At 60.0% G+C, this 56,401-nt stretch carries 53 protein-coding genes, 7 pseudogenes and 1 riboswitch (1 of these 61 running past the window's edge); of the genes and pseudogenes, 24 read left to right on the top strand and 36 right to left on the bottom strand.

The features are described from left to right. A pseudogene (gene uvrB / locus LRS56_05125) lies at positions 1-1,581 on the bottom strand (excinuclease ABC subunit UvrB) (it extends 434 nt beyond the left edge of the window). 343 nt (positions 1,582-1,924) lie between these two features. Here uvrB and LRS56_05120 point away from each other — a divergent pair. Then, on the top strand, positions 1,925-3,121 hold the full coding sequence (locus LRS56_05120; protein WDU63913.1) for an aspartate/tyrosine/aromatic aminotransferase: 1,197 nt from the start codon (positions 1,925-1,927) through the stop codon (positions 3,119-3,121). Between the two features lie 112 nt (positions 3,122-3,233). Then, positions 3,234-3,443: a hypothetical protein gene (locus LRS56_05115; GenBank protein ID WDU63912.1), complete on the top strand. Its 210-nt coding sequence runs from the start codon at positions 3,234-3,236 to the stop codon at positions 3,441-3,443. A 101-nt stretch (positions 3,444-3,544) separates the two neighbouring features. On the opposite strand, the gene LRS56_05110 is transcribed toward LRS56_05115, so the two are convergent. Next, positions 3,545-4,423: a LysR family transcriptional regulator gene (locus LRS56_05110; protein ID WDU63911.1), complete on the bottom strand. Its 879-nt coding sequence runs from the start codon at positions 4,421-4,423 to the stop codon at positions 3,545-3,547. 103 nt (positions 4,424-4,526) lie between these two features. Here LRS56_05110 and LRS56_05105 point away from each other — a divergent pair, with 103 nt between their 5' ends. After that, entirely contained in the window at positions 4,527-5,918 is a 1,392-nt protein-coding gene (locus LRS56_05105; GenBank protein WDU63910.1) for an aldehyde dehydrogenase family protein, read from the top strand. A gap of 56 nt (positions 5,919-5,974) precedes the next feature. Here LRS56_05105 and LRS56_05100 read toward each other — a convergent pair whose 3' ends face one another. Further along, positions 5,975-7,015: a hypothetical protein gene (locus LRS56_05100; GenBank protein ID WDU63909.1), complete on the bottom strand. Its 1,041-nt coding sequence runs from the start codon at positions 7,013-7,015 to the stop codon at positions 5,975-5,977. An 87-nt stretch (positions 7,016-7,102) separates the two neighbouring features. Between LRS56_05100 and LRS56_05095 the strand changes: the two genes are divergently transcribed. Next, positions 7,103-7,663: a hypothetical protein gene (locus LRS56_05095; GenBank protein WDU63908.1), complete on the top strand. Its 561-nt coding sequence runs from the start codon at positions 7,103-7,105 to the stop codon at positions 7,661-7,663. A gap of 9 nt (positions 7,664-7,672) precedes the next feature. Here the strand turns inward: LRS56_05095 and LRS56_05090 are convergent, their stop codons facing one another. Continuing rightward, entirely contained in the window at positions 7,673-8,119 is a 447-nt protein-coding gene (locus LRS56_05090) for a hypothetical protein (protein WDU63907.1), read from the bottom strand. A gap of 110 nt (positions 8,120-8,229) precedes the next feature. Continuing rightward, positions 8,230-8,424: riboswitch (cobalamin riboswitch) on the top strand. A gap of 114 nt (positions 8,425-8,538) precedes the next feature. Between LRS56_05090 and LRS56_05085 the strand changes: the two genes are divergently transcribed. The 3 genes and pseudogenes from LRS56_05085 (at position 8,539) to LRS56_05075 (ending at position 11,310) form a co-directional block, all read left to right on the top strand. Further along, the gene (locus LRS56_05085) at positions 8,539-9,549 is read left to right on the top strand and encodes an ABC transporter substrate-binding protein (protein ID WDU63906.1); all 1,011 of its coding nucleotides are present in this window, start codon (positions 8,539-8,541) and stop codon (positions 9,547-9,549) included. Next, positions 9,546-10,549: pseudogene (locus LRS56_05080) on the top strand (iron ABC transporter permease). The gene LRS56_05085 and the pseudogene LRS56_05080 overlap by 4 nt, the downstream one beginning before the upstream one ends. Then, the gene (locus LRS56_05075) at positions 10,546-11,310 is read left to right on the top strand and encodes an ABC transporter ATP-binding protein (GenBank protein ID WDU63905.1); all 765 of its coding nucleotides are present in this window, start codon (positions 10,546-10,548) and stop codon (positions 11,308-11,310) included. Before LRS56_05080 ends, LRS56_05075 begins: the two are co-directional and overlap by 4 nt. Before the next feature lie 73 nt (positions 11,311-11,383). Here LRS56_05075 and LRS56_05070 read toward each other — a convergent pair whose 3' ends face one another. From LRS56_05070 to LRS56_05050, 5 genes are all read right to left on the bottom strand, one after another. After that, entirely contained in the window at positions 11,384-11,872 is a 489-nt protein-coding gene (locus LRS56_05070) for a GNAT family N-acetyltransferase (GenBank protein WDU63904.1), read from the bottom strand. Beyond that, positions 11,869-12,408 (bottom strand): hypothetical protein, encoded by a 540-nt coding sequence (locus LRS56_05065; GenBank protein WDU63903.1) that lies wholly within the window; start codon positions 12,406-12,408, stop codon positions 11,869-11,871. Before LRS56_05065 ends, LRS56_05070 begins: the two co-directional genes overlap by 4 nt. A gap of 9 nt (positions 12,409-12,417) precedes the next feature. Next, complete coding sequence (locus LRS56_05060; GenBank protein WDU63902.1) at positions 12,418-13,389, bottom strand: alpha/beta hydrolase fold domain-containing protein; 972 nt, start codon at positions 13,387-13,389, stop codon at positions 12,418-12,420. Then, on the bottom strand, positions 13,389-13,829 hold the full coding sequence (locus LRS56_05055; protein WDU63901.1) for a tryptophan-rich sensory protein: 441 nt from the start codon (positions 13,827-13,829) through the stop codon (positions 13,389-13,391). Before LRS56_05055 ends, LRS56_05060 begins: the two co-directional genes overlap by 1 nt. A gap of 67 nt (positions 13,830-13,896) precedes the next feature. Continuing rightward, entirely contained in the window at positions 13,897-14,460 is a 564-nt protein-coding gene (locus tag LRS56_05050) for a nucleotidyltransferase family protein (protein WDU63900.1), read from the bottom strand. 451 nt (positions 14,461-14,911) lie between these two features. On the opposite strand from LRS56_05050, the gene LRS56_05045 reads away from it, so the two are divergent. Then, positions 14,912-15,139, top strand: coding sequence for a DUF6124 family protein (locus LRS56_05045; protein WDU63899.1), 228 nt, complete (start codon positions 14,912-14,914; stop codon positions 15,137-15,139). Between the two features lie 3 nt (positions 15,140-15,142). Here LRS56_05045 and LRS56_05040 read toward each other — a convergent pair whose 3' ends face one another. After that, the gene (locus LRS56_05040; GenBank protein WDU63898.1) at positions 15,143-15,376 is read right to left on the bottom strand and encodes a hypothetical protein; all 234 of its coding nucleotides are present in this window, start codon (positions 15,374-15,376) and stop codon (positions 15,143-15,145) included. 230 nt (positions 15,377-15,606) lie between these two features. On the opposite strand from LRS56_05040, the gene LRS56_05035 reads away from it, so the two are divergent. Further along, on the top strand, positions 15,607-15,873 hold the full coding sequence (locus LRS56_05035; GenBank protein ID WDU63897.1) for a hypothetical protein: 267 nt from the start codon (positions 15,607-15,609) through the stop codon (positions 15,871-15,873). 126 nt (positions 15,874-15,999) lie between these two features. Continuing rightward, positions 16,000-16,926: a hypothetical protein gene (locus LRS56_05030; GenBank protein ID WDU63896.1), complete on the top strand. Its 927-nt coding sequence runs from the start codon at positions 16,000-16,002 to the stop codon at positions 16,924-16,926. 649 nt (positions 16,927-17,575) lie between these two features. Here LRS56_05030 and LRS56_05025 read toward each other — a convergent pair. Then, positions 17,576-18,136, bottom strand: a complete 561-nt coding sequence (locus tag LRS56_05025; protein WDU63895.1) for a hypothetical protein — start codon at positions 18,134-18,136, stop codon at positions 17,576-17,578. Between the two features lie 194 nt (positions 18,137-18,330). After that, entirely contained in the window at positions 18,331-18,939 is a 609-nt protein-coding gene (locus LRS56_05020; GenBank protein ID WDU63894.1) for a LysE family translocator, read from the bottom strand. 111 nt (positions 18,940-19,050) lie between these two features. Between LRS56_05020 and LRS56_05015 the strand changes: the two genes are divergently transcribed. From LRS56_05015 to LRS56_05000, 4 genes are all read left to right on the top strand, one after another. Then, positions 19,051-19,914, top strand: a complete 864-nt coding sequence (locus tag LRS56_05015; protein ID WDU63893.1) for a LysR family transcriptional regulator — start codon at positions 19,051-19,053, stop codon at positions 19,912-19,914. Between the two features lie 160 nt (positions 19,915-20,074). Next, positions 20,075-21,301, top strand: a complete 1,227-nt coding sequence (locus LRS56_05010; GenBank protein WDU63892.1) for an MFS transporter — start codon at positions 20,075-20,077, stop codon at positions 21,299-21,301. Between the two features lie 89 nt (positions 21,302-21,390). Continuing rightward, positions 21,391-21,741 (top strand): hypothetical protein, encoded by a 351-nt coding sequence (locus tag LRS56_05005; protein ID WDU63891.1) that lies wholly within the window; start codon positions 21,391-21,393, stop codon positions 21,739-21,741. 105 nt (positions 21,742-21,846) lie between these two features. Next, the gene (locus LRS56_05000; GenBank protein ID WDU63890.1) at positions 21,847-23,106 is read left to right on the top strand and encodes a hypothetical protein; all 1,260 of its coding nucleotides are present in this window, start codon (positions 21,847-21,849) and stop codon (positions 23,104-23,106) included. Between the two features lie 52 nt (positions 23,107-23,158). On the opposite strand, the gene LRS56_04995 is transcribed toward LRS56_05000, so the two are convergent. Beyond that, positions 23,159-23,785, bottom strand: a complete 627-nt coding sequence (locus tag LRS56_04995; protein WDU63889.1) for a glutathione S-transferase — start codon at positions 23,783-23,785, stop codon at positions 23,159-23,161. A 118-nt stretch (positions 23,786-23,903) separates the two neighbouring features. Next, the gene (locus tag LRS56_04990; GenBank protein ID WDU63888.1) at positions 23,904-25,643 is read right to left on the bottom strand and encodes an OPT/YSL family transporter; all 1,740 of its coding nucleotides are present in this window, start codon (positions 25,641-25,643) and stop codon (positions 23,904-23,906) included. Between the two features lie 156 nt (positions 25,644-25,799). Here LRS56_04990 and LRS56_04985 point away from each other — a divergent pair. After that, positions 25,800-26,925 (top strand): annotated as a pseudogene (locus LRS56_04985) (lactonase family protein). A 176-nt stretch (positions 26,926-27,101) separates the two neighbouring features. On the opposite strand, the gene LRS56_04980 reads toward LRS56_04985, so the two are convergent. From LRS56_04980 to LRS56_04965, 4 genes and pseudogenes are all read right to left on the bottom strand, one after another. Further along, positions 27,102-29,159: a methyl-accepting chemotaxis protein gene (locus LRS56_04980; GenBank protein WDU63887.1), complete on the bottom strand. Its 2,058-nt coding sequence runs from the start codon at positions 29,157-29,159 to the stop codon at positions 27,102-27,104. Positions 29,160-29,423: 264 nt separating this feature from the next. After that, a complete protein-coding gene (locus tag LRS56_04975) occupies positions 29,424-29,714 on the bottom strand; it encodes a DUF3144 domain-containing protein (protein WDU63886.1) in 291 nt (96 codons plus the stop codon). Between the two features lie 38 nt (positions 29,715-29,752). Next, positions 29,753-30,448 (bottom strand): tRNA (adenine(22)-N(1))-methyltransferase TrmK, encoded by a 696-nt coding sequence (locus LRS56_04970; protein WDU63885.1) that lies wholly within the window; start codon positions 30,446-30,448, stop codon positions 29,753-29,755. Between the two features lie 24 nt (positions 30,449-30,472). Next, positions 30,473-31,182: pseudogene (locus LRS56_04965) on the bottom strand (FadR/GntR family transcriptional regulator). 349 nt (positions 31,183-31,531) lie between these two features. Here LRS56_04965 and LRS56_04960 point away from each other — a divergent pair. Then, positions 31,532-32,893, top strand: a complete 1,362-nt coding sequence (locus LRS56_04960) for an MFS transporter (protein ID WDU63884.1) — start codon at positions 31,532-31,534, stop codon at positions 32,891-32,893. 19 nt (positions 32,894-32,912) lie between these two features. After that, entirely contained in the window at positions 32,913-34,238 is a 1,326-nt protein-coding gene (gene gudD / locus LRS56_04955) for a glucarate dehydratase (protein WDU63883.1), read from the top strand. Between the two features lie 62 nt (positions 34,239-34,300). Here the strand turns inward: gudD and LRS56_04950 are convergent, their stop codons facing one another. The 3 genes from LRS56_04950 to LRS56_04940 form a co-directional block, all read right to left on the bottom strand. Then, positions 34,301-34,654: a putative addiction module antidote protein gene (locus LRS56_04950; GenBank protein ID WDU63882.1), complete on the bottom strand. Its 354-nt coding sequence runs from the start codon at positions 34,652-34,654 to the stop codon at positions 34,301-34,303. A 1-nt stretch (position 34,655) separates the two neighbouring features. After that, positions 34,656-34,958 carry a type II toxin-antitoxin system RelE/ParE family toxin gene (locus tag LRS56_04945; GenBank protein ID WDU63881.1) on the bottom strand — a complete coding sequence of 101 codons (303 nt, stop codon included), beginning with the start codon at positions 34,956-34,958 and terminating at the stop codon, positions 34,656-34,658. A 139-nt stretch (positions 34,959-35,097) separates the two neighbouring features. After that, a complete protein-coding gene (locus LRS56_04940; GenBank protein WDU63880.1) occupies positions 35,098-36,021 on the bottom strand; it encodes an ABC transporter substrate-binding protein in 924 nt (307 codons plus the stop codon). Positions 36,022-36,281: 260 nt separating this feature from the next. On the opposite strand from LRS56_04940, the pseudogene LRS56_04935 reads away from it, so the two are divergent. Then, positions 36,282-37,522: pseudogene (locus tag LRS56_04935) on the top strand (acyl-CoA dehydrogenase family protein). 37 nt (positions 37,523-37,559) lie between these two features. On the opposite strand, the pseudogene LRS56_04930 reads toward LRS56_04935, so the two are convergent. From LRS56_04930 to LRS56_04885, 10 genes and pseudogenes are all read right to left on the bottom strand, one after another. After that, positions 37,560-37,765: pseudogene (locus LRS56_04930) on the bottom strand (acetylornithine deacetylase). A gap of 121 nt (positions 37,766-37,886) precedes the next feature. Continuing rightward, a complete protein-coding gene (locus tag LRS56_04925) occupies positions 37,887-38,510 on the bottom strand; it encodes a hypothetical protein (GenBank protein WDU63879.1) in 624 nt (207 codons plus the stop codon). 28 nt (positions 38,511-38,538) lie between these two features. Continuing rightward, positions 38,539-38,970, bottom strand: coding sequence for a hypothetical protein (locus LRS56_04920; GenBank protein WDU63878.1), 432 nt, complete (start codon positions 38,968-38,970; stop codon positions 38,539-38,541). 137 nt (positions 38,971-39,107) lie between these two features. Continuing rightward, positions 39,108-40,265, bottom strand: a complete 1,158-nt coding sequence (gene argE / locus LRS56_04915; GenBank protein ID WDU63877.1) for an acetylornithine deacetylase — start codon at positions 40,263-40,265, stop codon at positions 39,108-39,110. Continuing rightward, positions 40,262-40,936, bottom strand: coding sequence for a DUF1028 domain-containing protein (locus LRS56_04910; protein WDU63876.1), 675 nt, complete (start codon positions 40,934-40,936; stop codon positions 40,262-40,264). The genes argE and LRS56_04910 overlap by 4 nt, the downstream gene beginning before the upstream one ends. A 9-nt stretch (positions 40,937-40,945) precedes the next feature. Further along, entirely contained in the window at positions 40,946-41,677 is a 732-nt protein-coding gene (locus LRS56_04905; GenBank protein WDU63875.1) for a class II aldolase and adducin N-terminal domain-containing protein, read from the bottom strand. A 50-nt stretch (positions 41,678-41,727) separates the two neighbouring features. After that, complete coding sequence (locus tag LRS56_04900; protein ID WDU63874.1) at positions 41,728-42,558, bottom strand: ABC transporter substrate-binding protein; 831 nt, start codon at positions 42,556-42,558, stop codon at positions 41,728-41,730. A 30-nt stretch (positions 42,559-42,588) separates the two neighbouring features. Then, on the bottom strand, positions 42,589-43,461 hold the full coding sequence (locus LRS56_04895) for a phytanoyl-CoA dioxygenase family protein (protein WDU63873.1): 873 nt from the start codon (positions 43,459-43,461) through the stop codon (positions 42,589-42,591). Between the two features lie 27 nt (positions 43,462-43,488). After that, entirely contained in the window at positions 43,489-45,006 is a 1,518-nt protein-coding gene (locus tag LRS56_04890) for an amino acid ABC transporter permease/ATP-binding protein (GenBank protein ID WDU63872.1), read from the bottom strand. 344 nt (positions 45,007-45,350) lie between these two features. Next, a pseudogene (locus tag LRS56_04885) lies at positions 45,351-46,324 on the bottom strand (LysR family transcriptional regulator). Between the two features lie 183 nt (positions 46,325-46,507). On the opposite strand from LRS56_04885, the gene LRS56_04880 reads away from it, so the two are divergent. From LRS56_04880 to LRS56_04865, 4 genes are all read left to right on the top strand, one after another. Then, entirely contained in the window at positions 46,508-46,930 is a 423-nt protein-coding gene (locus LRS56_04880; GenBank protein WDU63871.1) for a RidA family protein, read from the top strand. Beyond that, entirely contained in the window at positions 46,927-47,907 is a 981-nt protein-coding gene (locus LRS56_04875) for an NAD(P)H-quinone oxidoreductase (GenBank protein WDU63870.1), read from the top strand. Before LRS56_04880 ends, LRS56_04875 begins: the two co-directional genes overlap by 4 nt. A 13-nt stretch (positions 47,908-47,920) precedes the next feature. Next, entirely contained in the window at positions 47,921-48,361 is a 441-nt protein-coding gene (locus LRS56_04870) for a 3-dehydroquinate dehydratase (protein ID WDU63869.1), read from the top strand. A gap of 76 nt (positions 48,362-48,437) precedes the next feature. Next, positions 48,438-49,688 carry an NAD(P)/FAD-dependent oxidoreductase gene (locus LRS56_04865; protein ID WDU63868.1) on the top strand — a complete coding sequence of 417 codons (1,251 nt, stop codon included), beginning with the start codon at positions 48,438-48,440 and terminating at the stop codon, positions 49,686-49,688. Positions 49,689-49,795: 107 nt separating this feature from the next. Here LRS56_04865 and LRS56_04860 read toward each other — a convergent pair whose 3' ends face one another. Beyond that, positions 49,796-51,886, bottom strand: a complete 2,091-nt coding sequence (locus LRS56_04860; protein ID WDU63867.1) for a hypothetical protein — start codon at positions 51,884-51,886, stop codon at positions 49,796-49,798. A gap of 151 nt (positions 51,887-52,037) precedes the next feature. After that, positions 52,038-52,511, bottom strand: a complete 474-nt coding sequence (locus LRS56_04855; GenBank protein ID WDU63866.1) for a hypothetical protein — start codon at positions 52,509-52,511, stop codon at positions 52,038-52,040. A 639-nt stretch (positions 52,512-53,150) separates the two neighbouring features. Here LRS56_04855 and LRS56_04850 point away from each other — a divergent pair. Both LRS56_04850 and LRS56_04845 read left to right on the top strand, forming a co-directional pair. Beyond that, positions 53,151-53,483: a DUF6124 family protein gene (locus LRS56_04850; GenBank protein WDU63865.1), complete on the top strand. Its 333-nt coding sequence runs from the start codon at positions 53,151-53,153 to the stop codon at positions 53,481-53,483. Positions 53,484-53,786: 303 nt separating this feature from the next. Beyond that, positions 53,787-54,230 carry a GNAT family N-acetyltransferase gene (locus LRS56_04845; GenBank protein ID WDU63864.1) on the top strand — a complete coding sequence of 148 codons (444 nt, stop codon included), beginning with the start codon at positions 53,787-53,789 and terminating at the stop codon, positions 54,228-54,230. 105 nt (positions 54,231-54,335) lie between these two features. On the opposite strand, the gene LRS56_04840 is transcribed toward LRS56_04845, so the two are convergent. From LRS56_04840 to LRS56_04830, 3 genes are all read right to left on the bottom strand, one after another. After that, a complete protein-coding gene (locus LRS56_04840) occupies positions 54,336-54,818 on the bottom strand; it encodes a GNAT family N-acetyltransferase (GenBank protein WDU63863.1) in 483 nt (160 codons plus the stop codon). Between the two features lie 154 nt (positions 54,819-54,972). Further along, positions 54,973-55,281: a hypothetical protein gene (locus LRS56_04835; GenBank protein WDU63862.1), complete on the bottom strand. Its 309-nt coding sequence runs from the start codon at positions 55,279-55,281 to the stop codon at positions 54,973-54,975. A gap of 14 nt (positions 55,282-55,295) precedes the next feature. Next, the gene (locus LRS56_04830) at positions 55,296-55,898 is read right to left on the bottom strand and encodes a hypothetical protein (protein WDU63861.1); all 603 of its coding nucleotides are present in this window, start codon (positions 55,896-55,898) and stop codon (positions 55,296-55,298) included. Positions 55,899-56,401 lie beyond the last annotated feature (503 nt).

The following is a 56,401-nucleotide window of genomic DNA, read 5'->3' as shown; positions in this document are numbered from 1 at the left end:
CAGGAAGCCTTCCTTGTCGGCATCCAGAATCGCCACCAGCGACACTTCCGGCATGTCCAGGCCCTCACGCAGCAGGTTGATGCCCACCAGCACATCAAACGTGCCCAGGCGCAGGTCGCGGATAATCTCCACGCGCTCCACGGTGTCGATGTCCGAGTGCAGGTAGCGCACACGCACGCCGTGGTCGGCCAGGTAGTCGGTCAAGTCTTCGGACATGCGCTTGGTCAGCGTAGTCACCAGCACGCGCTCTTCCAGGGCCACGCGCTTGGTGATTTCCGAGAGCAGGTCATCGACCTGGGTCAGCGCTGGGCGGATTTCGATTTCCGGGTCGACCAGCCCCGTCGGGCGCACCAGTTGCTCAACCACACGCCCGGCGTGTTCAGCCTCGTAGTTACCCGGCGTGGCCGAGACAAAGATGGTCTGCGGGCTGATGCTTTCAAACTCGTCAAAGCGCATCGGCCGGTTATCCAGTGCCGACGGCAGGCGGAACCCGTACTCCACCAGGGTTTCCTTGCGCGAGCGGTCACCTTTGTACATCGCCCCCACCTGCGGCACGCTGACGTGGGACTCGTCGATCACCAGCAACGCGTCGTCCGGTAAATAATCGAACAAGGTCGGTGGTGCCTGACCGGAATCGCGCCCCGACAGGTAGCGCGAGTAGTTTTCGATGCCGTTGCAGTAACCCAGCTCCAGAATCATCTCCAGGTCGAAACGGGTGCGCTGTTCCAGGCGCTGGGCTTCCACCAGCTTATTGTTGGAACGCAGGTATTCCAGGCGTTCGGCCAATTCGGTCTTGATGCCCTCGATGGCCCCCATCAGGGTTTCACGCGGGGTCACGTAGTGGCTTTTCGGGTAGAAGGTGAAGCGCGGCAGCTTGCGGATCACCTCGCCGGTCAACGGGTCGAAGGCCGACAGGCTCTCGACTTCATCGTCGAACAACTCGATGCGGATCGCTTCCAGGTCGGACTCGGCCGGGTAGATGTCGATCACATCGCCGCGTACACGGAAGGTGGCGCGGGCAAAATCCATGTCGTTGCGCGTGTATTGCAAGCTCGTCAGGCGCCGCAGCAATTCGCGCTGGTCGAGCTTGTCGCCGCGATCGACGTGCAGCACCATCTTCAAATAAGCTTCCGGGCTGCCCAAACCATAGATGCACGACACCGTGGTGACGATGATCGCGTCCTTGCGCTCCAGCAGCGCCTTGGTCGCCGACAGCCGCATCTGCTCGATATGGTCGTTGATCGACGCGTCCTTCTCGATAAAGGTATCGGAGGACGGCACATAGGCTTCGGGCTGGTAGTAGTCGTAGTAAGAAACGAAGTACTCCACCGCATTGTTCGGGAAGAATGCCTTGAACTCGCCATACAGCTGCGCGGCCAGGGTTTTGTTCGGCGCCAGCACCAGGGTCGGGCGGTTGATCTGTGCGATCACGTTGGCGATGCTGAAGGTCTTGCCAGAACCGGTCACCCCGAGCAGCGTCTGGTGCGCCAGGCCGGCTTCGATGCCTTCGACCATCTGGCGAATGGCTTCGGGTTGGTCGCCGGCGGGTTCAAAACGGGTGACGAGCTGGAAATCCGACATAACGTACCTCTTTCAAGTCACCCCAGGCCTACAGCTGCCGAGGACGAAAAGCTCAGCAGCCCGCGAATTTTCATCGCAGGCTGCAGGAAAAAACCATGATAGCTGTAGAAGTGGTGGCGAATGTGACGGGTTTCAAGGCAATCGTCCTACCTGCCGTCGTTGATCAATGTTGCAATAAGACTAACGGTCGGCAAATAAACCGAAAAACTTGGCCGAAAAGCCGTTTCGGCTGTCGCCCTGCGCCGGGATGGTCTCTATACTAACTCCCCGTTTGTGCACCGCTCTAGTGCATTCGGCTGGAGCGCGACACGTCCCTCCATTCCCCCATAGAGCTGCCGCAAAAATGAGCCTGTTCTCCGCTGTCGAAATGGCACCACGCGATCCAATCCTGGGCCTCAACGAAGCATTCAACGCCGATACACGAACCACCAAGGTCAACCTTGGCGTGGGCGTTTACTGCAACGAGGAGGGGAAGATTCCACTCTTGCGTGCCGTTGCCGAAGCGGAAGCCATTCGCGTGGCGCAACACGCCGCCCGTGGCTACCTGCCGATTGACGGTATCGTGGCCTACGACCAGGCCGTGCAAAAGCTGCTGTTCGGCGCTGAGTCGCCGCTGCTGAGCGCCGGCCGCGTCATCACCGCCCAAGCGGTAGGTGGCACCGGTGCGCTGAAAATCGGTGCGGACTTCCTCAAGCAACTGCTGCCCAACGCCGTCGTCGCCATCAGCGACCCAAGCTGGGAAAACCACCAGGCGCTGTTCGAAAAAGCCGGCTTCCCGGTGCAGACCTACCGCTACTACGACGCCGCCACCCACGACGTCAACCGTGCCGGCCTGCTCGAAGACCTCAACGCCCTGCCGCCGCAATCCATCGTGGTGCTGCACGCCTGCTGCCATAACCCGACCGGCGTCGACCTGAGCCCGGCCGACTGGCAAAACGTACTGGACGTGGTCAAGGCCAAGAACCTGGTGCCGTTCCTCGACATGGCCTACCAGGGCTTTGGCGACGGCATCCATGAAGACGCCGCGGCGGTGCGCCTGTTCGCTGAATCGGGCCTGACGTTCTTTGTGTCCAGCTCGTTCTCCAAGTCGTTCTCGCTGTACGGCGAACGCGTGGGCGCGCTGTCGATCGTCAGCGAATCCAAGGAAGAAAGCGCGCGCATCCTGTCCCAGGTCAAACGCGTTATCCGCACCAACTACTCCAACCCGCCGACCCACGGTGCGGCGATTGTGGCTGCCGTGCTGAACAACCCTGAGCTGCGCGCCCAGTGGGAAGCCGAACTGGCCGAGATGCGCCTGCGCATCCGTGGCATGCGTGAGCAGATGGTGGCTGAACTGGCCAAGGCTGCACCGGGCCACGACTTCAGCTTCGTCGGCCGCCAGCGTGGGATGTTCTCCTACTCCGGCCTGACCGTTGAGCAGGTCACCCGTTTGCGCACCGAGTTTGGCATCTACGCGCTGGACACTGGCCGCATCTGTGTGGCGGCGCTGAACCAGTCGAACATTGGTGCCGTGACCCAGGCGATTGTTCAGGTTCTATAACCCGGGCAGCGTGGAACGAAGGGAAGCCATGGCTTCCCTTTTTTAATGCCTGTCGCAAAACGCCTGGCTCCCCTAGACTGAACCCTGACTGCCCCTTAGTAGTGAGAGCCTTATGAGAAACGACGACCTGCCCCTGCGTGCCGACCGCGACGATTTGCTTGACTACCCCCCTCTTGCCCCGCAAGCCAAGCGCCAGAAAAGCCTGGTGTTGCAGATAGCGCTGGGCGTATTCCTGGGTGGACTGGCGCTGTGGCTGGTGCAGCTGGGTGCGACGGCGATAATAGCCAAGCTGGCCATGGGCACCGTGCAATTCGGCGGCTGATGAAGATCAAAATGTGGGAGCGGGCTTGCTCGCGAAAGCGTTGGTTCAGTGACACATACGCCGCCTGACACTACGCGTTCGCGAGCAAGCCCGCTCCCACATTAGGTCTGAGTCGTTACCAGAGCGCGTTCCTCCAGCAGCTTCACAAAACTGTTCAAACTTTGCGACACCGTCCCTCGGCGCCAGATCAGCCAGGTATTGAGGATGCGGAACGAGTCGGTCAGCGGCCACACACTCACCGCGGTAAACCCCGGCATGCTTTCCAGCATGCTGCGCGGCATCAGCGCCAGGCCGGCCCCGGCGCTGATGCAGGCGAGCATGCCGTGGTAGGACTCCATCTCGAAGATCTTGCCCGGCACCGCCCCGTCCTGGGAGAACCAGCGCTCGAAGTGATGGCGGTACGAACAGTTCGAACGAAAGGTATAGATATTCTCCCCCGCCACATCCTGGGCCCGGGTGATCGGCGCGTGGTGCAGCGGCGCAATCACCACCATCTCCTCCTCAAATACCGCCACGCCTTCCAGCGTGGCATGCAGCACCGGCCCATCGACAAACGCCGCCGCCAGGCGCCCCGACAGCACGCCCTCGATCATCGTGCCCGACGGCCCGGTGCTCAGGTCCAGCTCGACCTTGGTGTGCTTCTGGTTATACGCCGCCAGCAACGCGGGGATACGCACCGCCGCCGTGCTCTCCAGCGAGCCCAGGGCAAACGCGCCCTGGGGCTCCTCCCCCGCCACCGTGGCGCGGGCCTCTTGCACCAGGTCCAGAATGCGCCGCGCATAGCCGAGGAAATTCCACCCGGCCGGCGACAGGCGCAGGCGGCTCTTCTCGCGGATGAACAACTCCACGCCCAAGTCCTGCTCCAGCTGCTTGATGCGCGTGGTCAGGTTCGACGGCACGCGATGAATCAACTGCGCGGCGGCACTGATGCTGCCTTGCTCGGCAACGGCCTTGAAGATTTCCAGCTGCACCAGATCCAAGTCATTCTCCAATCGTGAATGTATTGCTCAATATTATTCAGTTTCCAGAAAACATGCATCCCCGTAGGCTGAACCCATTCCACTCATTCAGCCGGACGGTGCCATGAACGCTATTTCTCACCAGACCCACGCGTTGTCGATCAACCCCGCCAATGGCGAAACAGTCGGCAGCTACCCCTACGAAACCGAGGCGCAGTTGGACGCCGCGCTCAACCGCGCCACCGCCGCCTTCCGCACCTGGCGCCGCCAGCCTGTGAGCCAGCGTGCCGAGCGGCTGCTGGCGCTGGCCGCGGCCCTGCGCGAGCAAGCCGAAGACATGGCGCAAATGATCACCCTGGAAATGGGCAAGCCCATCGCCCAGGCCCGTGCCGAAATCGAAAAATGCGCGCTGCTTGCCGAATGGTACGCCGCCCAAGGCCCGGCCATGCTGGCCCCGGAGCCCACCCTGGTGGACAACGGCAGCGCCCAGATCGAATACCGCCCACTGGGCCCGATCCTCGCGGTAATGCCGTGGAACTTCCCGGTGTGGCAAGTGCTGCGCGGCGCCGTACCGACCCTGCTCGCCGGCAACACCTACGTGCTTAAACACGCACCAAACGTGATGGGCAGCGCCTACCTGATGAAAGCGGCGTTCCAGAAAGCCGGCTTCGCTGAAGGTTTGTTCGAAGTGATCAACGTGACCCAGGACGGCGTGTCCAAAACCATCGCCGACCCACGCATCGCCGCCGTCACCCTCACCGGCAGCGTGCGCGCCGGCATCGCCATCGGCTCCCAGGCGGGTGCCGCGCTGAAAAAATGCGTACTGGAACTGGGTGGCTCCGACCCCTTCATCGTGCTCAACGACGCCGACCTCGACGCCGCCGTGCAGGCCGCTGTAATCGGCCGCTTCCAGAACAGCGGCCAAGTCTGCGCCGCCGCCAAGCGCCTGATCATCGAAGAAGGTGTGGTGGAAGCCTTCACCGCCAAATTCCTCGAAGCCAGCCGCGCCCTGGTGATGGGCGACCCAACGTCGACCAGCACCTACGTTGGCCCGATGGCCCGCTTCGACCTGCGCGACGAGCTGCATGGCCAGGTCCAGGCCACATTGGAAGAAGGCGCAACCCTGCTGCTGGGCGGCAACAAAGTCGCAGGCACAGGCAACTATTACGAGCCGACCGTGCTGGCCAACGTCACCGACCAGATGACTTCGTTCAAGCAGGAACTGTTCGGCCCGGTGGCCTCGATCATCACTGCCCGCGATGCCGACCACGCCGTAGCACTGGCCAACGACAGCGAATTCGGGCTCACCGCCAGTATCTTCACCACCGATTCGGCCAAGGCTCGCGATATTGCCAACCAGCTCGAAACCGGCGGGATCTTCGTCAACGCGTTCAGCGTGTCCGACCCTCGGGTGGCATTTGGTGGTGTGAAAAAGAGCGGCTTCGGGCGGGAATTGTCGCACTTTGGTGTGCGGGAATTCTGCAATGCGCAGACGGTGTGGCTGGATCGTAAGTAGTCCATTTCCCACCCATGGTTAACGTATAACCATGGGTGGGTGCTATGCCAGGGACGTCAGTTGCGCCAGCACTTCGCGTAGCGTTCACACACCCCGAAACGCTTGTCCAGTTCGGCCATGCGGCCCCAGTTTTCCGCCAATACTTCCTTTTCCATCTGCTCATTGAGCTGACGGTAGTACTGCAGCATCGCGCCATTCACTGCCAGCGCCTGGGTCACGTCGGTGGCCGGCGTATCCGGCACCAGCGCTTTGATCGACGGCGTGTCCAGCCGCGAAAGACGGGCACGGTACTCGACCTTGTACTGCTCAAGTGCCTTGGCTTTCACCCCTCGCGCCTCGACCAGATAAGTCGTGACGTTTTGCCGGTACTCGGCCCAATAGGCATCGGGCAACTGCAGGTTCATCTCGCGCTTGCGGTTGTTGACGACCAGGTCGACCGCGCCGTTCTGCACGCTCTCGCTCGGGGCGGCGGGCTCCGGCTTCATTTGCGCAATGATGCTCTGCGAAACAATCTGCTCGGTCAACGCGTCACGCTCCGGGGTCGCAGGCAAGCCTTTGACAGGTGCGGGGAACAGCGCGCTGGTGCCTGCGCAGCTGGGCAAACCTTTGTTGACCATCGGCACAGGCGAGCGCACCACCTCGCCCTGCACCCGGCTCAGGCGCTTGAGCATGGTCATGCATTGGCTGCCGGCGCGATTGAACGTCAGCTCGTATTCAGCACCACTTTGCGGGGTAAAGGTGAAGGCCATGCCACACACCGAGCCGGTTCCCTGGGTATTCAAATGCAGCAACACTGGCTTGTTCGGCGGCATCCGCAGTTCAAGGTACGGGGTTTTCTCGGACACCGGCGGTATCGACATATCCGCTCGCCGGCGGGTGTTGGCGAGGAACAGGTTATTGAGGATGCCGGTGGTCCAGCCCTCGCAATGCTGCTCGTCAAACAGCGCCAGGGTGGAACTGCTCATGTCGCTGCTGAACCGTAGCTTGGCCGCATCCGGCTCGGTTGCATCCGGGTAAGTGCCCGATACACTGCAGCCGCTCAACAACAATGCGAACGCGGTGGCACCCAGGGCACGGCGCGCAAAAAAACTACTCATGGTGAGGTGTCATCCTTAACGCTGTAGTTGAGAAATGCCGCATCATAATGGGAAAGTTACATTTTGTTTCGATGGACCGAGGATTGAATGCACAAAATTAGTCAGCTGTTTGTAATTGGGGCCGCAGCGTTGCTGGGCGCCTGCTCGACATTGCCACCCGAAATGGCCCTGGACTCAAAGGTCTATTCCGCCGATAACGCAGGCCTCGTCCTGGGGGCGCTGATCGAAGGCGGCCCTTACGGTACCTGGATGAATTTTCGCGATGTAAACACCGGTAAATCCTACGGCTGGGGGCCCAAGGATTATTACTCCGCCTGGCTGCCCGCCGGCACCTATGAAGTGAGCGATCTGGGCTCGCGCCGCGGCGTGATGGGGCCCTACTCAAAACCCCTGCGCTTTACCGTGACCAATGGCCGGATCAACTACCTGGGCGAGATGACCTACGGCTGCCCGCTCTCTGCGCACCCTGCCGCCGTGTATGGCGTGAAAAACTGCGGAATCCTGGCGCTGGGCACCTGCACGGTCGACTACCCGAGCATTGCGGTGTGCGTCGTGGATCGGCAGGAGCAGTCGGTTCGAACCTTCCTCAAGCAGAACCCTCAGTTCGCCGAACTGCCGGTCACCCCGGCAGTGATGTCCACGCGCTAAGGCAGCGGCTCACTGCGCATTGATGTAGTGAAACTGCGCCTGGGTCTTCTCAATCGCCGTGCGCACCTGGTCTTTCTGCGCGCCAGTACCCGAGTAGTAGATCTGCATCCCCTTCAAATCCAACCCTTCCACGGCGTTGCCGATAATGGCAACGTCGACTGAGGTGCTGGCGCCGAAAATCAGGAAGCCGCTCTCGCGGCTCAGGTTCTTCGCGCTCAGCAGTTGCTCTTTGAGCGAGGTCGCGTTGGCGCTCCCGGCCATGGCAATCATCATGCTGTCGGAGATCAAGCCGTGGCTGGGGATTTTCGTGGTGTAGAAGTAGACCTTGCCTGGCTTGGCAGGCAGCGACGCAACATACGCAGTGGTGGCCTCGTCAAAAATCTGAGTTTCGGATTTACCGTGGGAGGCGCAACCGGCAAGCATCGCAATAAGGGCGAGAGCGGCTAATGATTTCACTGTGTGTTCCTTGTGAGAAAGCTGTCCATGGGGCTACGCATCATAGGAGACGAACCTCGCCAGAGCTACCGCCGTCTTGCGCCAATGGAGTTTCCGCTCAACCGCGTGATCGACTACCATACCGCGCCGGTTCCCAAACGGGACTAATAGGGAATCCGAAGCGCGACACACCGCGCCAATCGGAACTGCCCCCGCAACTGTAGATGCCGAGCCTGCTCCCAACTGCCACTGGACCCCGTCCGGGAAGGCCGGAGCCTGGCGACGACGCATCAGTCAGGAGACCTGCCGGCCCAGTACAATCACTAACCGGCGGGGTGTCCGGGAAGGACCTCCTTGCCCTGCCTCCCCGGCAGCGTTCAAGGGCGTATTTCCAAACCGTACCTCCCCAGCTCCACGTACGGCTTCAAGGAGATTGCCCCATGCTGTCACGCATTACCGCCCTGATCAGCGGCCTGGGCTTGTGTGCCCTGGCCCAAGCCGCCCCCACGCACTACCCGCTGACCGTACACAATTGCGCCAGCACCCTGACCTTCCAGCAGGCGCCCGCACGCAGCGTGACCATCGGCCAGGCCGCTACCGAAATGCTTTATGCCCTGGGCGTAGGCAACACCGTGGTCGGCACGTCGCTGTGGTTCAACAGTGTGTTGCCGCAGTTCAAGGCGCAGAACGACACTATCGAACGCCTGGCCGACAACGAGCCAAGCTTCGAAGCCGTGATCGCCAAGCGCCCGCAACTGGTGGCCGCCGAGCTGGAATGGGTGGTTGGCCCGCAGGGTGTGGTCGGCACCCGCGAGCAGTTTCACGAATTGAACATCCCCACCTACCTGCTGCCCTCCGACTGCGAAGGCAAGGACAACCTGGTGGGCGCCGACGGCACGCGGCTGGAGCCGTTCCGCATTGACACGATCTATAAAAGCATCCGCCAACTGGCCGCGATTTTCGACGTACAAGCGCGCGGCCAGCAACTGAACGACGAACTCAAGGCGCGCCTGGCCAAATCCGTGGCCACCGTGCAGAGCAAGGGCCTCAAGCAAGCCAGCGCGCTGGTGTGGTTCTCCAGCTCCGAGATGGCCAGCGACCCATACGTGGCCGGCCACAAGGGCATACCGGAGTTCATGCTGGAAACCCTCGGCCTGCACAACGTGGTGCAGTCGGATGAAGAATGGCCCGCCGTCGGCTGGGAAACCATCGCCAAGGCCAACCCGACCTTCCTGGTGATCGCGCGCATGGACCGGCGCCGCTACCCCGCCGACGACCATGAAAAGAAACTGGCCTTCCTGCGCAGCGACCCGGTCACGCGCACGATGGATGCGGTGAAAAACAACCGCATCATCATCCTCGACGCCCTGGCGCTGCAGGCCAGCATTCGCATGTTCGATGGCCTTGAACAACTGGCCACGGCCATCGACGGCTACGACTTGCCGAAATGATAAAAACTTCACTCGCCCTGGGCCTGCTGCTGATCGCCGTGCTTGCCGGCGTGGCCATCGGCGAAACCGCCATCGCGCCGAAAGTGGTGCTGCAAGTGCTGGCCAACAAACTGTGGGCGGCCGGTTACGTGCTGGACCCGATCGATGAAGGCGTGGTGTGGAACTACCGCCTGACCCGCGCCTGGTCGCCGCCGCGTGCGGCGCCGGGCTGGCGACCTGCGGGGTAATCCTGCAGTCGCTGTTGCGCAACCCGCTGGCGGATCCTTACCTGCTGGGCATCAGCGCCGGCGCCTCGACCGGCGCGGTGCTGGTGGCGCTGATCGGCGTGGGCGGCGGTTTGGTCTCGCTGTCGGCCGGTGCGTTTGTCGGCGCCATGGCCGCCTTTGCCCTGGTGATCTTGCTGGCGCGGGCCAGCGGTGCCTCCAGCGGCACCGGCCAGATCATCCTCGCGGGCATCGCCGGCTCGCAGCTGTTCAACGCCCTCACCGCGTTCCTGATCACCAAATCGGCCAGTTCCGAACAGGCACGCGGCATCATGTTCTGGCTGCTGGGCAACCTCAGCGGCGTGCGCTGGCCGTCGGTGTGGCTGGCGGTGCCGGTGGCGGTCGCCGGGCTGGCCGTGTGCTTGTGGCACCGTCGGGCGCTGGACGCCTTCACCTTCGGCACCGACTCGGCGGCGTCGCTGGGTATCCCGGTGCGACGCGTGCAGTTTGTGCTGGTGGGCTGCGCGGCGCTGGTCACCGCAGTGATGGTGTCGATTGTCGGCTCCATCGGCTTTGTCGGCTTGGTGATCCCCCACGCGGTACGCCTGCTGCTCGGCACCGGGCACTCGCGCCTGCTGCCGGCCAGCGCGTTGGGTGGCGCGTTGTTTTTGATCGCGGCCGATGTGCTGTCGCGCACCCTGATCAAGGGCCAGGTGATTCCGGTGGGCGTGGTCACGGCATTGGTCGGCGCGCCGGTGTTTGCGCTGATCCTGATCGGCCGGAGGAATGCGCGATGAGTGTGCTCAGTTGCAGCGGCCTGAGCTTCAAGGTGCGTGAAGCTCAGTTGCTGCGCGATATTCACCTGGAGGTCCAGCTGGGTGAAACCCTGGGGATTGTCGGGCCCAATGGCTCCGGCAAATCCACCCTGCTCAAACTGCTGGCCGGGGTGCGTACACCGGCCAGTGGCGAAGTGCAGTTGGGCGGCGTGCGGCTGTGCGACCTGTCGCGCCGCGCCATCGCGCAGCAACTCGCGGTGGTGGAACAGCAGGCCGACACCGACGACGCCATTCGCGTGTTTGACGCCGTGGCCCTGGGCCGCACGCCGTGGCTGTCGGCGCTGAGCCCCTGGGCCCGCGAGGACGACGCCATCGTGCATCAGGCGCTGCAGGATGTGGACGCCACCCACCTCAGCCAACGCGCCTGGCGCAGCCTCTCCGGCGGCGAACGCCAACGCGTGCACATCGCCCGCGCCCTGGCGCAACGGCCGCAGATTCTGTTGCTGGATGAGCCGACCAACCACCTGGATATCCAGCACCAACTGGCGATTCTGAAGGGCGTGCAGGCGCTGCCGGTGACCACTTTGATCGCCCTGCATGACCTGAACCAGGCCCTCACCTGTGATCGGTTGGCCGTGCTGGACCGCGGGCAATTGGTGGCGCTGGGCAAGCCGCTGGAAGTGCTCACGCCGCAGCGGCTACAGGAGACGTTCGGGGTGCAGGCGCATTACCTGACGGACCCGTTTGATGGCGCGCAGATCTTGCGCTTGCGGCCAAATTGACTGACTAACAACGCGGCTTAACAGTGGGCGCTGGCGTGCCTGCTCCCACAGGGATTCGCAGCGTCTCGCCCTGTTACAGTTGCCGCTGCATATGCGTCGTGCGCCACACCGGGTCGGCCTCTACGTCGACCACCTCAAACCCCTGCCGAACCCAGAAATCAATCGCCCCCGGTAAAAACGGATGGGTATGCAGGTAAACCACCTCTACCCCCTGCGCCTTTGCCTCCAACGCCCGGTACAACTTACCGGCCAAGCCAAAGCGGCGAAACGCGGGCAGTACGAACAGGCGCACCACCTCCACCGTCTTGCGGCCGTGGTAATTCAACTGGGGGAAACGCCCGTCATACGGCAGGTAGCCGATGGCAGCGACAATCCGGCCTTCAGCCCGCGCAATCAGGAATTGGCCCTCACCCTTCAGGTAAACCGCTTCAAATCGCGCCAGGTCGTCCGGCATCCCGGCCGCGCTGAGCTTGGGGAACAACTCGGCACGCGCCTGCAGGACGAACGCCAGCACCTCGGGTATGTCCTGCGCCGCAACCGCCTGAATAAGCGGCGCAGTCACTCAGCCAACTCACACACGGCACTGCCCTTGATCCCCGTCGCATGCACCGCGACATGGCGCACCGTAAAGCCAGGCTTCTCGAGCACCTGCTTCTCGGACCACACCTCACCGTGGGCGACCTGATAGCCAATCGCGCCATCCGCTTGCCACATCAGGCGCAAGGAGTAGTCGCCGTTTTGGTCGGTGCTGTCGAAGACCAGCGTGTCGAGCATGCGTTTGCCCGCAATCAGGGTGCGCAGGGTGAACCCGCGCTGGCCATTGTTCTCAACCGTAAAACTGGACAGATACAGGACATCGTCCTCTTCCTGGTCTTTCGCCGCCGCCAGGATCACCGAGGGCGCCCACTTTACGCCGCGTTGCTGCTGATCGTTGGTGAACTTGCAGGTCAGTTGCCCATGCTCACCGACGTTGCGTTTGAGCAAGGTTTGCAGCTGCCCATAGGGCACATTGAACGTCAACGTTTTCACAGGGTTTGGATCGCAGCCTGCCAGCAGCAACAACGCCGACACACCGATGACGCGTTTAAAACCTTTCATGTATTGAACTCACACACCGCCTGCCCCTGGGACCACGTCTCGACCGGCTTCGCCTGGTAGATCAGTGGCTTCAATCTGCCGCTTTATCCATCCCCGGCTATATACCAGCACCCCCTGCGCCATCGCCAGCGGAAAATGGATAAACCCATGGGCAGATTCCGGCAAAAGATGCGCCTGTGCCCCCGGCCAACGTTCAGCCAGTTGCAGCGTGTCATCCTTCAACGGGTCCAACTCGCCCACAAACATCAACGCCGGCGGCATACCGCAGAAGTCGCCATACAAGGGTGACAACGGCGGCTGCCGACGCTGGTCATCAGTCAAACCCGGCGTCAGCATGCCCAGCGCCTGCACCATCCCCGGCCCATCCAGCAACAACGTCTCGGGCCCTGCGCTGTGCACGCTTGGCGTACCGGCCAGGTCGTAGACGCCGTAATACAACACCGCGCCGCTGACCCGCTGGAGCAACTCGGGCCAGGGTTTGAGCGCCAATAACGTCGCCGCCGCCAGATGCCCACCGGCCGATTCGCCCACGACAATCACCGGCAGCCCCGCGAACTCATCCGCGCTGAGCAGCCAACGCGCCGCGGCCAAGCAGTCCGCCATCAGCCCTTCAATCGGCGTGTCGACCGCCAGCCGATAATCCACCGACACCACCGCCACGTCGCAGGCGTTGACCATGCCCAGGTTAAGGTCGTCATCCATCTGCGCATTGCCGATCACCCAACCACCGCCGTGGATACCCAGCACCACGCCCTTGGGCGTGCCGCTCGGCCGCAGGATGCGCACCGGTACGTTTCCTACGATTTTACGCTCAGCCTCTGGCGCTTTCTTGAGCGTCTGGCTGACGCGCAACAGCGCCTGAATCAGACGCGGCGTGACGCGATTGCGGATCTTGAAACGCGGCAGCCACGCGAGCTTTTGATTAAAGCGGCGCATTTGGGCCAGTTCCGGCTCACTGGCCGGCCAATGTGTGTGAGCCATCAGCGGTTATTTCGCAGGATCGAGAAATTCAACGCCGCCGCCACACACAGCCACGCCAGGTACGGGAACAGGATCAACCCGGTGATCAAATCCAGGCGCACCGCCAACACCACCATCGCTGCCACGGTAAGCCACAGCAGCAGGATAATCACCATCCCGGCGAGGAGGCGATGCGCACCGAAAAACACCGGTGTCCACAAGGTGTTCAACGCAATTTGCGCCGCCCACAGCGCCAACACCAGCTGGCTGCCCGGGATCAGGCTCAAGCGGTAGCCGGCCCAGGCAAGCAGCAAGTAGATGATCGTCCACGCCACCGGGAACAACCAATTGGGCGGCGTGAAGCTGGGTTTGACGAGGGACTCGTACCAGGCGCCGGGCTTGAAAATAATACCGGTGCTGGCGGCGGCGGCGCAGGCGAGCAGGAAAATGAAGAAGGTCATGGTCGGTCCTTGGCGAGAGTGGTTTGAACCTTGGACGTGCGAAACGCGGGTAAAAGTTCAGCGCAAATCAGCCCGGCTCCAAAATCCTCAGCCAAGGCCAGCGCGCCTGATAACTGCGCGCCTTCTGCGCAAACAACGCCGGCTCACGGTGCACGGGGTTGATCCGCAACACACCTTGCTCCACATCCTCCAGACCATAGGGCGCATACACCTCGCCGCTCGCAATATCCAACCCGATGCACGTGCCTGCTACCAGGTAGCGATCAACCCCTTGCCTGGCCGTGTGCAACTGCGGATAAGGCCGCCCGAACCGCTGCCCATACCAAAGGTGCACCCGCGCCTGGTTCTTGACCTCGACGTTTACCCCAAGGTCCTGGAACAACGCCTGCGCCCGGCGAATCACCACATCCTCCGCCTCGTAGGAAAGGTCGGTGTCGAAGTAAAAAACGTCGTAGTCCTTTACGCCCTGATCGGCCGGAAGGTTCGACTGATGATTCCACACCGCCTGGAACAGACAGCCCGCCGTCAGCATGCACTGGTCTACCCCGAGCGCCGGCAGGCGCGCAGTGATTTCGGCATTAATGGGGTTGGCCATGGCCAAGTTGAGCAAGGTGTCGACGGTCAATGTCATGTTTACTCCTGCGTAATCGGTACTGTGCCGAGAGCCGACTGTACAACTTACTTCGCTCCCCGTGGCGAGGGAGCTTGCTCCCGTTGGGCTGCGCAGCGGCCCCAAACCAGCGCCGCCCCTGCACCGAAGGATAACAACAGAACCACGTGATCTTGCTCCATTGCCTACGCTTACGTCAGAATCCGCCGGCTTGTGCGCTGGGGTGGCCGTCTCTAAGGTTGCTCGGTCGCTGAATCTCTCAGGGATCGGGTTTAGTAGCCCACGGTTTAACCTAACAAGTGCATAAGCTTCATCTGTCAGACGTTCCTGTCTGTGCTTGATGGTGGCTGTGCGTAGGGCACCTTCGGGTGCGCCGGTTTTGTTAGGTTCCACCGGTCTACTAACCTGCGTACAGCTACCACCCTATTGTTTAGTAGCAATCGGGAAGTGGCCTCAAGCAAGGAACTTAACAATGGTTGATTCAACCACCCTCTTCACCGTCACACCCGACGCCAGCAACGAAACCCTGATCACCAACAGCTACGAAACCTTCGCGTCCGTCAGCACCCTGCTGCTCGACCTGTGCGAAGACCTCAGCGGCAAACACCGCGACATCGCGCTGGCCATCCACCAACTGAGCGAACTGGGCGTGCTGCTCACGGCCAAACTCCTCGACCGCGAAGCGCCCTGCCCTGGCTGATCGTCAGCCCTTCAACTCACCCGCCCGATTACTCGCCGCGTCGTCGTAAGCCACATACAACGACTCGGCGATCTGGCTTTTGATGGCCTTGGCGGACTCCAGCCCCAACACAAAACCTTCGGCCTTGCCGCCAGCGCGGTTCAACTCTTCATGGGTGGCGGCGCCGGTGATGTTGTCGAGAAGCTTGGAGGCGTGAGGGCCTACGCCTTTGGGGAGGGAGATTTGGTCGATGGTCATTTTCGCTGCCTTAAAGACTGAGGAACGGAGCGCGTGGAACCGCTCCCGGGTAGGCATGGTAGACCGGTATGGACACAAAAGGGCTGTTTCTGCCCGAAGTCATCATCGCTCTTCAAAGCCAGATAATTCTGCATCGCCAAAAGTAGCCAGTTGCCACCATTCAAATTCCCTGCAACGATGGACACACCTCATTTAGCGGAAAAACAACCGTGCGATATGCAAATTCAAAGATGGACACTTACAATTCCCACGCTTCATGGCTGGACCTGCATTGTGTAGTCATCATTGATGGTGATGAAATTACCGTCGAATACGACGATGACGGACATCAGCAGTATCGCGGCGTTGACAAGGGCAATGGCCATTACGAATTGTCGGCTCGAACGTTCGAAGACGGACGAGCAACGCTCCACAGGTTCGAAGGCGGCTTGATTCTTGAGGGCAGCTATCGCGAACAAGGCAGCAGCGGCATGTGGAAAATTCGCTTGCTGGAATAGCATTTCAATCCTGCGGGCAAAAAAGAGACTGATTTTTTTGACTTTTATCGCGCATCTGCGCCCGTAACCATTCAAAAAATTCGCCACCTTACCGGCTAAGTATTCATTACACGGAACGTAAATTTTATGAGTTGGAATAGCTTTCCTCAATCGTTGAAAGAGCGGTACGAAAGAATCTCCACTGTTGACTACGGCCCCATTAAAATGTCGCTTCTGGAAGAAATGAACAAAGACTTTCTTCCATTACTAGCTGGAATGGATAGCGACTCCTATGAGATTTTTGCTAACCAGTTCAATTCCACGATGCTGTTTGCCCACCTCTTTGAAAACACAATGGAATTAGAAGATGGCCGACTGAAAGTCGACGGTTATGACAACTTTGAAATAAAAATACCTGAAGCGTACTTCCGCCATCCAAGCATTGATCAATTTTCACCACTATCTGATCACGACATAAAAGAAATATCCAGCGTCGTTAGCCGCTCACGCGAGAGGCTCAACTATTCAAAAGACCTTTCGTTCATATTAAGCCAACTCCATAAGCAAGAGTTCATATCCATATTTTCGTACCTGGAAGCCTATACGGAAAGCTTAATGGTCGAATTCTTAGGAGTAAGCAAAAAGGATGCAGCCGCAAAAGTACGACGAGAGCAATTGCCCACCTTATTTAAGAATACGCTTGATGAAATCGACCCTAGGATAATCCAAGCAATCAACCTCTTCGATTCGGAAGCACTAAACTTTATAACGTTCTGCCGAGAGCTCAGAAATTTGCACACGCACAACCTTGGCATAGTTACTCGGTACTTTTACGACAACGGCCTATCATCGGGTTTTCTTCATCATGACATCAATACCGAAAGCGCTACACCGGCTATCGAGTACGCACGCTTAAGCTTTAAGTACTGCGACTACATCTTTGAAGTTGGACGATGTGCAAACCTGAGCACCCTCTCCCAGCCTTTCCGCCTTTTGTGCCGCGAAATAGTTTACATAGCAGAAGCTTTTCTTAAAGAAAAAATAAATAAAGGCACAACAACCGATAGAGTTTAGTCTAACTCTTCAGAGTAAAATAGGGATCAGGCCACCTGTACCATAATCCCGGCCTGTCCCGGTGTTACATGAAAGCGACTCTCTAAAGTCATGCAGTTTTAGTAGATCCAACGGCTTCGCATATTTTCCACTGGGATCGGTTCCGGGCGGGTCGTTATTGCGTACCCATTCACCCTGATCAAATACCTGATAGAGCGAGAAAGCGGCAGAGGCGGATCACTGGCCATACCCGCATCGACGATGGCACCTATGATTCTGTTCATGACGCGGGCGCAGCACTCAAAAGTTAAGGTCGCCCCCAGATAGCCATCAGCAACCGCAATGAAAAGCTCATCCAGCAAACCTTGCGTAGCCACGCGACTTTTTCACAAGTGGCGGCGAGATCATTCAGCATTAAACCGCTGGCTTCGGCTTGCGCCTGAACATGTCGAGGCTGGACCCGCTGCGTCGAGAAATGCGTCAACCGATGTATTTTCGGCCCAAAGCGGGCCGTAAGGTGCGGGTCGGTAGAGCCTGTCACGTGGGGCGACCGTACGAGCATCACTATCAGCATCGCACCCACCCCCACCGGCCTATCACCGTTTCTCTCATATCCCGCAAAAAATAATGTCCTCAACACCCGCTCCCGCTCCGCTAGCGGGCCAAACAATCAGGGCGTTGTACATTGATCTTGTTGAAGGAAATCTTTCAGCGCCGCCTGATAAATAGTCAATGGTTGATTGTCGGCACTCAGCAGGGCAAATGGAATCACTGTGAGATGCGAGAATGTCACCGAGCTTATTGAGTAAGTTTTCCGTCTACAGAAACCGTGATGATTGTTAAGTATGAAATCAAACTTGAACAGGTTTGGCCTTGTACACCAGCTAGGAATCAAACCCAGACTCAACCCCGTTAAGTACTCCTGTGCACAAGCGCCTCCAGATGAAGACTCGGAGATTTTTATTTCTACTGCAGGCAGGGGCGACGCTATAAGCCTCGAGCTATTGTCTTGTGCCTTTGGAATAATGTGCTGTGTGGCGTCGTATGCGCGCTTTGCGAAACGACTGTTTTTCCATGGAGCGTCCACTTCATAAGTAAAGCTGGACACAACTTCTAGTGTTTTGTGCTCGACACGCTCATTTATTTTCGGATCGGACGCGTATGTCGTACAACCGGAGCACATGATGGCAATGCTGATACCCGCAAGATAATTAGCGCTTGGACGACGCACGTTTAGTTCTCCCTAACTGAATCAGCCGACATTTGCGCCGTAGAATACGCTTGATTAATTTCGCAGCGTATTTCATCTACACGCTGCATGTCCACGCCCCGCGTCAAGTGGAAAACAGCTACAGATGGGGATCAATCTCCACACGCTAAAGCCGTTTGCGAAGATCGCAAAGGGTAGCGTCTCGGCGCTCGCGTTCAACTATGCGCGGGCAGCGCCAAGCCAAACAGTACAAAAAACCCGCCGCAGACTTTATTGAATCGGCGCCCGGTTCGTGCCAGCCAAGGCCGCACCCGGTGTGCTGCACTGGCCACCGTATATTCCACGACGAACTCCACCACCGCGTAGGTCAGCGCGATGGCGGCCGTCTGCGCGAGGAGGCTGCGGTGCGGGTCCAGAAAGGGTGGAATGAAGGCGGTGAACAACAGCAATGCCTTGGGGTTTGAGAGGGCCGATACCAGCCCTTGGCGGAACAGCGACCAACGCCGAAACGGCGTGGCATCACGGCTCTCCAGGCTGACCGGCGCAGACCGCCACAGCCCGAACCCCAGCCAGATCAAGTACAACCCACCGGCCACTTTCAGGGCGAAAAACCAGCTGGCCGACGCCTGGATCAAGGCCCCCAAGCCCAACGCGCACAGCGTCAGCACCAGGGCAAAGCCGAGCACGCCGCCGCTGATCGTGAACAAGGTTCTGCGACTGCCGTGCAGGGCGCCATGGGTCAGCACCAGCAGTGCATTGGGGCCTGGCACTACGGCAATGCCGCAGCAGGTGATCAGGTACAGCAACCAGGTTTCGAACGGCATGATCAGGTCCAGAGCGTGAGGGTCTGGCCAGCATCTTGCGAGTGAACAAATGGCCTGAAAAGCGCATTATTCACGTCGCAGCCATTCGATTAACGAATAGAGGTAAAGGCAATGCCTTCCAGCGATTTGCAGATTGATTGGCTCAAGTGTTTCGTGGCCGTGGTGGATGCCGGTTCGCTGTCGGGCGCGGCGCACGAGGTCAACCGATCACAGTCCGCCGTCAGCATGCAGATGAAAAAACTCGAAGCGGCGCTGGGGCGCCCGCTGTTGAGTCGTGGCCCCAGGCACCTGCAACTGACCGCTGACGGCCAGACCCTGCTGGGCTACGCCAGACGGATGCTGGCACTGCACGCCGAGACCCAGGCCGCCTTTAACGGTGAGGAATTGACTGGACTGATCCGTCTCGGCGTCGCGGAGGACTACGCGGCCAGGTACCTGACACCGCTGCTCAAGCGTTTTTCGCCACGTTACGCCGGTGTGGAAATAGAACTGACCTGCGAACAGTCGACCACCTTGATCCCGCGTGTGCGAAGCGGCGAGCTTGACCTTGCGCTGGTGTCCAGGGATTCGCCCCGCAGCGGCACGTTTCTGTTCAAGGAGCCTATGGTGTGGGTCGGCTCGCCCCAGTTCGAACTGTGGCGGCGAGACCCGGTGCCGATCGCGGTCTATGAAAGTGCCAGCCTGGCGCGGCGTTATGCGGTGAACTCGCTGGCCCAGCAGGGGCGCCAGTTCAAGGTGGTGTACAACAGCTCCAGCCTCGCCGGCCAGGTCGCCGCCGTTGAGGGTGGGCTGGCGATTGCCGCGATCACACAGTGCACCGTGCAGGCCTCATTGCAGGTGTTAAGTGGCGAGCATGGGCTGGGAAACATTGCCCCCATGGAGGTTTCGATTGTGCGCAGCCGGGCCTCTCGTGGCTCGAAGGCGGTCAATAGCCTGCATGCGTTCATCATCAGTGCGCTGAGGGCTCAGGTGTAGCCATTGGCAGCGTGCCAGAGCCGTCGCATCGATCAGACTGATGATTACTATCGAACCACTCACCTATTTGCCCGCCAAACCTGCCTCCTATAATCGCCACACTTTTTCCCCGCTCCCCTCGCCTGCCTGCAGGCGACACTCCCCTATGGAACCCGACACCATGTCAAGCGCGAGCCAGGCCCCCAGCGGCCTTCCCGAACACAATCAACAAAGCGTCAAACAGCAGTGGCTGGCGATTCTTTCGGTCGCCGTGGGTGCCTTTGCATTGGTGACCAGTGAGTTTCTGCCGGTGGGTGTACTCAACGACGTCGCCGCCGACCTCGGTATCAGTGCCGGCCACGCCGGGCTGATGGTGACCTTGCCCGGCATCATGGCCGCGCTCGCCGCGCCGTTGCTGTCGGTGGGCATCGGCGCGATGGACCGTCGTTACCTGCTGATCGGCCTGACACTGATCATGATCATCGCCAACTCGGTGGTGGCGTACGCCAGCGACTTCAGCCTGTTGCTGTTCGGCCGGGTGCTGCTGGGCATCAGTATCGGCGGGTTCTGGGCGACGGCTATCGCGCTCAGCGGCCGCCTGGCGCCCAAGGGTGTGGGTGTGGCGAAGGCCACCTCGATCATCATGATGGGGGTGACCCTGGCCACCGTGTTGGGCGTGCCCGTAGGCACCTGGCTCAGCGGCCTGATGGGCTGGCGCATGACCTTTCTGGTGACCGCGCTGGTGGGCGTGCCGGTGTTGCTGGCGCAGGTGTTCCTGCTGCCGCGGCTCAAACCGGAAAAGGCGATTCGTGTGAGTGACCTGCCGGCGTTGTTTATCAACCCACAGGCACGGGTCGGGTTGATCGCCGTATTGCTGATCGGCCTGGCGCACTTTGCGGCGTACACCTACGTCGCGCCGTTCTTCAAACAAAGCGCCGGGTTCGACGGGCCGACCATTGGCTCGCTGTTGCTGCTTTATGGCGTGGCCGGGGTGATGGGTAATGTGTTTGCCGGTTTCGCCGCCAACCGCAGCGTGCGTCACACCTTGCTGCTGGTGGCGCTGATGATCGGCACCAGCACGGCGTTGTTCCCCTACTTCGCCACCGGCATGACCGGCGCCGCAATGCTGATCGCGCTCTGGGGCTTTGCCTTCGGCGCCTTCCCGGCGTGCGCGAGTATCTGGATGTTTGTGGTGGCGCCCAAGGATGTCGAACGCGGCATGCCGCTGTTTGTCGCGTTGTTCCAGGTGATCATTGCCTTGGGCTCGTTCTTCGGCGGGCAGATCGTCGACCAACTGGGCAGCGCGGTGCTGTTGAGCCTGGCCACGGCGCTGGTGGGCTGCGGGTTTGTGACCGTGCTGGTGCTGGGGCGTAACGTCAGTAACAGCCTGGCGGCCCAGCCCGCCTGAGCAATAACCCAGGCGACGGATTTATTTTCAGGGCGCATCGTGTATACGTGTGCATACCCCATCGAAAATAAATCCGTCACCGAGCCCTCATGCCTGCAAGCAAACGCGAAATCACTCAGTTGGAACGCCGCCTCATCGCCGCCCTCACCGACGCCTGCGAAACCGCTAAAGCCGAGATCCCGGGCTTCGAGTGGCTGACCCATACCGTGGACTACGCCGCGTTCCCTCAAAGCCTGCGGGTGATTTGGGTATTCGACACCCGCGCCAGCAAAGACGAGGCGCTTGCGACCGGCGCAGACCAGCGCATGCGTGAGCTGACGGCCGCTGCACTTAGCGAGGCAGAAGTGGGCGCCGTGCGCCTCGACCGCTGCGTGCACTTCGATTCCGAAGAAGCCTGCAGCCAGCAGCACGGTGGTGATTGGCGTGTGCGGCTGGGCTGAGGCGGGTGGTTGGCAGTCTGCTTGCGACTGAACATTGCGCTAGAGCCCACCTCCCAATCTCTGGATAATGTCGCCCTTCCCGCCTCGATACGGATATCCCGCTTTATGAAGTTGCCCGCGTCCGCCCTTCTCCTCTCCAGCGCCCTGCTGTTGCCTGCAATCGCCCACGCCGACGACGCCGCTCTGACCGGCACGCTCAAAGCGTTCGCCCGTTGCGACGCGAGTTTCTTCAGCAGCCTCAACACCCACCGTGACGCCTGGCAGGCTTACGCGCCGCTCAAGCAGGAAAAAAACTTCACCTGGATCGCGGTTAAAAACCGTGCCGACCGCAAGGCCAGTTCAGTGCCGGTCAGCGCGCCGCCGATCGCCGGGTTGAAGCTGCTGACCTATAACGATGAGGTCTCCGACCTCGGTGAGTTGGGGCTCTACTATTACTGGGGTTTCATTGTGGACGGCGGGGTCGACGAGGTCGCCCAGCGCCTCAAGCCACTGCTCGACCAACCCGGCTTCCTCTACAAAGGCGAAGGCGAATACACGCGCAGTGAGCTCAAGGTCGGCAACGCCTGGCAATCGATCAAGCCCCAGCCGGGCAAGGCGCCAGGCACGCGGCAGGTGGAGCGCGTGCTGATCATCGAGCCGGAAGGTAAGCAAGGCACGCAATCGCGGGTCAGTTGCTCGGTGCAGGGTGGGGTCAACGCCGGGCTGCTGGCGCTTCTGCGCCCGGACATCGCGCCGATTGACTACCCGCGCACCGTCTTGGAAACCCATATCAATGATGTCGAGGTGCCGGCCAGCGTGCTCCAGCGCCTTGACTCAGCGCTGTTGCAGCCGAAATTCAAGACGCTGAGCTACACCTATCTGTCCAAAAAAGGCGACGCCAGCAAGGACAGCCCGGTGTCGGTCACGTTCACGGCCGAGGGTGGTTTGCTCAAGAAGAACGAGGTGTACGGCAGCACCTTCAACGTTGATCGTCTGACGCAGGCAGACCTGTTCCAGTTGAAATCGAAGATGAACGGCGTAGGCGACGGGCGCGTGCTGCAAACCCGTGAAGCCGAACTCAATGTGCCGACCACCTGGGCGCCAGGCCAGATTCTGACAGCCCAACTGCAGATGGTGAATGTGCCCGGCAAGCCCACCGACACACCGATCAAAACGTTCCTGACCTGCAAGGTCGGCGAGCGCTTCCCGGCGCGCCAAGTGTTTGCTTCGCTGACCGGCGATGCGATCCGGCTGGCGTGCGACCAGGGTGACTACAAGACCTCGCGTGCGTTTATCGAGGACCTGGGCGTGGCCCTGACGCTGGAGTCGACGTCGAGCCAAACCCATTATGTGAATGAATACACGGCGCTGAAGGTGGTGCGCTGAGAGGCAGCCTTGTGGCCAGGGAGCAAGCTCCCTCGCCACAGGTATTTCGCGTTTATTTGGCGAACGCGTATTCCCCACCCTGCTCCACCGCCTTGCGATACGCCGGCCGTGCCTGGAACCGTTGCACCCAGGCCGCCAGGTTCGGGTAGGCCTGTAACTTGCCCTGGGCCTTGGCGATTTCGCCGATAAAACTCATCTGGATGTCCGCGCCGCTCAATTCGTCGCCCACCAGATAGGGCGTATCCGCCAGCACGTCATTCAGATAGCCGAGGTAGTTGGCCACTTCCGACTCGATACGCGGGTGCAACGGCGCGCCCGCATCGCCCAGGCGGCCGACGTAGAGGTTAAGCATCAGCGGCAGCATCGCCGAGCCTTCGGCAAAGTGCAGCCATTGCACGTATTTGTCATAGGTGACGGTGGTAGGGTCGGGTTGCAGGCGGCCTTCGCCGTGGCGGCGAATCAGGTAGTCGATGATCGCGGCGGATTCAATCAGTACGAGCGCGCCATCTTCAATCACCGGAGATTTACCCAGCGGGTTGATCGCCTTGAGCTCCGGCGGCGCCAGGTTGGTTTTCGGGTCTCGCTGGTAGCGCTTGATCGCGTAAGGCAGGCCGAGTTCTTCAAGCAGCCACAGGATGCGCTGCGAGCGCGAGTTGTTGAGGTGGTGGACGGTGATCATGGCAAGCTCCGCTGGGCGAGAGTGAGGTGTGTAGGAGCAGACTACGCGGTCGCGCCAGAGTGCCCCGAAATAAGCGCACTGCATTCATGCCAAACCTGAGGACAACTGGCAAGCGCCCTCACCCGTTCACCATGGCCCACAACGAGGCCCCGACGCCGGTGATGCTCTCCCCCGCAATCAACCCGGCAGCGGCGGTGATGGCAAAGCGTTCGGTGATACTCGGCCAGCGGCAGCTCACCAGCCAGGTGAGGATAGCGCCGAGTGCCATCATCAGTGACACCGATGCGGGCAACACAAAGGCCAGGCCCAGGGCGGCGGCGCTCGGCAGGTAGCGGGCATATCGGGCGGGCAAGGTGCTGTCCAGAATGCCCAGCAGCACGCCGACCAGACCCGCGATGGCAATCGCCCAGCGGATGCTGGTGGATAACGAATCCAGCCCATGGGTCAGGGTTTGCGCCACGGCCTTCCAGGTGGCGACCGCAGGCGCCGGCCACTCCTCGGTCAGCAGCATGCTTTGCGGGTCGGGGATCAGCGCCAGGTAGGCGAATACGCCGACAATGCTGCCGATGAAAATCCCCAGGATCTGCGCGATCACCTGCTTGCGCGGCGTGGCGCCAATCGCCTTGCCCACCTTGAAGTCGTTCATCAAGTCGGTGCATTGCCCGGCCGAGCCGCCGGCGGTGTTGGCGCTCATCAGGTTGATCGGCACTTGCCCCGGCGCGACGATGCCAAAACTCAGTTGGGACAGTTGCCCGATGGCACCAATCGGCGGAATGCCGGTGGCGCCCACCACCCGGGCGGCCACGGCGGCCAGGCAGATGGCCAGGGGGATGGTGAGCAACGCCATCCACAGGTTGATGCCGAACAACAGCGCCTGCAGGCACACCACCAACACGATCGACAACACGAAACCCGCGGCCGGTCCGGGCTTGGGCAGGCTCCAAGTCTGCCCGCCGGCGGCCCGAGTAGCGCTGCGCAATGCCCACAAACGAATCGCCAATGACGCCAGGGTGGAACACACCATCAGGCTCACGCCGGGCCATAGCAACCATTCCACCAACGCCGCGAATTGCGCGCCGCTGCTGCCGGCCGGTAACGTCACCAGCTGTTGCGTCAGCAGCCACGGGCCGAGGCCGCCCCACGCCAGCAAGGCGCCGAGCAGCAGGGTCAGGCCGACGCGAATGCCGATGATGCCGCCAAACCCCACCAGCAACAGTGAAGGGTCGGCAGTAAAGGTCAGGCGCTCCAGCTGGGCGCTCGGCGACCAGCGCGGGATGGCCCACATAAAAGTGTCCAGCCACTTGACCAGCCCGGACAGCACTGCGGCGCCCAGCAGCACTTTCAAGCGGGTCGCGGCTTCGCGGCCGTGGTTGTAGATGTGCAGCAGGGTTTCCAGGGTGGCCATACCCTCGGGAAATTTCAGCGCCTTGTCGTTAAGCAACGAGGGCCGCAAGTACCAGGCGATCCAGATCCCCAGGAAACTCACCGAGAATACCCAGGCGATCATCGGCAGCGCGTCCAGCTGGTTGCCGGTCAGCAGGGTGTAGGCCGGGATCGGCGCGACCAGCCCGCCGGAAATAATCGACGCAGCGGCCGAGGCCACAGTCTGGTTGATATTGCTTTCATGCAGCGTCCACGGCAGCTGCGTGGGCGAGCGTTTGGCCAGCCCTTGCCAGATCGCATAGCCCACCAGCAGGGCGATGATCGACATATTGAATGACCAACCGATCTTCAACCCGGCGTACACATTCGAGGGGGTCAGCAAGATGCCAAGCACGGTCCCGGTGATCACGGCGCGCAGGCTGAGTTCGCGTTCGACAGGGCCGTACTGGGGCAGCGTTGGCGAGGTTGAAGGCATGCGGATTCCTTTCGGCAAGGGAACAGGGCGACCTAACAAGTGAGCCCCGCAGGCGCCGAAGGTTCATCCCGGCCGCTCCCCACAAAACAGGGATTGCCGAGATTCAAATACGGTCATACGATGACTGACCACAATCATAAAAATAAAGGATCTCTCGTGAGTAAACCCCTTCTCATGGCCGCCGCCGTTGTCTGCGGCCTCAGTGTGCAGGCCCATGCGGCCACCTTCGCGTACATCTCCAGCCCCGGTGACGGCCTGATATCCCAATACCGCCTGGATGAAAGTAACGGTGCGCTAAGCCTGGTCAACCAAATGACGGCCGGCGATCAGGTCAACCCAATGGCCCTCAGCCCCGACGGTAAAACCTTGTTTGCCGCGTTGCGGGTCAAGCCGTTTCAGGTCCAGGCGTTCAGCATTGACCCGGCGAGCGGGCATTTGACGCCGCAGTCCAGCCGCGCCGCTGGCCGAAAGCATGGCGTACCTGGCCACTGACCGTGCCGGGCGTTATCTGCTCGCCGCCTCTTACGGAGCCGACACGCTCAGCGTGCAACCCATCGGCCAGGCGGAGCCGGTTCACACCTACAAAACCGGGCCACACGCCCACTCACTGCGCACCGACCCCAGCAACCGTTTTGCCTACGCGGGCAACCTGGGCAATGACCATGTGCTGCAATACCGCTTCGACGCCAACAGCGGTGAGCTCACGCCGATCGGCAATGGCTACGTGAGCCTGCCGGCCAACACCGGGCCTCGCCATTTGGCGTTTTCGGCCAACGGCAAATTCCTGTATGTGGTCGGCGAAATGAGCGGCACCGTCACCGCGTTCTCCATCGACGCCAGCACCGGCGCGCTGACGCAGATCGGCGTGGCCAATGGCATCCCCGAGCGCTTGAAACTGGCCCACGGTGAAGTGCGGGATGCGCGCAACAATGACTTGAAGGACGACCCCACCCCACGTATCTGGGCGGCGGACCTGCGGGTGTCACCGGATGGCAAGCTGCTGCTGATGAGCGAGCGCACCAGCAGTTCGGTGTCGGCATTTGCGGTGGACACAGCCACCGGCGGCCTGCGTTTTCTCGATAACTACCCGGTCGCAGAGCAGCAGCCGCGCAATATCGCCTTTTCACCCAACGGCCATTGGTTGCTGGTGACCGGTGAGAAAAGCGACAAGGTGGGTGCCTATGCGGTGGGTGCCAAGGGGGCCTTGAAGCGCGTGGGGGAAGCGGCGTCGGGCAAGGGTGCGCTGTGGATTGAAATGCTGCAGACCTCGGCGGCGAAGTAACCCGAACTTAGCTGTGGGAGGGGGCTTGCACCCGATAGCGGTGTGTCAGTCAGCGGGTGTGTGGCTGATATACCGCATTCGCGGGCAAGCCCGCTCCCACAGGGGCGGGGCAGTCAGCTCATCTGTGGCTGAGACTTCGCTATCGGGGGCAAGCCCCTCCCACATTGAATGCGCGTTCAGGCCAGGCGGAAGCGTGCGGTGTTGTCACTCAATGCCTGGCTGCCCCTGCTCAGGGTATCGGCCGCACGGTTGACCGCCCGCGCGCCTTCCAGCAAGCGCCCGGCGGCCTGGTCGACTTGCTGGATATTGCCGCTCACCTCATCCGCCGTCGCTGCTTGCTCTTCTACCGCCGTGGCGATCTGCGCCAAGGTATCGGTGACGTTCTGCACCGCGCCGGCGATCTCGCCCAGGCGTGTGCCCAACCCGGTGACCGACTCGGCATCGGTCAATGCCTGTTCGCACGCAGCGCCCATCAGGGTGACGGCTTGGCTCACCGTGGCGCGCAAGCTGTCCACCGTGCCGGCGATCTGCGCCGTCGACGCCTGGGTACGTTGCGACAGGCTGCGCACTTCGTCGGCCACCACCGCAAAGCCCCGGCCCTGCTCACCGGCACGTGCGGCCTCGATGGCGGCGTTGAGCGCCAGCAGGTTAGTCTGCTCGGCGATGCCCCGAATGGTGTCGACCACCGATTGAATCTGCTGCCCCTGCTGGCTGACTTGCTCCAGCGCGTTGGCGGTGTCGGTCAGGCGCTGGTTGAGCTGCTGGATGCTGGCCGTGGTGCGCTGGCTGTCGCGGCTGCTGTCTTGCGCAATGCGCCGGGTCTGCTGGGCGCTGCCCGAGGCTTGCTCGCAACTTCTGGCCACGCCCATGGAGGTGGCGGCCAATTGCGTGGCAGCCGCGGCGATCTGGCTGATTTGCTGTTGCTGGTCTTCGACCTCGGTGAGGGTGCTGCCCGATTGCGTATTGAGGGTGAGCACCGCCGAGCCAAGCTGCTGGGTTTCGTGATTGACCCCAAGCAGACTGGTGCGCAACTGCACCACCGCGACATTCAGCGCGGTGCTGATGGCGGCGAGTTCGTCGCGACCTTCCACAGCCACTTCCACGCACAGGTTGCCGTCCCGCAGAGACTCGGCCAGCGTGGTGATACCGCTGGCACTGCGCCGAATCGAAGCTTGCAGACACACGAACAGGTACAGCGCCGCCAACGCCAGCAAGCTGAAGGTGGCTGCGACCGGGACGAATTTTTGCAGTGAACGGTCGCGGTAGTAACCCAGGCGCGCATCCAGCGAAGTCAGCGACTGGTTACGCAGCGCGCCCAGGCTCCCGAGCATGGCGTCGACACTGCGCTCGAAGCCCGCCGTATCGAGCTTGATGGTGCCGCCAAACACGCCGTCGTCGAGCACTTTGAGCTCGTTATCCAACAATTGCAGGCTGTTGTCGTATTGCGCGGTCCAGGGCTCCAGGCCGGCGTATTGCTTGGCTTTGAGCGAGGCTGTGGCTTTGACCAACTGGTCGCGGGCATCGCCGATGCGGCCGCGCAGGTCACGCATCTGCAAGCGGCTTTGCAGGGTGAACTGCCCCGACGCGATGGACGACTGGCCGACACTGGCCATGCGACCAATACGTTCGATCAGGTCGGGCGTGTGCTGGGTCGAAATCTGCATCAGCAAATAGGTTTCCAGCCAGGGGTCGAGGATCAGCCCGGCGTCCAGGGTGATCTGCTCGCGCAGGGTTTGCATCGCGGTCAGGGCCGAGGTGAAGCGATCATAACCGTCCGGCCACCAGCCCACGGTACGCAGGGATTGGGAATCCATGCCCTTGACCGTGGCCTGCAACGCCTCGAAGCGGGCCAGGGTCTCGGCGCTGGCGTTGCGGGTTTTCAGCGACTCACCCAGGGCCTGCAGGCTTTGCAGAATCAGCGGGAAATTGGCATCCACCTTGTCCATCGCCGCCTTCGCCGCCGGCGTCGGGGCGTGCAGGATATCCGCCGCCTTCCACCGCGCTGCGAGGTTGCGCTGGGCGGTCAACTGGCCATCCAGCGCGTCCAGGGCCAACAGTTGTCGCACGCCGGACTGCTCGCTGGAAATCACGGTTAATTTATCGCGATAGTCCGACCCGATCATCCAGAGGCTACCGGCCAGGGGCAGCATGAACAGGAAAAACAGGATCTGAAACTTGCGTGCAAAGCCGAAACGCCCGAGCAGGCGGATACCGGGTGATAAAAGGCTGTGCATGTAGACGACTCCCCAAAACTACCCACCCCAGTGCAGCGGTGGGCGAAACCTTGAAACGACTAACGGCAAAGTGCCATGTCATTGATTGGGAAGGCTCTAGCAAGATACGGGCCGTTGGCAACGCGCCCCGAAATAGGCGGCGCGGCGACCCATGGTGGGCGTGGCGTGCGCGAAAATGGGGCAAAAGCACTCAGCATCGAGGCCACATCTGTAACCGTTGACGCAGGCGTTCGGGGCAGTGACAAAAAAAGCTCTGCCGCCAGCCTATTTGGCCAACATGTACTGACTGAAATTATTGATGTGATCATCCAGATTATCCTCAAGCATCATCCGGTACTGGTCACAGAAATATGTCAGCATCGCCTCCCGCGCTGCGGCCATTTCCGCGCCGGACTTGAAGTTGCGCGCACTGGCCCAAGCATTGAATCGGGTGGTGCCGAACATCATGGAGGCGCTGACCTCGCCGAGGTTTTCGTGAGCCTTGAGCTGCTCGTTCGACAGCTCGATATGCGCGTCTGCGCGGTCATAGAAGGATTGATCGGTGGCGTCTGCCATGGGGTTTCCTTGGTCATCACTGATTGAATGAAGTGCTATCAAGCCAGCAGCGCGGTAATCCACCGGGCCTGCTGGGCGATTTCCTGCATCTTGTGCTCGGGCACCGCCAGCCGTGCGTGTTCCAGGCTGGCCAGGGTTTTGTGCTTCTGACGCAGCATGCGTTGCCACTTGGCCAGGAACACCGGGCTGCGCGCCTGCATTTGCAGGGGCCCGAAATATAATTGTTCGACGCTGTAGGCCACCGGCTCGGCGCGTTCGGCAACGATGATTTCGTAATAGAAACGGTTTTCCTGCAGCAACTCTTCGCGCAGGATCCGGTAGCCGTTGTCCATCAGCCATTGGCGCAGCGGTTGCTCGCCGCCGTTGGGTTGCAGGATCAGGCGCTCTTCGCCGCCGAGGAGCGCCTTGCCGCTTTCCAGGATGTCGCGGATGGTCTCCCCGCCCATGCCGCAGAGGCTGATCGCGGTCACCTGGTCTGCCGGGTTGATCGCCGCCAAGCCATTGGCCAGGCGCACGCTGATGTGTTGCTCCAGGCCATTCTCACGCACGGTGCGTTCGGCCGCGTGAAAGGGCGTGGTCGCCACCTCCCCGGCCACCGCCGCCGTAATCACGCCACGGCGCATCAATGCCACCGGCAGGTAGCCGTGGTCCGAGCCGATGTCGGCCAGGCGTGCGCCACGGGGCACATTGGCCGCCACACGCTCCAGGCGTGCGGATAAAGTGTTTTCGTTCAACTGCAGTTCCTTACTATCACCCAGCTACGCGCCCGAAAAACGATCGCGGCTGTTGGTCAAGTGCAGGACCATGGCGGCGCGGGCGGCGTCCGGGTCCTGGCGTTTGATCGCGTTGAAAATCGCCTCATGCTCCAGGTTCGCCAGTTGCCCCAACTTGGCAAAGTCGGCCCCCCACGCTCGGCGCCTTTGACCTGGGTGCGCGGGATCATCGCATTGCCCAGGTGCAGCATGATTTCGCTAAAGAACGTATTGCCGGTGGCCTCGGCGATCAACTGGTGAAAACGCTTGTCCTCTTCCACGCAACTGTCGTTGTTGGCCAGCGAGGCCTGGTAATCGTCCAGCGCCTGGCGCATGCGCGCCAGTTGCTCCTCGCTCCTGCGCAACGCGGCCAGGGCCACCGCTTGCACCTCCAGGCCCAGGCGCAGCTCGAGCATATTGCGCACACTGGCGACCGTGTCCACATGCAAGCGTAAGCCTGGCTGGGCATGTTGCTCCAGCACAAAGGTGCCGATGCCGTGACGCGTCTCCACCAGCCCCGAAGCCTGCAACTTGGAGATGGCCTCGCGCACCACCGTGCGGCTCACGCCGTGCTCAAGCACGATGGTGGATTCCGACGGCAGTTTTTCGCCGGGCTTGAGTTGCCCGAGCAGGATGCGCTGGGTCAGCGCGTCGACCACGCCTTGGGCCAGGTTATTGGAGCGTCTACGGACAACAGGTCCGTTTTCAATAGGCATCGCTTAGGGTCCATGGAGCAGGGCTGGAGGGAGATTAACACCGCGCCCCGCCTGGCGCTGCCTGGATTTATAAAAAGCCCAACTTGTATGACAACCAACCTTATCGAAGCACCTTGCCAGTATCTTCCTGCTTAGCGCCTGAAAACCTCTGCGCGCTTCAACACCGTCCAAAAATCCGGCACTAAACCCGTATTTGCTGGGCAAATAACCATTAAGACGGATCAAGCGCCAGCCTTATAAGCATAAAAACATCACGCAACAGATTGCGAAATCCAAAAAACTACTTGTATGATGTCTATCAACAAAACACGCAAACCCGCATAAAAATAATCAGGGGGAGTTTTGAATTGTGAACAATTCAAGCCATGCATCTGCCGCACCAGAAAGTGATTCGGTCCTCGCGCGCGCTGTGAGGAAAGTGAAGGGCCACGTGCTCCCACTGTTCGTGATCATGTTCATCCTCAACTACATCGACCGGGTCAATATCGGCTTTGTGCGCACGCACATGGAGCACGACCTGGGCATCGGCGCCGCCGCCTACGGGTTCGGCGCCGGGTTGTTCTTCATCGGCTACGCCCTCTTCGAAGTGCCCTCCAACATGCTGCTGCAAAAGGTCGGCGCGCGTATCTGGCTGACCCGCATCATGTTCACCTGGGGCATCGTCGCGACGCTGATGGCGTTCATCCAGAACGAAACCCACTTCTACATCCTGCGCTTTCTGCTGGGCGTGGCCGAAGCCGGCTTTTTCCCGGGGGTGATCTACTACTTCACGCGCTGGCTGCCCGGCGTTGAGCGCGGCAAAGCCATCGCCATCTTCCTTAGTGGCTCGGCGATTGCGTCATTGATCTCCGGCCCGCTGTCGGGGGCGCTGTTGCAGATCGAAGGGTTCGGCTTCCATGGCTGGCAGTGGATGTTCGCCATCGAAGGCCTGGCCTCGGTGGTGCTGGGGTTCTTTGTGTGGTTCTGGCTGGACTCCAAACCCCACGACGCCAAATGGATGACCCGCGAAGAACAGGACGCACTGGTGGGCGCCATCGACCAGGAACAGCGCGAGCGTGAAGCGCTGACCACGGTCAAACCGACTATCGGCAAGTTGCTCAAGGACCGTCAGATCCTGCTGTTCTGCGCCTTGTACTTCTGCATTCAACTGACGATTTACGCGGCGACCTTCTGGCTGCCGAGCATCATCAAGAAAATGGGCGAACTGAGCGACGTACAGGTCGGCTTCTTCAACTCGATCCCGTGGCTGATCTCGATCATCGCCATGTACACCTTCGCGGCGCTGTCGGGCAAATTCAAGTTCCAACAGGCGTGGGTCGCGGCCGCACTGTTGATCGCCGCCGCCGGCATGTTCATGTCCACCACCGGCGGGCCGATCTTTGCCTTTGTGGCGATCTGCTTTGCGGCCATTGGTTTCAAGTCGGCGTCTTCACTGTTCTGGCCGATCCCCCAGGGCTATCTGGATGTGCGCATCGCCGCTGCCGTGATCGCGCTGATCAACTCCATCGGCAACCTAGGCGGCTTCGTCGCGCCGACCACGTTCGGCTTCCTGGAACAGACCACCGGATCGATCCAGGGCGGCCTCTATGGCCTGGCCGGCACGTCGGTACTCGCGGCGATTTTGGTGTTCTTCGCCAAGACCTCGCCTTCGGCCGTGTTGAGCTCGCCAGATGCAGCGCCCACGGGCGCCGCCATCAGCAAACCTCTTTAAGCCCATTCAGGAAATTGCCATGAATACCCCAGTAGTCACCCACTTCCAGGTCATCCCCGTCGCCGGCCACGACAGCATGCTGCTCAACCTCAGCGGCGCGCACGGCCCCTACTTCACGCGCAATATCGTGATACTCAAAGACAGCAGCGGCCACACCGGCGTAGGCGAAGTGCCTGGTGGCGAACGCATCCGCGAAACCCTGGAAGACGCCCGCAGCCTGGTGATCGGCCAACCGATCGGACAGTACCAGCGCATCCTCAACCAGATGCGCAGCACCTTTGCCTCAAGAGACGCCGCCGGCCGTGGCCTGCAAACCTTTGACCTGCGCATCACCATCCACGCCGTCACCGCCATGGAAGCCGCGCTGCTCGACCTGCTGGGCCAGTTCCTTGAAGTGCCGGTGGCCGCCTTGCTCGGCGAAGGGCAGCAACGCGACGCGGTCAAAATGCTGGGTTACCTGTTTTACGTCGGCGACCGCACGGCCACCAACCTGGCCTACCGCAACGAGGCCGACGCTGATGACGACTGGTTCCGCCTGCGCCATGAAACAGCCCTGACCAGCGAGGCCGTGGTACGCCTGGCCGAAGCCGCCAAGGCCAGGTACGGCTTCAACGACTTCAAGCTCAAGGGCGGTGTATTGAATGGTGATGCGGAAATCGAAGCCGTCACCGCGCTGGCCGAACGTTTCCCGGATGCGCGCATCACCCTTGACCCGAACGGCGCCTGGTCGCTGAAAGAAGCCATCCGCCTGTGCCGCGACCAGCACCACGTGCTGGCCTACGCCGAAGACCCCTGCGGCGCGGAAAACGGCTACTCGGGCCGCGAAGTCATGGCTGAATTTCGCCGTGCCACGGGCCTGAAAACCGCCACCAACATGATCGCCACCGACTGGCGCGAAATGGGCCACGCGATCCAATTGCAATCGGTGGATATCCCGCTGGCCGACCCGCACTTCTGGACGATGCAAGGCTCGGTACGCGTCGCGCAGATGTGCAACGACTGGGGCCTGACCTGGGGCTCGCACTCCAACAACCACTTCGATATTTCCCTGGCGATGTTCACCCAAGTAGCCGCCGCCGCACCGGGCGACATCACCGCCATCGACACCCACTGGATCTGGCAGGACGGCCAGCGCCTGACCAAGGAACCCCTGAAGATCGAAGGCGGTTACGTCAAGGTCCCGGCCAAGCCTGGCTTGGGGGTGGAGATCGACATGGACGCGGTGGCCAAGGCCCATGAGGTGTACAAAGGCATGGGCCTTGGTGCACGGGATGACAGCGTGGCGATGCAGTTTTTGATTCCCGGCTGGAGCTTCAACAACAAGCAACCTTGCCTGGTGCGTTGAGACCTCAAGACGACGCAAGATAATGTGGGAGCTGGCAAGCCGGCGCCCACATTTGATCTGCGTTATTTCGCAGAGTGTGTCTGCTTGATGGGCTGCACAGTCAACTCCACGCCCAACGCCAGCATCAGCTTCTGGATCGTCTCATAGCGCGTTTTTGAACCGCCCTTCAGGGTTTTATACAGACTCTCCCGGTTCACCCCCGCCGCCTCAGCCACCTTGTTAACGCCCTGCGCCTTGGCGACCTCGGCAAGCGCTTTCATGAGGATCTGCGGGTCTTGCGATTTCATGCTTTGCGCAAGGTAGGCACTGATGGTTTCCGGGCTGTCGAGGAAGCGCGAAGCCTCATAGACACTGGTGCCGGATGTATCAAGGTCGAGGATCGGCATGTCCTCGGGTTTGAATTTCGATTCGCTCATTTCATTGACCTCTCAGGGCATCGAGGATCTCTTTTGCCCGCTTGATTCCTCTATTCTGGTCGGCTTTATCACTGCCCCACAGCATCAGGTAAGCGGTGATACCCGTGCGTACAAAGTAAATCCTGTAGCCGGGCCCGACAAACACACGCATTTCACTCAGACCGTGGCCAACGGGCTCGCAATCGCCAAAATTGTTGTCCTCGGCGCGGTCCAGGCGCGTCAGAATTGCCGTTTTTCCCCAAACATCCCTCATACCATCGAGCCATGTATCAAACTCTGGCGTCCTGCCGATCAAGTTGGTCACAGATTCACATGTAGCCTACTGGCTACTCCTTGCCGATGCTAGTGATTTTTTAGTTCCGATGACAACCGGAATAAAAAACCCTAGCCCAGCCCCCGCACCATCAGCCGATCAATACTATGAGTGCTTGTTTCCCCGGCGTTTAAAGCGCCCGATCAAATAACGGCGTCACGTCATACCGCTGTTTGAGCATCTGCGCATCCACCAGAAAATCCGCCGTGGCCTGCGCTTCGCTGACAATCGTCGGCGAGATCGGCAGCACCTTGATCGCATCGCGCTTGAACCACACCTTGGCGATTTCCGGGGCGGACTGGTTGGCCTTGGACCATGCCTCGGCATACTCATCAACGTGCGTGTTGCTCCACACCCGGGCGCGGGTGAGGCGTGCGATGAAGTCTTTGATGATCGCGCTTTTCTGCGCCAGGGCCGGTTCATACGCGACGATATAGGTCGGTGCGCTCATCAGGCCCTTGGCGTTGCGGATCAGGGTGCTGCCCTCTTTCTCCTGCAGCGACACGTAAGGTTCCCAAGTGCCGAACGCGTCGATGTCGCCCTGGGTCAGCGCCAGGCTTGCCTCCGCCGGCAGCAGGAATTTGAAGTTGACGCTGTTGCGCGGCACCCCGGCTTCATCCAGCGCCTTGTACGCCAGTTGCTGGCTCCACGAGCCGTTCCAGATCGCGACGGTTTTGCCTTTGAGGTCGGCCACCGAATGAATGCCCTTGCGCGCCACAATGCCCACGCCATCCAGGCTGGTCTGGGTGCTGGCGACCACCTTCACCGGCGCGCCATTGGCCGCCAGGCTGATCACCGGCGTGTCGCCGACAATGCCCACGTCCAGCGCGCCGCTGGCCACCGCCGAGGCCACCGGGGAGCCCGTGTTGAAGCGTTTGAAGTCAATTTTGTAGGGCAAGTCCTTCAACTCGCCCGACAGCTCCAGCACGATGCGATTAGAAAAAAACTGGTCGCCCACGGTCAGGGTCAGGGGCTCTGCCGCCCATACCGTGGGGCCGTGCAGCGTGAGAGAGGCCAGGCCCAGCAGGGCGAGCAGGTTTCGACGATTGATCATGAAAGGAATCCACACGGTTAATGGCTGACTCAACCATCTGTGGGCATGCAGTCTGGTGATGAGGTGCGCCTGAGCGTGGCGCACCTAGAAGCTAACGCAATAAAAGCCCGGGGTTTAATACTGTTGTGCACTATCGATAGAACCTGGTTGCAGCTCGATAGCTATTTTTCGTATTAAAAACTGCGCGCCCGCTGAGTTAGGGTGGCGTCACCAGACCACTGGACCCCAGCACCTGAACCACTCTCTGCAAGGTCCATTGCATGTCGACTCCCGTTTTGAATATCTGGGGCTGCGCCCCCTCCGCACGTTACGAACAACTGGCTGCACCGTTTCGCCCGCTCTTTGCGCAAATCCTTGCGCAAGCGGCCGACAACGATCAGACACGCGCCAGCCTCGCGAGCGTTATCCAGCAACTGAACGCCCTGGGACTGCCGCGCTGGCGCCTGCCGCAAAGCTACGGTGGCCACGGCGCCAGCCTGGTTGAATTGCTGACCTTGCTCACCGAACTGTCCGCCGCCGACTCCAACATCACCCAGGCCCTGCGCGGGCATTTTGGCTTTTGCGAAGACGTGCTCAGCGCCAAGGACCGCGACTGGCGCGCCACCTGGCTGGACCGCCTCAGCCAGGGCGCCCTGCTTTCCCCGGCAGCACCGAAGTCGGCAACCAGACCCGCGGTGCCTTCGAAACCCGCCTGCACCGCGACGCCGCCGGTGCCTTGCGCATCAGCGGCAGGAAGTTCTACACCACCGGTGCGCTCTACAGCGACCTGATCAATACGATCGCCACCGGTGAAGACGGCACGGTCTACACCGTGGTCGTCGACCTCAAGGCTCCCGGCGTGCAAATCGTTGACGACTGGAACGGCTTCGGCCAACGCCTCACCGCCAGCGGCACCTGCATCTTCGACAACGCGCCGGTGGTGGACGACGATGCGCGCCCCACCCAGCAGCGCTTTGGCCACGGGCAATCGTTCTTCCAGCTCTACCACCTCAGCACTCTCGCCGGCATCGCCCGCCGCGCCGCCTTGAGTGGCGCCGAAGAACTCAGCAGACGCGCCCGCACCTTCACCACCGGCAACGCCGACACCGCCGCCCAGGATGTGCAATTGCTGCAAGTCATCGGCGAGGTCGCAAGCCAGGCCTACGCCGCCCAGGCCATCGCCCAGCAAGCGGCGCAACGCCTGGAACACACGGCGCACTATGTGATCGCCCATGATCAGCCGGTGCACGATGACGACCCGCAGGTTGCGCTGGCGGAGCTGGAGGTGTGTCTGGCGGTGAATCCGGTGGTGGACGCAACACTGGCGGCGACCAGCGCCTTGTTCGACGCCCTCGGGGCCAGTGCCACTGCGAGCAACAAAGCGCTGGACCGGCTGTGGCGCAATGCGCGCACGCTGGCGAACCACAACCCGCGTGTTTACAAGTCGCGGATCGTGGGCAATTACCTGGTGAACGGGATATTGCCGCCTGCGCAGTGGCGGGTCGGTGTGGCCAAAGCTTGATAAAACAACAGGCCACAATGTGGGAGGCTTGGGGGGGTTACTGGCTCACAAACGCCAGCCCCCTTTCCAGCATCCGATCGCAAGCATCCAGTTGCTCCAGGCTGATGAACTCATCCGGCTTATGCCCCTGCTCCATGCTGCCAGGGCCGCAACCACCGTCGGAACCCCCGCCTGGCTATGCAGCGAAGTGGCCAAGCCCGGGTAGCTGGACAACTCACTGATGCTGAACGCCGATTGATCGCTCTGCGCACTTCAAAACCAAACCTTCAATGTTGCGGGGCAATATTCAGCACCGTGGATAACTCACCAAGGCACCTGCCCTCAATCAAAGGAACGCTACATTCGTGAGTTAACCATCAGCTTGCTACATAGCGTCTGAACTGATCAGAAAAGCCCAGAAGCGAATACTCGTTATCCGTCCTTCTCCCTCCCTGATCATCGGTTCTATTTCGTCCCATGTATCGACAATCACCTTATAGTACTCCTTCGACTCAGGCTTATTCATTATCCCCCTTATAAGAGCGCGCCCTGGAATAGAAGAGTTGTTAGATTTTTTACATGCCCAAAAAATTGCGCCACTGTAAGCGGCCTTGGAAAATAGCTTGACGATTGCCGTACGATCGAGCGTCGTGAACGCCTGCATCGCCGGTCTATCAAACCACTCAAATATATGTGGCAGATTTAGCTCCAACCGGTCAATTGGCGGTGGGTGGCTGCCTACAGGGCAGCTCGACGGTTCAAGACCTCGCCCTCTATTAAACCTATAAAAAACACAAGAAATACCACACACAAACAGATAAGTTGCACCTAGAAAACCTTCTGGAGGTAATTCGTTCTCGCACTCGTCAAAAGCAAAATGACGCATTAACTCCCCCAAACACATAAAGGTAGCCTCAAAGTCCGCGGCAAGCTCCGTGACATGAGAAACGGCGGCCTCTCTACCCGTCAACGGCTCGTCCGAGTCGGCGTGACACTCAGAAATCAGCATTCCATTACCTGAGTTATACTTCTCGGGATCACGAACATACCCATGTTCCTGAAAAAAGATGCCCAACCTCATGAAAATATACCCAGGTCAGCGCCGCGATGAACATATTATTAATACAGTTATCGAAATTAAAGCACTTAGGCAGCAGAGGGGCATCACCAAAAAAGTCCAGAAGCTCTTTATAACTTCCGCTGTTCATACTCCCATTTGCAAAATGGCAAAACTCCTCTGTATCGCGATAAATCCTAAGCAGCATTTCATAACTAATCGCAATTTTATGCTGAGGGGGCTCCCCCATCAGACCCAAAGACTCGGCCCAAGCATTGAACTCCTTAGTTTCCACCAAGGACAACCGCAAACTCCCGTTTAATTCTAAATAAATACCTTCATTCAAGTCTTCAGTTATCGCCCTGAGAATATCCGTCCCGTACAAATAAACTTCTTGATCGTCCCTAGCCATCTACTAACTCACCCTTGTAATCAACTTATTGTTCAAACACCTGAACGACTGACGCCTAGAGTTTCGTTGGTGTCGATCATACGGATCTCTATTGCCGCTCTATTTTAACGAAGGATATTGAGATAGGAAGTGCCCTCTTAGGTGATGGCCCCCACAAACGCCACCACCCGCTCCAGCATCCGATCGCAAGCATCCAGTTGCTCCAGGCTGATGAACTCATCCGGCTTATGCCCCTGCTCCATGCTGCCCGGCCCGCAGACCACGGTGGGAATCCCCGCCTGATCAAACAGCCCGCCCTCAGTCCCGAAGGCTACGGTGCCGTAATCCTGCGAGCCGCAAAACTGCGCGACCCACTCAGCCGCCTGGCTGTGCAGCGAAGTGGCCAGGCCCGGGTAGCTGGACAACTCGCTGATACTGATCGCCGATTGCGCACTCACCGCCTGCATCGCCGGCAGCAGGTTGTGCTCGGCGTAGCGGCGTAATTGCTGCACCACCTGCCAGGGGTCCTGAGCCGGCAGCGAGCGCACTTCAAAATCAAAGGTGCAATTTTGCGGCACGATATTCAGCGCCTTGCCGCCGCTGATCACGCCGGTCTGCACCGTGGAAAACGGCGGATCAAAACGCGGGTCGAGCTGGTGCGGCGCCTTGAGTGTGTCACCGAGCCGCACCAGCTCGCCGACCAGGCGCGCCGCATATTCGATGGCATTCACCCCCGAAGGCGCATAGGCCGAATGGCACGCGGCGCCATGCACTTCACAGCGCATTGCCAGTTTGCCTTTGTGACCGAGCACCGGTTTCAGCTCGGTGGGCTCACCGATCACGCACAGCAGCGGCTTGACCGGTTGCCCATGGAACCGCTCGATCAGCGAGCGCACGCCCAGGCAACCGACCTCTTCGTCATACGACAGGGCGATATGCACCGGCATCCGCAACGGCGCCGCCACCAACGCCGGCACGCTGGCCAGCACGCAGGCGATATAGCCCTTCATGTCGGCCGTGCCACGCCCGTACAGCTTGCCGTGTTTTTCCGTCAGTTCGAACGGCGCCATGCTCCAGCGCTGGCCGTCCACCGGCACCACATCGGTGTGCCCGGACAACACAATACCTGCCACCTGCGCCGGGCCGATCGTCGCCAGCAGGTTGGCCTTGCTCTTGTGCTCGTTGTACACCAGCTCGCAGGCCACGCCGAGATCCTGCAGATAGGTGCGTACAAAATCGATCAGGGCCAGGTTGGATTCACGGCTGGTGGTGTCGAAGCGCACCAGTTGCGCCAGTAGCTCGCGGCTTGTGTTCAACGGTCATCTCCCGGCACCGCATAACCCGGTGCGATTTGCGGGTTGATGGCGCGGTCGATGTAGTCCTGCAATTGCCCGCGATAGGCCTGCCAGAGTTGGTCGAGCACGCCGATAGGGTCTTGATCGGCCCAATCCACGCGCAGGTTGACGATCGGCCACAACAGCTCATCGACCACTACCACGGCCGCCGAATGCACCGGCCCCGCCTCACCGCCAGCCGCCACGCCGGCGTGCATCGCGGCAAGCAGGCGGTCGGCCAGAAGCCCCGAAGCCTGTTCAAAAGCGCCCACCATGGCCTCGATCACGTCGGCGCTGGCCAACATGTTCCCCGCCGCCACGCATTGCTCGCCACTCACCGCGTTATGTATGCCCAGGGTCTGCGCGCCGCTGAAATGCGCGGTGCGGCCCCGGTTATCAATCACCGTCACTTGGCGATATTGGCTGTGCTCGGCTTCAGCCAACGTCGCCAGCGCCTCACTCGGCGCCAGGCCTTGGGCCAGCAAGTCCAGCATCTGCGGCCCCAGGCTCGGCAAGGTGATGTTCTGCGACGCCACCGCCCCCACACCGGGGCGTAACCACGGGCAACGGGCGCCCACGGCAATGCTCGACGAACTGATCGCAATACCCAACTGGCCGGTCTCGGCACACCGGGCGACAACGGAAAATGTCATAAAAAGCCCTCAATCGAGCACCGAAGGGTCGGCGTCGATCATCAACTGCTTCATCTCTTCAAAATGCTGGCGCGAAAAATCCGCGATGCCTTCCCAGCCCCGTGCGGTTTTCTCCGCGACTTCATCGGACAACACACGCAACGGCTGCCCGGTGGACCAGGCCGTCACCAGGATCTGGCACGAGCGCTCCAGGGTCCAGATATCGTCGAAGGCCTCACCGATAGAGGTCGCCGTCACCATCACGCCATGGTTGCCCATCAGCAGGCGGCTCTTGCCGTCGAGCAAGCCGGCCAAGCGCTCGCCTTCGGCCTCGGTGTCGGCCATGCCGCCGTACAACTCGTCCACCGCCACCCGGTTGAAATAGCGTGCGGTGTTCTGGTCAATCGGCGGGATATGTGGCTTGGCCAGGCACGCCACCGCTGTGGTGTACACCGGGTGCAAATGCAGCACGGCGCGGGTCTGCGGCAGCAGCCGGTGGATCTGCCCGTGGATCGCCCAGGCGGTGGCGTCGACATTCGGGTGCTCGGCGCAGGCCGTGTCGTCCGCGTTCAGCAGCAACAGGTCACTGGCACGAATGCGCGAAAAGTGCTTCCACTTGGGGTTGAGCAAAAACTGTTTGCCGTCCTCCGACACGGCGGCGCTGAAGTGGTTGGCCACCGCCTCATGCATGCCCAGGTGGGCAATGATGCGAAAGGTCGCCGCCAGGTCGATGCGCGTCTGTTCTTCGTGGGTTAACGCCATGAATCGGTCTCCGCAAGGCGCGGCCGCAGGGCTGCGGCCGCGCAATAGGCTTACTTGGGCATCAGCGCCGCGATATCGGCATCGGTCGGTGCTTCAAAGTTGTACTTCTTGAGCAAGGCGGCGTACTCAGGCGTGGCGCGGTATTTTTCCAGCCCGTCGAGCAAGGCTTTTTTCACCGTGTCATTGCCCTTCTTCACGCCGAAGCCGTTCAGTACCGGGTAGATCAACGTGTCGGAAGAGATCGCCACACGGCTGCCCAGCTTGTCGATCACGCCTCGGGCCACCGCGGCGTCGGTGATCTGCGCTTCAACCGCGTGAGCCAGCAAGGCCTGGGTGGTTTGCGGGTCGGTGCTGTATTCGCTGATCGCAATCGGCTTCAAGCCTTTGGCCACGCAGTACTCAGCCGACAATTTGTTCATCTGCGCCAGCCACGAGGTGGCACCCATCGAGCCGATCTTGTGGCCGCAGAACTCTTCCGGGGTCTTGGGCTGGAAAGCGCTGTCCTTGAGGGTGAGGATCGACTCACCACTTTTCAGGTAGGGGATCATGTCGATCACTTTGATCCGCTCCGCCGTGATGTACATCGACGAATTGGTCACATCGAAACGCCCGGCTTGCAGGCCGGTGATCAGGTTGGGGAAGCGCGTGTCGAGGGTCTCGACCTTGCGGCCCATGACCTTGCCCAGGCCGTCCATGAACTCGATGTCAAAACCCGCCGGTTTGTTGTTATCCATGTATTCATAAGGGAAAAACGTCACATCGGAACCGGCGATGATTTTGCCCTCCTGCTGGAACGCCGAAGCGGCCAACGAGGTCATCGCAACCGCTGCGCCCAGCAGGCACACGGCAAGGGTACGAACACTTTTTTGAGACGCTGTCATGGTCATTACCTGCAAGGTGTTTAAAGGGGGTTAGGCAGTGGTGGAATCTTGTCCGGCCTGTTGCACGAAGAAAGAGGCGCCACGCGGTTTCTGCGGCAAGCGCATATGGTTATCCGTGGAACGCACCAGGCCGCTTTCTTCACCGGCCACCAGCAAGCCGGCGTGTGCGCTGGGCAAAGGGTTTTCGCCGAATGGCAGCGCGTCTTCAGCGGCGTAAACGCTGATGAAAAGAGTGCGCGGGAGTTCGGTCTCGTTAGGGCTGGAAGCATGTAGAAGCCGGGTGTGCATAAAGCACACGGAACCGGCCGGCCCATAGCAGGCCACCGGATGCCGGCAGTGTTCTTCAACCACCGCATCGTCCACCGAGCCGGTGAAGCGCTGGTTCTGCCAGTGCGACCACAGCGGGCCTTTATGGCTGCCGGGGATCACGTTCAGCGGGCCGTTTTCCGGGGTCACTTCGCTGACCATCAGCAAGGCGGTGACGATGTCATCGTTGCTGTGGGGCGTGAACAGGAAGTCCTGGTGCCATTTCACCTGGGTCGCGGTGTGCGGCAGTTTCGAGTTGATCTTGCTGTGGTGAAAACGCGTGCCGCCGGCGCCGATCAACTGCGCGCAAATCGCCGCCATGCGCGAATGCAACGCCACACGCTCATACACCGGGGAAATCTCGGTGGGCGAACTGACTCGGCGCAGCGACGGGTGATCGGCGCGGTGATCGCCCTCCAGGTCAAAGCGCTCGCGGCCATCTGCGGTGGCACCCCAGCCTCGATCGTGGCTGCGGCTTTCTTCTACCCATTGGTCGAAATCGTGCTGCAGTGCGGCCACTTCATCCGGCGACAGCACGCCTTCTACCACCAGGAATCCGTCGCGCTGGAATTGTTCGATTTGAGCTTGCTCGATCATTTTAGTGTGTCCTGAACGTTAACGAGATCACGCCAGCGAGACGTCCTTGAGGAACGCCTCCACGCGTGGGTTATGGCCGCTGCGCAGGGCGCCCGGCGTGTCGTCGCAGACCACGCGGCCCTTCTCCATGAACACGATGCGGTCGGAGACCTTGAAGGCGAAGTTCATCTCGTGAGTGACGATCACCATGGTGATGCCCTCCTCGGCCAGGGCTTCGATGACCTGCAGCACTTCGTTGACTTTTTCCGGGTCGAGCGCCGAGGTGGGCTCGTCGAACAGCATGATCTGCGGGCGCATCATCAAGGCGCGGGCGATCGCCACGCGTTGCTGTTGGCCGCCGGACAGCTGGTGCGGGTACTTCCAGGCGTGGTCGAGCATGCCGACCTTGTGCAGCAGCGCGTAAGCTTGTTGCTTGAGCTCGGAGGCAGCCCCCAGGCGATGGTATTTGGGCGCCATCAGCAGGTTGTCGAGCACGCTCAAATGCGGGAACAGGTTGAAGCTCTGGAACACCATGCCGATGTTCAGGCGATGCTCGGCGTGCTCGACGTACTGGGGCTTCTGCGCGCCGACCTTGTTCAAGTGAATAAACGGCTGACCGTTGATATGGATCTCGCCGTTATCCAGTTGCTCAAGGCCGTTGAGCAGGCGGATCAGCGTGGTTTTGCCCGAACCGGACGGCCCGATCACCGACACCACCTCACCCGGCTGGATCTGCAGATTGACCGAGCCCAGCACTTCAATATCGTTGTAAGCCTTGTGCAGCCGTGTGGCGTGCAGGGCCGCGACGCCGGTGTTTGCCTGGCGTTGCAGCGCCACGCGCTGCTGCGTGGCCAACGCTAATACTGCGGCATCCGGCACACGCGAGACATTGCGCTGGTTGACGTCGAGAAAGCGCTCCAGGCGTTTGAGCAGGAAGTCGAACACCGTGACGATAAACACATAGAAAAACGCCACCGCCGCCATGGTTTCGATCACCAGGAAGTTCTGCGAATACAGGCGTTGGCCGACCATCAGAATCTCGGTGAGCGAGATCACCGACACCAGCGAGGTGAGCTTGACGATGGAGATGTACTCGTTGGCCAGCGACGGCAAGGCCACGCGCAACGCCTGGGGGATCACCACGCGCCACTGGGTGCCGAAAAACTTCAACCCCAGCGCCCGCGCCGCCTCGCCCTGGCCCTTGGGGATCGAGAGCAAGCCGCCGCGATGGATCTCGGCGACATACGCCGTCTCGCAGATCACCAGCGCCAGCAGGCCGGACCAGAACGGGTCGGCCAGCACGGCGGAGGTGCCGGGCAGCGCCTGGGGCAGGTTGTAGATAAAGATCAGCAACACCAGCAGCGGCAGGCTGCGGAACAACCAGATATAACCACGGGCCGGCACGCTGAGCAGCGGCTGTTTGGACTGTTTGGCCAGCGCCAGCAGAAAGCCCAGGGCGATGCTCAAGACCCAGGTCAGGGTGCTGAGCTTGATCACCGTCCACGTCGCTCGCCAGAACTCGGCATCGCCGAGTAAACCAAACATGTAATGCCAGTCGAATGTCATCGTCGTGGTGCCCTGCACAAAAAGAAGTTGATCTGCATCGATGGGATGAGAGTCGTGGGGACGGGGGCTTAGGGTCAATTCGTAAAAGCCGGGGCACTGGGTAGGCAGAACCTATGCAGCGATTTGGCCCGCCTTGATGACCACGCCTATCGTGGCGAGCGGGCTTGCCCGCGTTGGGTTGCGTAGCAGCCCCAACACCGGCCAAGGCGTTTTGTCTGAGAGAAGGCGGTGAACTGACTGGGGCCGCTTCGCAGCCCAACGCGGGCAAGCCCGTTCGCCACGAGAACCAGCTCAGTGCACCCTTGCGACCCACCCCCTCACTTGCGCCTTTTTTTGGTGCAAATTCAGCTCACACCACTGAGCACCCGCACCGCGTGCGGGTCAAAAAGCTCGGCGGCGCCATGCCGGGGATGTACTGGTCGGACACAAACATGCGGCAGCGCTCGGCAAACGCCGACACCACCCGCGACAGCTGGGTGTTGCTCGCCGTGGCATACCCCAGCCGCATCGGCCGATGCGAGCCGGCCAGGCGCAGGCGGATCACGCGTTTGCCATCCTGCGACACATTGGATTTTGGCCGCGCATTCGCGAAGGAATAGCCAATCCCGTTGCCGACCATCGCCCGCACCGTTTCGAGGTTGGTGGAGCGCATGATGATGTTCGGCGTGGTGCCCGCCTGGATAAACAGGCTGAGGAAATAATCGCGGCTCCAGGGCGTGTCCAGCAGCACCACCGGGTACGCCTCAAGGTCCTGCATGCTCACCGCAGGCAAGTTCGCCAGCGGGTGATATTCGCCCACCATCACATACGGCGGCAGGTGCGCCAGGGGCTCAAAGTCGATGTCCGGGCTGGTCACCAGGTCATAGGTCAGGGCGATATCCAGCTCGCCGCTGCGCAGTTTTTCCAGCAGTTCCTCGTGGTTGCCCTCGGCCTGGGTCAACCGCACGCCGGGGAATGCGCGACCAAACCCGAACACCAGCTCCGGCGTGATCATCGGCGCCAGCGACTCCAGGCAGCCCACCCGCAACGGCCCGCGCACGCTGTTCAGCGACTCCGAGGCGATGGTGTAGAGGTTGCTCATCTGCTCCAGGATCAGCTTGGCCTCTTGCATCACCTGGCGCCCCACCGCCGTCAGCGAAATACCCTGGGCGTGGTGCCGGATAAACAGCTGGATGCCCAGCTCGGCCTCCATATGGGTGATGGCGGCCGAGATCGACGGCGACGACACATGAATGCGCTCAGCGGCAGCACTGATGCTGCCCGCCTCTCCCGACGCAACGAAATACTCCAGTTGACGCTGAGTAATACGACTGAGCATTACGCCTGCCCCTCAACAATGACTGTACGGGCAGCGTTGCAGGGTTCGTGCCGGGTCAGGCGCCAGCCGATGACCTGCACCGGCTTCGGTTTTTCCTAAGCACTACCGCGCACAAATGCTGGTTTCGCGAGAACCGGGGCGATGTGAAGCTTGTTTCATCCCGCTTCCGATGAGTTGCCCGCTATGCCTACCCACACCCGCATCCGTATGTTCAACACCAAGCAGACCTACCCCAACCAGGCGCTGGACAACGACCTGTGCCAGGCCGTGCGCGCCGGCAATACCATCTATGTGCGCGGCCAGATCGGCACCGACTTCGACGGCAACCTGGTCGGTCTCGGCGACCCGCGTGCCCAGGCCGAGCAGGCGATGAAAAACGTCAAGCAACTGCTTGAGGAGGCGGGTTCCGACCTGAGCCATATCGTCAAAACCACCACCTACCTGATCGACCCACGCTACCGCGAGCCGGTGTATCAGGAAGTCGGCAAATGGCTTAAAGGGGTGTTTCCGATTTCCACCGGGCTGGTGATTTCCGGGCTGGGCCAGCCGGAATGGTTGATGGAGATCGATGTGATCGCCGTCGTGCCGGATGACTGGACCGTATGAACGCCGTGATTGCCCGCGAGCCTGGCGGCCCGCACGTGCTGGAGTTGGTGCAGCGCCCGGTGCCGACGCCCCTGGCGGGCGAAGTGCTGATCCGCGTGGCCGCCGCCGGTGTCAACCGCCCGGACCTGATGCAGCGCAGCGGCGCGCCGATTCCGCCCGGCATTACCGATGTACTGGGCCTGGAGGCGGCGGGCATCGTGGTTGCAGTCGGCAGCGGTGTGGATGAATTTGCCCCCGGTGATCGCGTGATGGCCTTGCTCAATGGCGGCGGTTACGCCGACTACTGCGTGGCGCACGCGGCGCATTGCCTGCCGGTGCCGACGGGGCTGTCGCTGGAGCATGCCGCCGGGGTGCCGGAAGCAGCGTTTACCGTGTGGCACAACCTGTTTGAACTGGGCCGCCTGCGCAGCGGCGACAGCGTGCTGATCCACGGCGCCGCCAGCGGCGTCGGCAGCTTCGCCGTGCAGTGCGCGCACGCCGCCGGTGCGCGGGTGATCGCCACCGCCGGCGGCCCGCAGAAAGTCGCAATGCTGCAAGCCCTCGGCGTATGGCACGCGGTGGATCGCCACGTTGAAGACTTTGTCCAGGTGGTGAACGCCTGCACCGAAGGACGCGGCGTGGACGTGGTGCTGGACAACGTCGGCGGCCCGTACGTGGCGCGCAACCTCGCGGCCATGGCCATGGGCGGGCGGCATGTGAGTTTGTCATTCCTGCAAGGCGCCCGGATCGAGCTGGATTTGCAGGTGCTGATGCGCAAAAACCTCAGCCTCAGCGCCTCCACCCTGCGCCCCAAAAGCCACGCCGAAAAAGCCCGCTTGGCGGTGTGTATCCGCTCACGTTTTTTGCCCTGGCTCGCCTCCGGTGCGGTCCACCCGCAGATCCATACGCAACTGCCGCTGGCGCAAGCCGCCGAGGCTCACCGCCTGCTGGAAGCCAACGCCAACGTCGGCAAAGTCGTACTGACCGTCGCGCACTGACCTGGAGAGCCCCATGCCCCACCGCGTGTTTTTCCTCAATGGGCCCAACGCCAACCTCTACGGGCTGGACCACAACGGCACGTACGGCAGCGAGAGCTACGCCAGCATCGAAGCGCGCTGCCAACGCCACGCCGCAGGGCTGGGGCTAAGCCTGGACTTTCGCCAGAGCAACCACGAAGGCGTGCTGGTGGACTGGATTCAGGAAGCGCGGCTCAGCGCCGATGCCATCGTGATCAATGCGGCTGGGCTCAGCTACAGCTCGGTGCCGATCCTCGACGCGCTGCTGGCCGTCGACGGCCCGATCATCGAAGCGCACATGAGCAATATCTGGAAGCGCGAAAGCTTTCGGCACCACTCCTACGTGTCCAAGGCCGCCACCGGCGTGATCGCAGGCTTGGGGGCGCTGGGCTATGAACTGGCACTCACGGCCGTGGCCGCGTTACTCAAACCTTGAATACGGATTCGAAAACACAGCTCCCACACTGAACCTTCGGTGCTGCTGATAAACCTCTTACTTTCAGGAAACGCCTATGTCCGTCGAAACAATCAACACCCTGGTAGTCGGCGCAGGCCAGGCCGGGGTCGCCATGAGCGAGCACCTGTCCCTGATGGGCGTGCCCCACATCGTGCTGGAGCGCAGCCGTATCGCCGAGCGCTGGCGCTCGGAGCGCTGGGACTCACTGGTCGCCAACGGCCCGGCCTGGCATGACCGCTTTCCCGGGCTCAAATTCGAGGGCATTTCCCCTGAGGCCTTCCCGCCCAAAGAACGCATGGCCGACTACTTCGAAGCCTACGTAGAGAAGTTGCAAGCCCCGGTACGCACTGGCGTGGAGGTGCAGCAAGTGGAGCGCCACGTAGGCCGCCCCGGCTTCAAGATCACCACCTCGGCCGGCGTATTCGAAGCCGCCAACGTGGTGGCCGCGACCGGCCCGTTCCAGCGCCCGTCGATCCCCGACATCGTCCCGACCACGGCGCCGGTGCATCAACTGCACTCCTCGGCCTACAAGAACCCCGGCCAGTTGCCCGAAGGCGCCGTACTGGTCGTCGGCGCCGGCGCCTCCGGCTCACAGATCGCCGAAGAACTGCAAAAGGCCGGCAAAACCGTGTACCTCTCCGTGGGCGAACACTACCGCCCACCCCGCGCCTACCGCAGCCGCGACTACTGCTGGTGGCTCGGCGCCCTGGGCCTGTGGGACGAAGTCAAAATCCAGCCGAAGAAAAAGCACGTGGCCTTTGCAGTCAGTGGCTACGAAGGCGGTAAGACCGTGGACTTCCGCCGCCTGGCGCATCAAGGCATCCACCTGGTCGGCGTGACCCAGGACTGGCACGACGGCGTCATGACCTTCCAACCGGGCCTGGCCCACAACGTGGCCGAAGGCGACCGCGCCTACTTTGATGTACTGCGCGACGCGGACGCCTACATCGAGGCCAACGGCTTGCCCTTCCCCCTGGAGCCCGACGCCTGGGAACTGCTGCGCGACCCGCAATGCCTGATCAACCCGACCCTCAGCCTGAACCTGGCCGAGGCTGGCATTACCACCATCCTCTGGGCGACCGGTTTCAAGTTCGATTTCAGCTGGTTGAAAGTCGACGCGTTCGACGAAAAAGGCGAGCCGTTTCACAAGCGCGGGATCTCGGCGCAGAGCGGGATTTACTTCCTCGGCCTGCCGAATCTGGTGAACCGCGCATCGTCGTTTATCTATGGGGTTTGGCACGACGCGAAGTACGTGGCGGACCATATTGTTTTGCAGAATGAGTACATGTCCTACAACAAAACGTGAAACAGCGACGGCCGTTCCCACTCAATAAGCCATAGATATGAGAAGTACAGGAGCCTGCATTCCAATGTGCCAACGCCGCCCCTAAACTCAAGTTTCCACGCCATTGACTATGGCGTATTCAGGGGTGAGCGCTCTTTTCTCATATCAATCAATTTCCCGACACGGAGATCGCTGATGGCGGCGAGCGTTTGCTCCTCACCCTCTGGCTCAAGCACATCATAGGTATGCCAATGCATGGGGATTTCACCTTGCGCAATGTGATGAACATTGTGGATTTCCCCAAGCGACGCAGCGTGTACCTCAACAATCGTCGGGGACATTGCATAGTGCATGAATGCTTGCTCTGCTTCTTCCAAAGATTCATACAAAACAACCGCATATCGATAGTCCGAGGCACTTTTAGCGACGAACTTCACTCGGCCATCCTTGAGGAAGTGTTTGAGAAGATGCTCGTCCAACACTGGCGTATTGCCAAACGGGAATCCAGCATGGAACTGGTCATTGATGACTACCAGTGGATGCACCACCACATCGTTCAAACAATCGCTCAAGTCTGGGTAGTACTCTGCGCAGAATTTCGACAAGTGATTGCGAACGTGCTGCGCCTTTCTTTCGGCTTGGCCTGCCTTTTTGTGGATTCCACTGTCCTTTTCATGCAGAGCATTGTGATAGTCCAGTGGAGTAATCGGGATTCTGCGACTACGCAGTTCTACCACGACGATGGTTTTACCAAAGCTGAACGTAAGATCGACTTCCTCTTCCTTTGCGCCATAGTTCAGATCAATCGCACCGGTCCACTTCAAGTGTTCACAGATAGCACTGCTTCCCGCCTTGCATTCCTCCATCACCCTCACCATGTACTTCTCAAAGTGGCCACCACGCAGATTCGATTTGGGGTCTACCAATGGGAGCCACATGTCCACATTCCTGCGCAGGTTGGCGGTGAGCAGCGCACCAATGGATAACGCTACCTCTTGCTCGATGGCGAGCAGGGGCTTCAGCCAAAGATCATCCTGGATGCTGGCCGCTTCATAGGTGAGGAAGCTCATTATCGACGCTACCAAAGGCTCATCAAATGCAGTCACCAGAGCCAGTACGTGGATTAACTCTAGGCGATTGAACCAAATGCAGTAGTCCAGAAGCCCCTTCAGATCGTTGGGTGAGGAATGGCCCTTTTGATCAGATATTTGATGGGCAATCAGTGTCAGGTGAAACCATACAAGCAAGATATCGCGCAATGAGTAGCTTTGCCCGTGGGGATCTTCAGGGCACTTCACCTGCATTAGGCCAAACAGATGCTCCTCAATGCCTAAAAACGGCTCAACCCATCGTGCCTTTATATAACGCCTGAACACCTCATCAAACTGACCCATGCCATGAACTGATAACACGCCATTCTTTTCATACCTGATAAAACTTTTGGGAGCGGCCGACCCCAGTATAAAGTTTGGATTATAAATCAGCTGATTAGCTTGAAGCGACGTCGTACCGCTTTGATGATCCCTACGATAGTCGCAGATTGCCTTCATCTTGCCCAAGTCATTCAGCTTAGAGACAAGAATGATTCTTTTATCAGAAACAAACGTGAAATAGGCGTCACCAAAAAGTACTTCCTGCCAAATAACCGTCCCATTATGGTACAACTGAGAACAGTTCAGCTCATTTAAGATAAACGTCAACTTATCAAGCCCTGGCACACTCTCTCCGGAAGTTTTGTACACCTGCTCCAAGCGTTTTTTATATCTTAAGGCATCATAAATTGCCGGACAGATACTGTCCAACCTCATCATTACCAGCTGGTTGGCGTTGACTCTTGTACCGTCTTGAGTGAGGTCAGTCTTGTAGCTGATCATTTTTTCAATAGACGGATTGTCTTCAGGGTTTAGCTCACGCATTTGCTGCGCAGAGACTTGTGCATATCCAAGGTTAGCGGCTGCAAGATGGGCATGCAGGATATCCTTCAGCACTAAGCTCTCATCCTTGCTCAACTTATGATGTTCACGCGTAAAGGTTACCCGCTTGAAATGCACACCCAACCAGCTGGCTGCCTCCGCTATCGAACGATCAATTGGGTTATTGTCCGTCAGGCTTTCGAAGACTTTCTGCCATTCCTTAATATCCAAACCCGTTTCGGATGTTGGGTGGGAAAGCTGGCGCTTTCGCGCCATGCTCAACATCATACTTTGGTGCAATCTCATACTAACTCCCTGTCAAATACCCCCCCGAAATTCGATGCCGGGCCGGCTTATGCGATTTGCTGGCTCGGGACTGCCTAGCCCATTCTTAGGCCAGCAGGGCGAGGCATCCGGTCAGCTAAAAGAGGTATCCTTACCTATTAACGACTGACGTTCAAGTGGGCTCTGAATTAGTCCCCGCATTTGGAATAGCGGACTCTCGGGATCGAACAGCATATAAGGCGGCAAAGATATCTCGAAGGTACTTGGGGCGCTCATCCTCAGGGAGGTACGGGTAAAAACCTAACATGTCGATAATTGACTCATACGAAAAGCGCATTTCGCGGTGATAGCGCCAACGCGCACCAAAACCTAGAGCCCGCTCGGAGGCAACAAACAGACCAGCAATCGCTGCACATATAGGCGCCCAACCGTCATAGTCGGTTTTCGGCAAAAGGGTTGCCAGCGTCGTCAACACCAATACCGAAATAGTACCGCCATTAAAAAATATTGGGTCAATCCAAACATCATGTAGCTTTGCCGATTCTTTCAATCGACTGTTCAATTGCAGAATGGTCTCCGGGGCCAAGGCCTTTGTATTGCTAAAATCCGTTATGCTCGGCTTTTTTAAATCTGTAGTCTCTGACATACGAAACGCTCCTCGAGAATCGATTCGCCCAACTACAAACTTCTAGGCTCGGATAGGTTTGCTTAGCGTGTAAATGTACAATAATTGCCATGTGAAAAATAATAACTCCAAAACATGACCCTTAATAAATAGTAAATGCCATACCGCTTGTCAAGCTTCGCTTTCCCTGACAAAAAGCCGCCAGCGTGGGTTGGTTGCGCTAAATGGATACAGAAGCAGGGGGGATGTTTTTACACCCTTTTCGCGCTATTTGCAGTCCGTGGCACGCCCTATTGTTTTGCAGAATGAGGGCATGTCCTACACCAAGCCGTGAAACAGGAAAGTCCGAGGCGACAGCACCTTGCTCCCTTGCCTACGCTTGCGTCAGAATCCGCCGGCTTGTGCGCTGCAGTGGGCGCCTCTAAGGTGGCTCGGTCGCTGACAACTCAGTGATCGGGTTTAGTAGCCTGGGGTTATTCCAGTCAGTGCATGAGCTTCATCTATCGGACGGTCTCGTCCGTGCTTGATGGTGGCTGTGCGCAGGGCGTCCTCGGGCGCGCCGGCTTTCTTGGAATTCCCCGGTCTACTAACCTGCGCACAGCTGCCACCCCTTTGTTTAGTAGCTCAGAGGTGACGGCCCTAAAGTGGGAAATTCCAAGTATGTTCAAAGTTACCCCCAACCCTCCAAACGAGCCGGACCCGAAACTTAAAAGGGCCGCGCATCGCGCCATAGACCACTATCTCAATCCAGAAACCGCCCCACCTCTACCTCCCCCAGCGCTGTTCAACGTCGCCGCAGACGCCAGCAGCGAAACCCTGATCACCAACAGCTACGAAACCTTTTCCTCAGTCACCGCCCTGTTGCTCGACCTGTCGGAGGATTTGACCGGCAAGCAGCGCGATGTGGCGCTGGCGATTCACCAGTTGAGTGAGTTGGGAGTTTTGTTGATGGACCGGCTGATGGAGCGCGAGGCCGCTGTGGCCGGAAGCTAAGACTTTAAAGTCTGTAACACGACAGATCAGCGAGTCGTCGTACTTACATGATGACGGCTCGGTGATTTTTTGGGACGGTGGCAGGCAGCTAGCGGCTAGAAGCGGGCAGTTACGCAGGGTTAGCCGCCTTTCCTTGAAGCTTGAAGGCGTCTATGAAACCAGGGGCGATTCAGAATGCGGCGGTTCATGAGCGGCTGCTAGCCGCGCGGAACCTCGCGCTGCACCCGGACTGCGACTCACCTCAGGCTTTGCGAAATGTCAGGCAGGCCATAACATACCTTCACATCATCAAAGGCTAATGGAATGGCGCTACAACTCAGACAAGCACTCGTTACCGACCTTCCGGCCATCTACCGAGGCGAGGAAAGTTATATCCGTTGTTGGGAGCCCGAGCATGAAGCATCGTGGCGAACCCAACTGGAAAGGCACCTGACTCGTTGGGTAGAGAACTTTGACCGTCTGAAAGTCGCGTTCATGGGTAATACCTTCGCAGGTTACTCACTCTGGATACCTGAGCAGAATTACGCAGAGCTTTGCACTATCCATGTAACGCCGGAACATCGTCGTAGCGGCGTGGGAATGGCCCTCTTGGAAGCCTATGCCCTGGACGCGGCGCAGCACGGATTCACGCAGTTGAGCTTGAGTGTGCGACATGATAACCCCGCGAAGAGGATGTACGAGAAGGCGGGGTTTTTATGCACCGGCACCGGTGCCCATGATTACCTGACGTATAAACGCCGAGCGTGAGGGATGTTCGGTGCGGCTCCGCTTCTGGCGCAGCGCTGGCGTTCGGAATAGGCCGCATCCTGCCCAGACTGTGTCAAAACGTACACCAAGACGCATCATATCCAGCTAGCAAGCTGGGCCAATCGCGGGAACACTTTGACGAACATAATAATTGTCGAATTCACTGCTTTCGATGAACTGGAAGCCATGGCGGGTATAAAAGCGATTCGAAGCGCTTTCTTTGAGCGCGCCCACTTTAATAGGGAGCGCAGCCGCATCCGCCTCTTTGAAAATCTGAATGAGAACAGCAGACCCTACACCTGATCCTTGCGCGCTCGGTCTCACATACAAGTGGTCGAGCAAGAGTTCATTGTGGAGGTGCTTGATCACTACAAAACCAACCCTCTCTCCAGATACCTCGATGTAGCGCGTGTTGCGAGCTTCAAAGCCGCTAAGAAACCGCTCGCGCGCGCGCACTGGATCAAATCGCCCAACACGCTCCAGACTTTCGCGCATGGCCTCAATTCGAATGGCGACAAGATTATCCAAATCGCTTTGTTGAGTTAGGACCAAAGTGATTGGGGGACTTTGATGGGGTGTGACGGGCATATCTTGTGCTCCAACTACCATCCTGGGGCCAGTATAGAGAGCCTGATAGGTGGTTCCCAGTTTGGCTTCACCGTCGAATTCAGATATCTATCTCAACTATGAATGAAGGGCGGTCTCTGTGGCAGACGTGATAGCCCATATTGAGCTCGTGTATTCAGACGGCAGATGAATCTGCATCGCAAACCATGGCTGCCAGTTCAGTCGCCAGGGCGGCCGCATCTGTTCGATAGTCTTTGTTCCAGGCGCATGACCAATCATTCGGCCTTCCCTGATCGTCCCATTGGGCCAACGCAAGCCCGTTGATTATCTCCAGTTCGAACCAAAGACGCTGCCACGCGACGGCGTCCTTGACCAAAGCAGCGTCTTGCCACAGGAATTCCGTTTGCGCGACAAACGCCGACCATGCGAACAAGTCCTCTGATGCTCGTTCGCCGAGCGTCAGCCAGTGCTTTCTGATACCCACCGAACTGCTCCTCTTTATAAAACGTCTATGCCGGGATAAAGCTGCGCCGGCGGGTGGTAATTGGGGTCTTCGAAGTGGCTATTGTTGTAATGGGTTTTGGCCGTCGGCCCTTCGCCCTTGTACGTCACCTGCGAGTTTGGAGTGAGATGCCAGCCGTCTCCGTCCTTGTCGCGCTCAATCAGCGACGGATATAACGTGCAGGTGCCTGTTGAACCCGATGTCAGCCTGAACTGGTAATAGTGCCCAGGTTGAGGCGTGAACTTCGTCGAGACGTAGCAAGATCGCGTGCGCGCACCCTCCCAATACATACCCACGTGCGTTTCGATGCCGGGTCGGATGCGAGTTTCGTAATAGTCCGACGTGAGATTTTGCCCTGCTTTCGGCATCCCCTCATCCTGTGTGTGGATGAACGGCAGCGGCCCACTGCGAATGATGCCGCCCGAACGTATCCCGTTTTCATACTGGTACAGAGTGGCATTCTGAGTGAAGTTGACGATGCGTATCCAGGCGGGGTGGGGCTCGTTTTCAGGGGCCGCGAAGTAATCGGTGTGGGGCAAATACTGGCAGCCCGCGAACAACGGCAGGGTCAGTAGGCAGAGTGCGGGGCGTATCGACATGGAGCCTGTCCTTTTGCGGAGTCGAGGGTAGAGACCACAAAAAAGCAGGCGCATTACGTAAGAGGTGAAAAATTTTGTTGGGGCCGTTGAGGGCGAGCTTGATCATTTAGGTGCGAAGGCAACTGCCTGACAATCTGCCATTCCGAGGGGCGGTGTTCGGCCAGACGCGGACAGTTACGCAGGGTTGGCTTGCGGTAACCAGGTGCATGCAAAGTTCTCCAGGAAGCAGGGGCCTTTTCCAGTTGTGTAGACGGCAATCGCAAAGCCCAACCCGACGCCGATGGCTGCCAGCGGATACGAATGAACGGTGGAGGATTATTTTCTATCGATCTCATTCCCTGTGACCTTTTTGCAGTGGTGGTTCGTGAAAGTCCGCAGCCTTACTACAGTGAAATCCCGCCAAATCAAGCGACATTCGAAATGCCAGCGTTTTACCCAAACAGCCGGTCGCGCCAGCTTGAATAACGCAGCAAGAATCGGATAGTCAGTAGCGTACCAATTCC

Source organism: Pseudomonas poae (genome assembly GCA_028869255.1).
In the GTDB taxonomy this organism is placed as follows: domain Bacteria; phylum Pseudomonadota; class Gammaproteobacteria; order Pseudomonadales; family Pseudomonadaceae; genus Aquipseudomonas; species Aquipseudomonas poae_C.
Note: the sequence above shows the minus strand (reverse complement) of the source record. Positions and strands in the feature narration are given on the sequence as shown.

Excerpts from the sequence above, each read along its gene's own strand:
- LRS56_04910 (WDU63876.1), bottom strand. The coding sequence starts at position 40,936 with ATGACATTTTCCGTTGTCGCCCGGTGTGCCGAGACCGGCCAGTTGGGT.
- LRS56_05000 (WDU63890.1), top strand. The coding sequence starts at position 21,847 with ATGAAGTTGCCCGCGTCCGCCCTTCTCCTCTCCAGCGCCCTGCTGTTG.
- LRS56_04890 (WDU63872.1), bottom strand. The coding sequence starts at position 45,006 with ATGACATTCGACTGGCATTACATGTTTGGTTTACTCGGCGATGCCGAG.
- LRS56_05085 (WDU63906.1), top strand. The coding sequence starts at position 8,539 with ATGCTGTCACGCATTACCGCCCTGATCAGCGGCCTGGGCTTGTGTGCC.
- LRS56_04900 (WDU63874.1), bottom strand. The coding sequence starts at position 42,558 with ATGACAGCGTCTCAAAAAAGTGTTCGTACCCTTGCCGTGTGCCTGCTG.
- LRS56_05010 (WDU63892.1), top strand. The coding sequence starts at position 20,075 with ATGTCAAGCGCGAGCCAGGCCCCCAGCGGCCTTCCCGAACACAATCAA.
- LRS56_05050 (WDU63900.1), bottom strand. The coding sequence starts at position 14,460 with ATGACATTGACCGTCGACACCTTGCTCAACTTGGCCATGGCCAACCCC.
- LRS56_04870 (WDU63869.1), top strand. The coding sequence starts at position 47,921 with ATGCCCCACCGCGTGTTTTTCCTCAATGGGCCCAACGCCAACCTCTAC.
- LRS56_04940 (WDU63880.1), bottom strand. The coding sequence starts at position 36,021 with ATGATCAATCGTCGAAACCTGCTCGCCCTGCTGGGCCTGGCCTCTCTC.
- LRS56_04860 (WDU63867.1), bottom strand. The coding sequence starts at position 51,886 with ATGAGATTGCACCAAAGTATGATGTTGAGCATGGCGCGAAAGCGCCAG.
- LRS56_04880 (WDU63871.1), top strand. The coding sequence starts at position 46,508 with ATGCCTACCCACACCCGCATCCGTATGTTCAACACCAAGCAGACCTAC.
- LRS56_05040 (WDU63898.1), bottom strand. The coding sequence starts at position 15,376 with ATGACCATCGACCAAATCTCCCTCCCCAAAGGCGTAGGCCCTCACGCC.
- LRS56_04975 (WDU63886.1), bottom strand. The coding sequence starts at position 29,714 with ATGGCAGACGCCACCGATCAATCCTTCTATGACCGCGCAGACGCGCAT.
- LRS56_04925 (WDU63879.1), bottom strand. The coding sequence starts at position 38,510 with ATGCTGATTTCTGAGTGTCACGCCGACTCGGACGAGCCGTTGACGGGT.
- LRS56_05120 (WDU63913.1), top strand. The coding sequence starts at position 1,925 with ATGAGCCTGTTCTCCGCTGTCGAAATGGCACCACGCGATCCAATCCTG.
- LRS56_05100 (WDU63909.1), bottom strand. The coding sequence starts at position 7,015 with ATGAGTAGTTTTTTTGCGCGCCGTGCCCTGGGTGCCACCGCGTTCGCA.
- LRS56_04990 (WDU63888.1), bottom strand. The coding sequence starts at position 25,643 with ATGCCTTCAACCTCGCCAACGCTGCCCCAGTACGGCCCTGTCGAACGC.
- LRS56_05095 (WDU63908.1), top strand. The coding sequence starts at position 7,103 with ATGCACAAAATTAGTCAGCTGTTTGTAATTGGGGCCGCAGCGTTGCTG.
- LRS56_05060 (WDU63902.1), bottom strand. The coding sequence starts at position 13,389 with ATGGCTCACACACATTGGCCGGCCAGTGAGCCGGAACTGGCCCAAATG.
- LRS56_05065 (WDU63903.1), bottom strand. The coding sequence starts at position 12,408 with ATGAAAGGTTTTAAACGCGTCATCGGTGTGTCGGCGTTGTTGCTGCTG.
- LRS56_04875 (WDU63870.1), top strand. The coding sequence starts at position 46,927 with ATGAACGCCGTGATTGCCCGCGAGCCTGGCGGCCCGCACGTGCTGGAG.
- LRS56_04980 (WDU63887.1), bottom strand. The coding sequence starts at position 29,159 with ATGCACAGCCTTTTATCACCCGGTATCCGCCTGCTCGGGCGTTTCGGC.
- LRS56_05030 (WDU63896.1), top strand. The coding sequence starts at position 16,000 with ATGAGTTGGAATAGCTTTCCTCAATCGTTGAAAGAGCGGTACGAAAGA.
- LRS56_04840 (WDU63863.1), bottom strand. The coding sequence starts at position 54,818 with ATGCCCGTCACACCCCATCAAAGTCCCCCAATCACTTTGGTCCTAACT.
- LRS56_04920 (WDU63878.1), bottom strand. The coding sequence starts at position 38,970 with ATGGCTAGGGACGATCAAGAAGTTTATTTGTACGGGACGGATATTCTC.
- LRS56_04865 (WDU63868.1), top strand. The coding sequence starts at position 48,438 with ATGTCCGTCGAAACAATCAACACCCTGGTAGTCGGCGCAGGCCAGGCC.
- LRS56_05005 (WDU63891.1), top strand. The coding sequence starts at position 21,391 with ATGCCTGCAAGCAAACGCGAAATCACTCAGTTGGAACGCCGCCTCATC.
- LRS56_04855 (WDU63866.1), bottom strand. The coding sequence starts at position 52,511 with ATGTCAGAGACTACAGATTTAAAAAAGCCGAGCATAACGGATTTTAGC.
- LRS56_04995 (WDU63889.1), bottom strand. The coding sequence starts at position 23,785 with ATGATCACCGTCCACCACCTCAACAACTCGCGCTCGCAGCGCATCCTG.
- LRS56_04950 (WDU63882.1), bottom strand. The coding sequence starts at position 34,654 with ATGAGCGAATCGAAATTCAAACCCGAGGACATGCCGATCCTCGACCTT.
- LRS56_04895 (WDU63873.1), bottom strand. The coding sequence starts at position 43,461 with ATGATCGAGCAAGCTCAAATCGAACAATTCCAGCGCGACGGATTCCTG.
- LRS56_04850 (WDU63865.1), top strand. The coding sequence starts at position 53,151 with ATGTTCAAAGTTACCCCCAACCCTCCAAACGAGCCGGACCCGAAACTT.
- LRS56_05035 (WDU63897.1), top strand. The coding sequence starts at position 15,607 with ATGGACACTTACAATTCCCACGCTTCATGGCTGGACCTGCATTGTGTA.
- LRS56_05020 (WDU63894.1), bottom strand. The coding sequence starts at position 18,939 with ATGCCGTTCGAAACCTGGTTGCTGTACCTGATCACCTGCTGCGGCATT.
- LRS56_05075 (WDU63905.1), top strand. The coding sequence starts at position 10,546 with ATGAGTGTGCTCAGTTGCAGCGGCCTGAGCTTCAAGGTGCGTGAAGCT.
- LRS56_05055 (WDU63901.1), bottom strand. The coding sequence starts at position 13,829 with ATGACCTTCTTCATTTTCCTGCTCGCCTGCGCCGCCGCCGCCAGCACC.
- LRS56_05015 (WDU63893.1), top strand. The coding sequence starts at position 19,051 with ATGCCTTCCAGCGATTTGCAGATTGATTGGCTCAAGTGTTTCGTGGCC.
- LRS56_05115 (WDU63912.1), top strand. The coding sequence starts at position 3,234 with ATGAGAAACGACGACCTGCCCCTGCGTGCCGACCGCGACGATTTGCTT.
- LRS56_04905 (WDU63875.1), bottom strand. The coding sequence starts at position 41,677 with ATGGCGTTAACCCACGAAGAACAGACGCGCATCGACCTGGCGGCGACC.
- LRS56_05045 (WDU63899.1), top strand. The coding sequence starts at position 14,912 with ATGGTTGATTCAACCACCCTCTTCACCGTCACACCCGACGCCAGCAAC.
- gudD (WDU63883.1), top strand. The coding sequence starts at position 32,913 with ATGAATACCCCAGTAGTCACCCACTTCCAGGTCATCCCCGTCGCCGGC.
- LRS56_04830 (WDU63861.1), bottom strand. The coding sequence starts at position 55,898 with ATGTCGATACGCCCCGCACTCTGCCTACTGACCCTGCCGTTGTTCGCG.
- LRS56_05105 (WDU63910.1), top strand. The coding sequence starts at position 4,527 with ATGAACGCTATTTCTCACCAGACCCACGCGTTGTCGATCAACCCCGCC.
- LRS56_04845 (WDU63864.1), top strand. The coding sequence starts at position 53,787 with ATGGCGCTACAACTCAGACAAGCACTCGTTACCGACCTTCCGGCCATC.